This is a genomic window from Aquirufa salirivi (assembly GCF_045310485.1).
Lineage (GTDB): Bacteria > Bacteroidota > Bacteroidia > Cytophagales > Spirosomataceae > Aquirufa > Aquirufa salirivi.
Genome location: NZ_JBEWZH010000002.1, coordinates 191367 through 242162 on the forward strand (window position 1 = coordinate 191367; position 50796 = coordinate 242162).

Here is a 50796-nt window from a genome sequence, read left to right on the forward strand (position 1 = left end):
AAATCCCTATTATATGTCATTCGACATGACCCTTCGGAACATATCGAAAAGCGGCTAGATTCCATGCATCTACAAAAGGGGGAGGAATATCGATCTACTGATAATCTGTAAGATTTGCCCTTGTTTTTGCCCGAAAAATGTTAGGTTTGCGCCTAACGCTGTCAAGGTTTTAAACCTTGACAGCGTTGGCTGAGGCTCTCGAAGCCAAATTATATTTTAACATGGGATTGCAAATCCCTATTATATGTCATTCGACATGACCCTTCGGAACATATCGAAAAGCGGCTAGATTCCATGCATCTACAAAAGGGGGAGGAATATCGATCTACTGATAATCTGTAAGATTTGCCCTTGTTTTTGGTCGAAAAATGTTAGGTTTGCGCCTAACGCTGGCAAGGTTTTAAACCTTGACAGCGTTGGCTGAGGCTCTAGAAGTTAGTGGGAACACTCGAAGCTGGCTGAGGCTCTCGATTTGGCTGAGGTTCTCGATTTGGCTGAGGTTCTCGAAGCCAACAACAACGTTATACACGCTACTCCACCGTCACACTCTTAGCCAAATTCCTCGGCTTGTCGACATCCAATCCACGTAAAACGCCGATGTAGTACGACATTAATTGCGTAGGTATCACCGTTAATAAAGGAGCTAATAATTCATCGGTTTCAGGGACTTCCATCACATGGTCAGATACGCCTCGAATGGCAGTGTCGTCCGGATTGATGATTGCTATCACTTTGCCTTTTCGGGCTTTGATTTCCTGAATGTTGCTGACAATCTTATCGTAATATTTGTCTTTAGTAGCTATGAATAAAGTAGGTAAAGTCTCGTCCACCAAGGCAATAGGGCCATGTTTTACCTCTCCCGACGGATATCCAGAGCAGGGAATATAACTCACCTCTTTCAGTTTTAAGGCGGCCTCCAAGGCCACTGGGAAATTATAGCCTCTTCCTAAAAACAAGAAGTTGTTTGCTTCGGCATAAACCTGTGCGACTTCCTTAATTAATTCATGGGAAGATAAAATCACTTGCACTTTCTCCGGAATTTGAGATAATTCCACTAAATAATGCTTATAATCTGCATCCGTTAATGTTTGCTTGGCTTTACCAATTTTCAAGGCCATCATGGCCAATACGGCTAATTGGGCCGTAAATGCTTTGGTACTAGCTACGCCAATCTCGGGACCTGCATGCGTATAGGCTCCTGCATGCGACAGTCGGGCTATGGAAGACCCCACCGCATTGACTACCCCAAAAATAAAGGCTCCCTGCTCTTTGGCACGTTCTATCGCCACCAAAGTATCGGCCGTTTCACCACTTTGAGATATCGCTATAATCACATCCCCTGAATGAATGATGGGATTACGGTATCGGAACTCAGAAGCATATTCTACCTCCACAGGAATCCGACAAATCGTTTCAATCATGTATTCGGCAATGAGTCCAGCATGCCAACTGGTTCCGCAGGCCACAATGATGATGCGTTTGGCTTGGGTGAAAACCGACAAATGTTGGTCTACTCCAGCTAAGGTTAAACTTAAAGTAGCAACATCCAGTCGACCACGTAAACAATCCGTTAAACTTGCTGGCTGATCAAAGATTTCTTTCAACATGAAATGATCAAAACCACCTTTTTCTATTTGAGCCAACTCCATATCCAATTGTTGGATATAGGGTGTTACCGGCTCATTTCCTAGATTTTTTAAGATGATATCATCTTTGGATATGATGGCCAACTCATAATCATTGACATAAATTACGCGCTTGGTATATTCAATGATGGGGGAGGCGTCCGATGCTAAAAAGTGCTCTCCTTCCCCTACACCAATCACCAAGGGACTACCTTTTCTGGCAGCAATTAATCTATCTGGAAATCCATCTTCCAATACAATGATCACGTAAGCTCCAACGACCCTTTTTAAGGCGATGCGCATGGCCTCTTCTAAACTAGAATTGTTGTTGATTTGGATGTCCTCAATGAAATTGACCAATACTTCTGTGTCAGTTTCACTTTGGAACGTATATCCTTTTTGGATTAATTCAGCCTTTAATGAGGCATAGTTTTCAATGATTCCATTATGTACCAAGGTGATTCTACCACTATTGGATTGGTGTGGATGGGCATTGGCATCGGTTGGCTCACCGTGCGTAGCCCAGCGTGTATGACCGATTCCGGCATGTGCTTCGTGTAAAATAGGGGCATCCCAAGTCTCTAATTCACTGACTCTTCCCTTCTTTTTGTAGGATTCAATTTGTTTACCGTATAAGGCAATTCCCGAACTATCGTAGCCCCTGTATTCTAATCTTTTTAATCCTTTTAATATGATAGGATAGGCTTCTTGATGACCTATATAAGCTACGATTCCACACATGCGATATAAAATTTATAATTGAATTATTCTACAATAGACTATTGGAAGGTAAATTTTCAAACAGCCAAATTACCCAAATTTCGTTTATTTTACCAAATTTACCGGTATTAAATGACCGATTGGGAATTCCAATAATAGTATTTTTTTTATATGTTCGCTAAATGGCTTAGAGCAAATGCTAATGGTTTTTCAATATCTTCATTTTTCCTTAAAATGATACCATATGCTGGACTATTTTCTTATTTAAAGGTCAAAATGATGGACTTATTTTTTCTTTTTCGTCTTGAAAAGACAATCTTCTGGTTTTGATTTAACAAAATAGGTTTTGTAATTCAAGGCATCTGGATTCATACAACCTTCCAAATTTAAAATTTCAATGTTTTTGAATTCCACCGGATGGCTTTCGCTTTGTAAGGAAATACTACCTTCTTTAATAAGTTCGCCCGATTTGCCAAAAATAACATCTTGCCCACTGACATTTCCACCACCTACTTGAGGTCTTTGATAAGCTAAAACTTCTTTTCCATTGGAATAATGACGAATCAACGAATCCCCTAAAACGAGCACCTCGGCCTGTACCCATTGATCGCCATGAAAGGTATCTGATTGGGAGTTGATGCAATGTGGCGTAAATAGCTTCCCATTCATTTCTACATGGGTTCCCGGTGTACATAAATTACAGGTGGTTCTTTTATCCTTTCCATTTCCTCCCAATAATTGAACCTCAATAGACACGGGAAAATCTTGCTTCAAGCCCATGCTTTCGGCAGTTTGTCCATGCACCATGATACCACTGTTTCTTGTAGCCCAACCAGGTCCTTTAATGGCCTGTTCTCCTACAAAGCGATAGTTCAAACGGATTCGGTAATAGCCAAATTTTTTCTTGTAAAAAAGGTGACCAAATCGCTCATCAAAATTGGGATAGGCCGCAGAATCATAGCGAACTACTAATTTTCCATCCTCCACCCGAAAGGTGTTGCCATAATTGACACCCGCCGGAGAATTACGGATTTTTGGAGTCCAATTGTTTAGATCCTTGCCATTAAACATGGATTCCCAAGCTTCCTTGGAAGCATTTTGGGCTTGTAATTGGAATGCGAAGATGCTTAGGAACAGCAATAATTTAATTTTCATGTTGCATTAAGGTTAAAAAATGTTTGCCTAAAATTCGGCCTTGTGTTTGTCCAGCTTCTATGCCATCCATGTAATGAATACCGCCGTAAAAACGGGAAATACTCGCTTCTTCGGCGGCTGATTCAAAAGAAGTAAAAGAACGATCATCTATACCATAGCGCTTTTCGACCGTATCTGTGTAGGCAAAATTAGAACCAAAAAAATGTGTTAACACGATGGCGGCAGTGGTTGAAACGGTGGAATGTCCACTGGGATATTCAGGAAATGGGGGCGTTTGCAAAAAGGGTTTCCATGTGGGGTCTATTAATTTCCGAATGGCTGTTTCAGGACGAATACGGTGACTGTGGTATTTCTCTCGCCAACATAACCAAAATGCATCCATTAAACTAGTCGCTAATGCCGTTCTAATGGCTAAACTTTCCCCAAATTTTACTTGTTTTTTAGCACTCGCTATCCCTGCAATTCCCATCCAATGGGCGCCGGGAGATATTTTTTTCATGCCTATCAATAAATGGCCTTGGTCGTTCAGGGCAAAGGGATTACAATCCCAAAATGCGGCAATCTTTAAATTTTCTTCGGATTTGTTTGCCTTATAAACTGCTTTACTTAAGGCATAAAAAGTAGAGGAGTTTGATTCGGAATAGGGAGCTGGAGCTGGAATTTCCTCAATCTTATTGGTGTCTAAACTAAAACTACGAATGCGATAAAAATAAGGTTCTACCGCGGGAAAATATCCAGGAGGCGTGCTGTACCATGAACCTGCTGTTTTCTTGGGAGTATACTTCGGGAAATTACTAAGCTTATTGTAGCCATCTGCTTTAGCATAGGCTAAAATTCCTTTTGCCACGGCTTGCGCTTTTTGGGTAGAAGTTTCAATGACTTGATCCGATAAACCAATTTTTCGACAAGAGTCGATGTAACGCGCTTCAAATTCTTTCATCCTATTTCCGGAAGGTTGCATTTTTTGTGCCACTTCCATCATGGCCAACATAGCCGTAAATTCGGGAGCCTCCTTGGGCTTATCTTTTGTGAATGTAGGATAGCCATTGAATTTATATTGAAATGCATTCAAGCTAGAATCCGCTTCCGTCATGACCTGATAGCCTGCTAAACAGGCATAGGAGAAAAAGCGCATCGCCAAAGGTGGATTACTGACATCATGTATCATCATCTCTGTCATTTCTTGGATTACTTTGTCGATTTCGACCCCTGAAAATTGGATTTTCTTAGACTCGGATTGACAAGCCCAACAAGCCATAAAAGTTAGAAAAAGGATGATTTTTTTCATCGTTTTGTTGCTTTATATTGGAATATGCCTCGCTGGTTAATTCCTATGAACAATTGATTCCCGATGACTTGAATCGACCTAACATCGCCTTGTAACCAAAGTCCTGTTTTTTGAGGTGAAAGCGCCTCGTACCTTAAATTTCCTTTTGAGCGCAAAAGTAAACCAGCATTAGCATCCATTTTACCAATCCGTAATTTAGCATGGTGCATATTGCCCGCTAATACAATATCCGCATCTTTTTGTCCATCTATATTCAGTATAGCAATGGCTGAAATGGGGGAGGCTTGAACTTCCCTAGGTAATTCAATTGATTCATATTGACCCTTGGAATTCAATTGGAAAAGCGAAGTTTTTAATTCAGTCGCTTTCCAAACTTGTTCTCCTTTTTGCTCCTCTTCTGTGATAATATCCGACAATTTAGCTTCAGCAAAACTTTGATAATCCGTAAATCGAGTACGCATGATACTCATTTGGTCCAATAATTCATCGCGTGTCATGAAAGGAACAGATTCACCTTTGACATAAGTAAACAAAATCGGGTCAATGGAGCCATTTTGGTCATAATCCTTGAAATGCAATTCCATAGGCTGCTCAAGGGAAGCTTTCCATTGACTGTTTAGGCCTAAATTACCTACCAAAATTTCTTTCTTCCCATCCCGATTCAAATCCTCGATTCGAATGGTATTCCATAATCCTTGTGGGGAGTTTTCAAAGAATGTGGATGTGCTTTCTTCAAAGACCTTATTATTCAACGTAAAAACCTTGATGGGCATGAATTCTCCAACCAACACCAGCTCTTTTTTGCCATCTTGATTTAAATCATCCCAAGCCGCATCTGTGACCATGCCTGCGCGTTGTATGGCAGGGAATTGTGCGCTGACATCTTTGAATTTACCCGCACCTTGATTGAGTAGAATAGAGGAGGCAGGACATTCCGGATATTTACCGGGAATCACCCGTCCACCTACGAATACATCGGGCAACTGATCTTGATTGATATCAATGATTTGAATACAAGATTTACTAACTCCTTGACTCGGTAAAGGAATTGTAGATTTTTTGAAATTTCCCTTTCCATCATTGATGTATAATCGATCAGCAAGTTTAGCATCATTCGCTTCCATCAATCCATAGCCACCACTGACGACCCATAAGTCGACATCTCCATCGCCATCTGCATCAAAAAACTGGGCATCGCTATCTTCAAAACCTATGTCTTGACTCATCGCCAAAGGCATTCGTTTCAATTCTCCAGAGCTTTGCTGCAAATATAAAGAGGCACCTTTGCCAGCTTGATTTCCGACAAATAAATCTACCAATTTATCTCCATTGACATCACCTGTACTTAGGCAGGGTCCCACATCAGATAAAGGAAGCGTGATTTGAGTTTGGCGTTTAAAATCATTGAATTCTTCCTGTGATTTTTCAAAGGATTGCAAAGTTTTCACTGAAACAAATAGCGGATTTCCTGAATTTTTGGCTTTGAAGAAAATAAGCTTCGCCTCTGATTCTTTTAAGGTAATTTTGGAAGTAGTCACCTTTTTTACCACTTGAGATTTCCCCGAATTCCATGTAATGACCAAGGAATCAATGGACGCTTTATGTCCTAAACCTACATGTAATACTGGAGAAACACTGGACTGATATCCTCGGTACAGGTTTTGTTCGAAATATTGGTTTTTTACCCCTTGGTATACCCAGATTTTAGCCCCTAAACCGAGGGTATTCAGTCCTTCACCTTGGAGTTCAATTTGAAGGTTTTTATTTTCTTTTTTAAGTTCGTTGCTTTTATTCTCAAAAATGTAGGCTGGTTTATTGATGTTATTTACAATCAGTTCCAAATCGCCATCTCCATCCAAATCAGCATAAGCCGCTCCATTACTATTGGAGGTGCTTTCCATTCCCCAGGCTTTAGTCACCGAATTAAAGGTGCCATTTTGCTGGTTCTTGAACATGTAATTACTGATGTTGGAGGCAGGCATTTTTTGCACTAGTTCCAACACGTTTTGCCTTTGAATCGATGCTTGGTTGTTTTGAACATAATCCCCCATGTATTTAAGGAAATCCAAATTGGTATAGTCCCTTAAATACCCATTGGTGATGTATAAGTCTTTCCAGCCATCATTATCATAATCCGCAAAGAGCGCACTCCAGCTCCAATCGGTATTGGAAATTCCAGCTAATTGTCCCAATTCATGAAACCTAGGTTCTTGAGTTGTTGGGTCAATACCTTGGTTGACTTGCAACATATTTCTCATGTATTGATGACCAAAGCCCACCGCCAAATTGAAATTGAATTTCTCGTAGTTATCTGGAGCCATCAAATTTTTTTGTCGCAAATTATCTTCTGGCAACATATCCAAGGTGAATATGTCGGCTAAGCCATCATTGTTAATATCGGCAATGTCATTTCCCATAGAAAAATGAGAAGTATGTCCCATGCTTTTCTGAATGACGTTTTTGAACTTTTTGCCTTGTTGGTTGATGTATAAATAATCTGGAATGGTATAGTCGTTGGATACATAGAAATCCAACCAACCATCGGCATTCATATCGGAGATTCCAACGGCTAAACCGTAGGAAAGGGAAGAACTGCTAATCCCTAGGGAGTTGGTCACATCTTCGAAATGACCTTTTTGTTTTTGTTGAAAGAAGCGTAAGCCGCTGTTAGGGTCTTCTTGTTGAAGCAAATTTGCTGTACTCGCTTCATCTAATATGGGTAGTGATTTAGGATTGTGATTTACCAAAATCATATCTAGATCTTGGTCTTTATCATAATCGAAGAAAACGGCCTGCGTGCTATTGGCAGGGCTATCTAGTCCGTATGCGGCTGCATCATCTTTAAACAATGGGACACCGGAGGCGTCATTTCCTTGATTGATGAATAATTGATTGCGTTTTTTATCGGGAGGTAAATTTCCAGAGTAGCATAAGTAAATATCTAATTTATGATCGCCATTGATGTCCACCAAGGAAACACCTGTTTTCCATGGCCCCGGTCTGCCTGTTACTCCCGCTATTTCGGCGACTTCTTTAAAAACTAAATCACCTTGGTTCAAGTAAAAATGGTTGTTTTCCATATTACTGGAAAAATACATGTCTTGCTTTCCATCTCCATTCAAATCTCCCGTGGCAACTCCACCGCCATTGTAGAAATATTCATACATCAGGACATTGGTATTTAAGCCTTCCTCAATTTTATTTTCAAAATTGACATGACTTTGCTCGGGACTCAGCAATTGGAAAAGTTGAGGTTCAGGATTGCTCTCTAATTCAGTTTTTGCCTTTTGGCAAGAAAAGCTAATGATGATGAGTAGGAGAGCAAAATAATTTTTCACGTGACTATGGCTAAATAATGAAAAAAGGAAATGGTAAAGCATTTCTACTTTACCATTTCCTTACAAATATACTAGATTAATATCCAGGATTTTGAACCAACTTATTATTGCGGTTCATTTCATCACGGTGGATTGGCAAGAAGTACATCTTGTCTAACCATGTTCTGTTCTCTTTACCTGGATCCATATCCACTACTTTGTATGAATAATCGAAACTACTTGGATCATACTTATAAAGTGTCACGGATTTGCCTGGCTTCAAAGAACCAAATATGTTAATGATTTTCACTTTGGCACCTAAGGTGTTAGTAGCAATCATCCAACGGCGTGCATCATGGTAACGATGTTCTTCGAAAGCTAATTCCACACGACGCTCGTTACGATAACGCTCGCGCAAGGCATTGCCACTTTCTGTTACTGCTGGCATACCCGAACGGAAACGTATTTTGTTTAACCAAGTACGCGCTTCAGCATCTTGTCCTAATTCGATACAAGCCTCAACATAATTTAGGATGGCTTCTGTATAGCGGAAGAAAGGCCAAGGAATTTGTTGCCAAGTATTTTGATCTATAATGGATGGATTTGGATCGGTGAACTTACGGAAATAATATCCCGTGTAGCTACCATTCCAGTCTTCCACGGTACTCTTACGAGTATCTAAACCAAAATAAGAAACTTTTCCAGAACCAGAAGAAAGCTCATATTGACCCGTTTGAATTTGGTTCATTGGATCTTTTGAAGCTACGTCAGCCGTTCTAGGTTTCCAGTTAGCACCATCATACAATAAAGACGCATAGAAACGTGGATCACGATTGTCATATGGACTAGCTGCATGGCCTGGGTTAGACCATGAAAACTTAGAACCATCCATCATTTCGTAATCATCCACTAAGTTTTGGATTGGGGCATTTCCAGCCCAGTTGTGGTATCCATTTGGACCATTAAATAAACCGATACGACCACCGTTTTCTTGTTTGGCATTGATAAAATAGCGAGCAAAGATTAATTCTTTTTCACCACCATTTTTTGCTAAGGAGTTATTTTGATAGTTCGTTACAGCATCATTTTTTTCTGCTGGTGCAGATAGGTTTAATGCATTTCCAAATCCAGGTAAATCCAATACCGCTTTAGCAGCATCTTTGGCTTTCGTCCAACGAGCCGCACGGTCGCCAGAAGTATAAGCTAAGATCGCTGGCGTAGCAAAAGCAGCCATCGCTGTCGATTTAGATTTCGCTGTAGCTGCATCGTATAAATCACTAGCTCCATATAAAAGGATACGTGATTTTATGGCTAAACAAGCGGCTCTACTTCCTCTACCTGCTGCTAAAGATTTACCATTCAATAAAGCAGCTGCTTCATCGCAATCTTTCACAATAAAGTTGATACATTCTTCCATCGTATTTCTTTGAGTTAGGAAGTCAGTATCCGTTAGAGCATAAGCCTTATCTATAATCGGCACACCACCATAATAGCGAACTAATTGGTGATAGAAATAGGCACGCATGAATTTAGCTTCTCCCGTCAAACGCTCCACTAGGGCCGTTGGGAAGGTAGTTGCTTTTTTCAAGTTCGCTAAGGCCAAATTACATGCACGAATACGTGTGTACATATTTTGCCAGCTAAGTGTACCATTCACCCAACCAATATCAGCCGGGTTAGAGCGCGATTCCGTGATGGTTGTAATACCACGTCCCGGGTGAGTAAAGGATGCTTCATCCGTAAGAGAAGCAAGCATTTGCTCGTCAAATCCACCGTTTCCTAGACCTCCGTACAATTCTGTTACGAATGCTTCGGCCAAGTTAGGGTCAGTCCAAACAACCGATTCTGATAGTTGGTCCAGCGGCTTTGTATTAACAAAATCGTCATTGCAGCTGGTTAATACGGTACTAAAAAATGCTAGTGCAATGATTATGTTTCTTTTTTTCATAATGAATACGATAGTTTATGAGTTAAAAAGTAGCTGTTAAACCTACGTTTATGATTCTTGACTGTGGGTAATACTGTCCAGTAGCATTGGATGATTCTGGATCGTATACTTTCAATTTGTCAAACGTCAATAAGTTCAAACCATTCGTGTACACACGGCAGTTTTTCAAACCTATTTTAGCCAAGGCAGAAGCTGGAATGTTGTATCCAATTTCTAAGTTTTTCAAACGAATGTAGTCAGTACTACGCAACCAATATGTATTGTTATTTGAATAGTATTGGTCACTACGGTTAGCAATACGAGGGTGCTCGCTGCTTGGATTTTCTACAGTCCAACGATTTCGGTAAATATCCGATAGGAAGTTACCAATGTTTCCTGATTCACCAGCACTTACATATTGTTGTGCACCGGCTGCTCCTTGGAACAAGATCGTTAAATCAAATCCTTTGTATTGAGCGCCCAAGTTGAAACCCCCTTGGAATAAAGGCAATTGAGTGAAGTCATTACGTACTTGATCATCTGGGGTGATTTTTCCATCACCGTTGAAATCTTTGTACTTCATGTCACCCGGACGTAAGGTATTTACGATAGCCTTATAATTGATGGTGTTGGCATCAATTTCCGCTTGATCTTTAAATACGCCATCATACAAGTATGCCTGATAAGTATACATCGGCTTACCTGTTGTTCTTTGCCACTCAGGTGCTCCTGGAGCTTCGTCCCAGAATAAGATTTTGTTCTTAGCATAACCTCCATTTATACCTACATTGAAGTTTAAGTCACCAATTTGGTCACGGTATCCCAATGTAAAGTCAAATCCTTGGTTGGAAACCTCTCCAATGTTTTGCGCTGGAAGAGTTAAACCGGTCGATTGCGGCACAGAAGCATTTTTTACCCAAAGGATATCAGTTCTTTTGTTGTAGAAATAATCTAATTCAAAAGTCAATTTATTGTTGAATAAAGCTCCTTCTAAACCGATATCCGAGTTTGTAGCCACTTCCCACTTAATGTTATTATTCGGGATTTTCGTTTCGAACAAAGTCTTAGTTTCTACATTACCGATGATGTAAGATCTAAATCCATACGTAGACAAATATTGGTAAGTAGCGATTTGGTCATTACCCATTTGTCCCCATGAACCTCTTAACTTCAAGAAGTTGATCACAGGCAATTCGTTTTTGATGAAATTCTCTTCAGACATCACCCAACCCGCCATTACGCCAGGGAAGAAACCATAACGAGTCTCTGGAGGGAAAATATCCGAACCATCATAACGCCATAAGAATTCAGCTAAGTATTTCTCTTTGTAGTTATAAGCCACACGGCCGAAATAGTTTAAACGAGCTCTTTCATATGCACCACCACCATTGTTTTTCTCTAAGTCACCACCAGCGAACATTTGATCCAAAGCAGTAGAGATAAAGAAACGACGATACGCGTTGAAGTTGTCTCCATCGATCGTTTCACGGTTAGTACCTGCTAAAACAGTTAAACCATGGTCATCGAATTTTCTTTCATAAGTGAAAATACCTCCCAATAAAACGTTTAACTGAGTTTCATTTCCTAATGTCAAACGAGGTTCTGCTGGTCCACGCTTACTAGGTACCAAGATAGGAGTTTTACCATCTGCCTCGAAGCCTGTACCTTTTTCATATAATGTCCAAGGAGTCTCCCAGCGTTTGGTATCTCTGAAACGCTTGTCGATCGCCGCTGTACCTGTAAATTTCAAACCTTTGATGAATGGAATTTTGATGTCCAATTGACCATTGGTTTGGAAATAACTTTGCTTATCACGGTCATAACCTGTTTGGTTTGTTGTAATAACCACTGGGTTTTCACCATTTTCAATATCTGGACCTGGACGACCATCTGGCCAGAAAGCGGGCTGGTTTGGTTTTCCACGCATTTGCATACGGAAAATAGCACTTGCCGGTTTGGTTGGGAAACGGCGGTTTTCTTCACGTCCCACAATACCCACCGATAAGTTGACATTTTCATTGATTTTAGCATCTAAATTCAAGCGAATATCATATTGCTGATATCCGGTAGCTGAATTTTTGTAGAATGCATCTTGGTTTTGGTATCCCAAAGAAGCCAAATATTTGATGTTCTCACTACCACCACTCATTTGTACATTGTGACGTGATTGTGGAGACCAGTTTTTTAAAGTAGCACCATACCAATCTGTGTTAGGATGTAACCACGGATCTGAACCGTCGTTGTACAACTTCATGTCGGTAGGGGAATAAGGAGCTTTACGGCCATTGTAAACGCCAGTTTCTTTGTACGCTTTAGTAGCATCTGCCCACTGACTTACGGGCAATTGGTAAATATCCAAGTCATTTAACATACCTGCATATTGTGCGGCATTGGCTAAAGCAGGGACAACTGTTGGCTGAGCAAAGCCTTGATTGAATGAATAAGATAATTCTGGCTTACCCGATTTGCCTTTTTTCGTCGTAATCAAAATAACACCATTGGCAGCACGTGCACCATAAATGGCAGCTGAGGCATCTTTCAAGACAGAAACTGACTCAATATCAGCTGGGTTAATACGGTCTAAACCACCCGCTCTGTTTGGAATACCGTCAATTACGATTAAGGCATCACTGTTGTTCAAAGTATTTGCACCACGGATACGGATGGAAGAACCATCATAACCAGGCTCACCACTACGGTTTACAGCAACCACACCGGCCATTCTACCAGCCAATGAATTACTTAAGTTAACGCTAGGTGATTTCTGTAATTCATTTCCTTTAACAGAAACCACAGAACCAGAAACAGTCGCCTTTTTCTGAACACCATAACCTACCACCACTACTTCAGATAGACTTTTAGCATCAGGTTTTAAGCTAACATGAATGACACTCTGATTTCCTACAGTTACTTCTTTAGGTTCGTAACTCACAAAAGAAAAGAGCAATTTACTTTGAGCATTGGTAACATTAATGGAATACTTACCATCAACATTGGTCGTAGTTCCTTTACTTGTTTCTTTGAGGATGATGTTGACACCGATGAGCGGCTCGCCTTTTTCATCAGTAACCGTACCAGTTACTGTGGACACTTTGCCTTGACCCATGGAAATCCATGACATCGACAACAAAAATGCCAAAAGCAAAACCGCATTACTGCTAATAAATTTTGTTTTCATACAAGGAATGATTAAATGGTTAATCGACACAATATGATTACTGGTCGACAGAATTAATTTTAAATATAAGTCAACTTATTGAAAAGTTTACCTGTTTTTAGGCAAGAAAAATCGCCTCTTTATCCATTGGAAAGGTTTATTTGGCGGTTAAATATTAGAATAATGCAATAAATAATATTATTAATGATGTAATTTGTGTACAGCTAAGTTTGTCTAACTTGGCTTTTATCAGCCACTTACAAGGCTTTTGAACGCATGTGTATATATGCTATATTTTTTTCTCCATTGAATATTTCTAAAAAAAGGTCAATTCTATTTTTTAAATTTTTTTAAGAAAGTATTTGTAACGTTTTCTTACTTGATGTTATGTAAAGTCTAAATTCTATTTTACAATTCGAAATACACTCGAGTTTTGTCCATGATTCTGGATTTAGGTAACACCGATTTCCTTTGGCCCTAGTTAAGCTGCGAATTAGCCACCATTTGGGACATACCATTAGCCAAATTTTATGAATGATTTTCAATTACATTCCTCTGTTAAAAAGATTCCCATCGATCATTTGCTTGATTTTCAGTCAGATAGAATTTATTATTTAAAATAATTCTAAATAATCTCATTTCTTATTTGGAATTACTCTAAATAGAAGATAGCTTTGTTTATTATTTATAATTAGTCTACATAAAGTTAACACAAATAACATGCCTAAAATTAACATGAAACTGCATTTTGCCTGGCTTTTAGCCATTTTACTCGGCTTTTCTTCTTGTGAAAAGAGTCCAGAAGTAGTCCCAAATCTTCGTTCAAAATTAGATTATAGTCTTTTAACTACCGCCACTCCTTATAAACAATATTTCATCGATGCCAAAGGAGATACGACCGTTGATTTGAAATCTGGAAATACGCATTACAAAATGTTCCAAGCATTGAACTATTATTTGGGAGCTGCAGTACGAGATAATAAGGCTTTGGATGCCAATTTAATGAAAGCTATGTACGCCAATAGCGCTAATTCATTCACTGATATTGTTAGCTTAAAAATTGTTGGAACAGAGTTAAACACATCTGGATTGGCACTAAGAAATATCACAGCCTCCTCTAAATCCAGTACTGAAGCTGAATCAGCTCGTGCTCGATTGGATGCTTTAATGGGTGAAATGGCTACGGTAAGTAATTCATATGCGAATACTGCCTCCAAAGGTGTGGCAGGAAAACTTGGAACTTATTTAGTAGATGCCAAAGGTATAGAGACAGCTCAAATCATACAAAAATCCTTAATTGGTGCATTGCAGTTGGATTATATTGGAAATGTCTTGCTTAATACGGGTTTAGCAGCGAATAATTATACGGTGGTTTCTGGTAAAAAATACACTGCACTTGAGCATCATTGGGATGAAGCCTATGCCTTATTAACATTAAACCCGATCTATTTAGCGGGTTCTACCAATACCGTTCGTGGAACATCAGAATCGTTTTTAGGTTCTTATATCTGGGAATACAATAAGGCTAGTTATGCTAATTTTCACCTGGCATTTTTGAAAGGCCGTGCGGCAATTGTCAACAATGATATGACTGAATTGAAAAAGCAAGCGGCCTACATTCGCAATGAATCTGAAAAGGCCATTGCTGCTGCCGCTGTAGGCTATTTAGCCAAATGGAAGTCGGGTACCACTGATGCTGCGCGCGCACATGCTATTGGTGAAGGTTTGGGTTTTATTTATTCCTTACGCTATTGTGCTTCATACAATGTTGATGCCAAATTTTCAGATGATATTTTAAATGCCTTAATCAATTCGCCTAATGGTTTTTGGGACCTAACCAATGATAAAATAAATGCCGCCTCTGAGGCCATTTCTACCAAGTTTAAATTATAAATTAACATCACATAGCCATGGATACTTAGTTGTCCAGGGCCTTTATTAACATGGTTTGCTACATGAAAAAGTATTTACTAATCGTATTGACTGGATTAATTTGGGCTTGTGGAAGTAATGGCACAGGTACAGAAGAACCAACTCCACAAGAAGACGGAAAAGACCGAAAGGCCATGTTGAGTCATTTGGCAGATCAAGTCATTATTCCAGCTTATGCCAATTTTAAAATTAAATTTGATGCCATGCAGGCTAAATCGGAGGCTTTTATCAATCAGCCAAATACCTATAATTTAGTTGCATTTCGTTCCGCTTGGGCAGAAGCCTACATGGAATGGCAAAAAGTGGAATTATTTGATTTTGGTCCGGCAGAAAAGCAAACCATTCGTAATTTTTACAATATTTATCCCGCCAACGAAAGCGGGATTTTGGCGAATATAAACGATCCTTCCTCAAATTTAGAAGTACCAGTTTCCTACGCTCAGCAAGGTTTTCCTGCCTTGGATTTCATGATCAATGGCCTCGCTAAAACGGATGAGGAAATAGTAGCATATTATATCGCTCCAACAGAAGGAGCTAAACGATTAGCATATATCAGGCGCTTGACAGGAAGAATGGCAACTTTATTGGATAAAGTTATCAGTGAATGGAATAGCACGTATCGTGAAACTTACATCAGCAAGACTGGATTGGATATTTCCTCATCGACCTCCTTAATGATCAATGGCTTTGTCCTACATTATGAGCGATTTATCCGATCGGGTAAATTTGGAATTCCTTCGGGAGCGATGCTGAATGGAGTTATTGCTCCAGAAAAAGTGGAGGCATTTTATAAAAAAGATATTTCATTAGCCTTGGCTAAAACCGCCCACCAAGCTTATGTGGATTTTTTTAACGGAAAAGCCGTGAAAACAGGTGTAGAAGGTCCATCCATTAAAACCTATTTGGATGCATTGAAAGCTAAAGACAGCTCCACAGGTAAAAATTTAAGTGAAATTATTAATGCTCAATTTGAATCCACGAAAGTGAAATTAGACCCACTGCGCCCCAATTTGTATGAAGAGGTTAAAAGCAATAATCAAGCTATGGTGGCGGCTTATACCGAAATGCAGAAAACGGTTCGCATGTTGAAAGTGGATATGACCTCCGCCATGAGTATTACCATTACCTATACTGATAATGATGGGGATTAAGCAGTACCTACAAAAAACGAATTCGGCTGCTCCATTGGCGGTATTCAGGATTTGTTTTGGGCTCATGTTGTTTGCTAGTATGATTCGCTTTTGGAGCAAAGGCTGGATTGAAACCTTATACATGAAGCCCATGTGTTTTTTTACTTTTTATGGCTTTGAATGGGTTAAACCTTGGGGAGAATACACCTACGCTTTGTTTTTTATTTGTGCATTGAGTGCATTTTTGGTGGCTTTAGGGCTTTTTTATCGTGTGGCCAGTATTAGTTTATTTCTTAGTTTTTCTTACATTGAGTTGATTGATAAGAGTACTTATTTAAACCATTATTATTTCATTAGTTTACTTTGCTTCATGATGGTGTTTCTTCCTGCTCAGGTCTATTTTTCAATAGATTCTTATCGAGATAAACAAATCCGAGCTCAGTTCATTCCGCAATGGAACATCGATTCCATCAAACTGATGATGGCCATTCTCTATTTTTATGCAGGTTTGGCCAAGGTAAATAGCGATTGGCTTTTTCATGCACAGCCATTAAGTATTTGGTTACCTGCCAGAAACGACATGCCTGTCATTGGATTTTTATTCAATTATGCTTGGATTCCCTACCTTTTTTCTTGGTTTGGTTGTCTGTATGACCTGAGTATTCCATTTTTACTTTGGAATAGAAAGTCGAGAGCTTGGGCATATTTGGCAGTCATCGTATTTCATGTACTTACGGCTTTATTGTTTCCCATCGGGATGTTTCCTCACATCATGATGGTGGCAGCATTGATCTTTTTCTCAGCTGAATTTCATCAAAAAGTAATAGATCGTTTGGTATCAATCTTAGGTTTGCCTGTGGAAACGCTTCTCATTAAATCTACTTATCAGTCCCCTCCATTCCTTCATTGGGGATTTACAATGTTTTTTGTATTTCAACTCCTATTTCCTTTTCGCTACCTAGCGTATCCCGGGGAATTGTTTTGGACGGAAGAAGGCTATCGCTTCTCTTGGAGAGTGATGTTGATGGAAAAGGCGGGTTATGCGCAGTTTACCGTAAAGGGGACAAATGGCCTGCAAGCAGTGGTCAATAATAATCTTCATCTGAGCACTTTACAGGAAAAAATGATGAGCACTCAACCCGATATGATTTTACAATATGCCCATTATTTGCGTGATTATTATGCCAATCAGGGTTTCAGTTCCCCAAAAGTGTATGTGGATTCTTATGTGGCTTTAAATGGAAGATTAGGTAAACCACTGATAAACCCCCAAACCGATTTAGCCAATGAGCATGATTCTTTTACACATAAAACATGGATATTACCCTTCAATGATACAATCAAAGGTTTTTAACACAGTCGTATTTTGTTTAGTTGGATTTGGGCTTATGGCTCAATATAGTATTTCAGGTAAAATACATGCTCGCAAAGCGGGTATTCCTATTTCAGGATGTCAGGTTTTTCTCAATCAAGGAAATCCTATGACTCAAAGTAATGAAAAGGGAGAGTTTCAATTGAAAAATCTACCCAAAGGGTCCTTTGTCTTGCATACATTAGCACCCAATTTTCAATCGATTCAACAAGCGATCAGCCTACAGAATAAAGATATTTTCGTGGATATTTATTTGGATTCCTTGAATGTGACGTTGAATGAGGTGGTGGTCACACAAAAGCAAACGGATTTCGGATTTACGCGTATGCGAGCGGTAGAGAGTATGGGTATTTTTGAAGGCAAAAAGACAGAGGTTATTTTGCCAGAACAATTGGTGGCAAATTTGGCCACGAACAATGCCCGACAAGTTTTTTCTCGAGTAGCGGGATTGAATATTTGGGAAAATGATGGGGCAGGTTTACAATTGAGCATTGGAGGAAGGGGACTAGATCCTAACCGTACTTCCAATTTTAACGTGCGACAAAATGGTTATGATATTAGCGCCGATGCATTGGGTTATCCTGAAAGCTATTATACACCGCCGATTGAAGCAGTAGGTAGAATTCAAATTGTTCGAGGTGCTGCCTCTTTGCAATATGGAACACAGTTTGGGGGCTTGATCAACTTTGTGATGAAAAAACCTATTTTGGATAAAAAACTAGAGTTGATTGCCAGGCAAAGTGTTGGCTCATTTGGTTTTTATAATGCATTTACTAGTCTTAGTGGCACACAAAATAAACTATCATATTATACTTTTTTCCAGTACAAAAGAGCTGATGGTTGGAGGTCAAATTCTGATTTTGAAAGTTATAATTTTTATGCAGATGTAGATTATCGATTTTCCGACAAAACAAGTGTAGGTATTGATATTACACACATGAATTATTTAGCACACCAGCCTGGTGGATTGACCGATGCGATGTTTGCGGAGAATCCTCGTCAAACGAACCGTGAAAGAAATTGGTTTAAGGTAAATTGGAATTTATGGGCCGTGCATCTAGACCATAAATTCAACGCACAAAATGAAGTAAATCTTCGAGTGTTTGGTCTTTCTGCCTACCGCAAATCGGTTGGTTTTAGACCCAATCGAGTAGCCAGTGTAGACGATAATTCTGAGAGGGATTTAATCACAGGTGATTTTTCCAATTGGGGTGCAGAAGCTAGGTATTTGAAACGCTATTTTATTGGGGATAAATTAATTGTCTTTTTAGCTGGTTCTCGTTTTTATCATGGCTTTAATCACAGCATCCAGGGACTGGGCAGTAAGGGTAAATCAGCTGATTTTGATTTTATCAATACCCAGGAAGGGATTGCCAATGATTATAAATTCCCCAATAATAACACTTCTTTATTTTTTGAAAACATCTTTTACCTAAGTGATAAATTCTCCATCACACCCGGTTTACGCTGGGAGTATATCCATACTCGTGCTGATGGATTTTATGGGAATATCCAATTTGATTTAGCAGGAAATATTATATCGGCTACAAGAACGAATGAGTCTCGTACCAATGAGCGATCTTTTGTGTTGGGGGGAGTTGGATTTAGTTATAAACCCAATGCTCATTTGGAAGTGTATAGTAATGTTTCTCAAAACTATCGATCAATTACATTTAGTGACATGCGTATAGCCAATCCTTCATCCGTTATTGATCCGGACATGAAAGATGAAAAAGGATATTCGGTGGATCTGGGTCTGAGGACTTATGAAACTACGATCTATAATTTTGATATTAGTGCCTTTTATTTGAACTATAACAATAGGATTGGGGAAGTACAGTTTTATGATGCTAGTAATCGGGTATTGAGAAGAAGAAGTAATATTGGACAGGCTGTCATTATGGGGATTGAATCCTATGGTGAAGTGGATGTTTTACGATGGGCATTGCCTGAGGAGCAAGAATCCAGTGCAGTTATATTTGCCAATTTGGCCTTTATTCAATCCGAATATAAGGCGAGTCAGATTGCAGGAATTGTAGGAAAACAAGTGGAATTCGTTCCTAATGTCAATATGAAAACAGGATTGAGGATAGGTAATAAAAAATGGAAAGCCTCCTTTCAATATACGTATTTATCGGATCAGTTTACGGAAGCCACGAACGCAAGGGAAGGAGGAGTCTCAGCAGTAGTGGGTTTAATACCTGCCTATAACATCATGGATGCAGGTGTTTCTTATCAATTTAGTCGATTCAAATTAGAAGGGAATATCAATAATTTGGCTAATTCCATGTATTTCACTCGTCGGGCAACAGGATATCCAGGTCCAGGAATATTACCATCGGATGGTCGAAGTTTTTACCTGACTGTTCAAGCGAAATTCTAACGCTGTCAAGGTTCCAAACCTTGACAGCGTTGGGAAAACGATTTAGTTTTGACTTTATTTTATCGCTTATTTCAATTATCAATAACCTGATTCTCAAAGGGTGTGTATCCCATATTTTGTTAATAATTTTATCAATAAACTGATAAAATCGACCATCAAGCAAGATGGGAAGATAATAGCTAGGTTTAATTCAATTTGAACTTGATACTTTTACAAAAAATAAAACCAGCTATGAGATATTTCCTGATTGTAGTTACTGCATTTTCTTTAGGAGTTTCCTGTAAAAATGCATCTGAAAATATTAATCCTACATCTAGTGCAGCCGTCCCTGAAGTGTATTCAAAAATTTATGGAGCTACGTCCATCACGAATGATGGGACTTATATTACCATAAAAACAACGGGTATTCCTGATCATAAAAGTGCCTATTTTGCTAGCACAAGTGCACAATATGAGGCATTCACGGGCAAAACATTTGGGGGTAATAATTTTGCTAAAAACCCCAATTCTATTTCTGCCCAATCATTTACCTTTAAAATACCTGTAAATCCACAAGTTGACGCTGCGCATAAAGCCACACCACTAGGTCCTATTGGAGTGGCACTAAATGGGGTTCCCCTATTTAATCAATATGCAGGACCTAGTCAGCCTTTGACGAATGAAGTGAATGGTTTTGATCAATATTGGGGTCATCCACAGCAAACGGGCTCGTATCATTACCATGTCGAACCCTTATATTTAACTCAAGTAAAGCTAAGTAAATCATCATTGCTAGGATTTTTGCTGGATGGATTTCCGGTTTATGGGCCTGAAGAAGGCGGCCAAGTAGTACAAAATGCGTCTTTGGATGCCTATCATGGGCATTCTCATAGCACGACAGAATATCCCAATGGTATTTATCACTATCATATCACCAGTACAGATCCTTATATCAATGGAAGTGGATTTTACGGAAGTGCGGGTACTGTTTCTCAGTAGTATCGTAGCCATTTTCCTCTTAAACTGTCAACCTAAAGAAGAAACCCAAGTCAATGCTGCGCAAGTGAATGGCACTTGGGTAGCTGGAAGGATGACTGTGGCTGATGAGGTTTTTTCAGGGACATTATTTCGGAATTTTCCTAATTCCAATGATACAGCTAGCATAGAACATTATGAAAATGGCTTGGAAGAGGGAATTTGGAGAAAATATTATCCTTCGGGTCATCTATATGAAATTCGAGCATATGATCAAGGGAAGAAAACGGGGACTTATGAAGCGTGGTGGGATAATGGTAGGAGAATGCGGGTTTTTGAATTTGAGAATGATGAATATCAAGGACTTTGTAGGGAATGGAATCAGGGAGGACAATTAATCAAAGAAATGCATTATGAAAAAGGACATGAGCAAGGAGCTCAAAAAATGTTTTACGATAATGGAAAAATTAGATCCAATTACTTGGTTTTGGAAGGCCGACGTTATGGGCTTTTGGGAACTAAAAACTGTCGAAATATTTCTGAGAAGGTCTTTAGCAATTAGCTTTTTGGCTATTGCCACGGCTTGTCAAAGTGGAGATCAAGTTTCAAGCATCCCTTATTATAATAGCCCGGATTTTAGTCCCCACTTTTTAGATAAAATAGAGGCAAAAGGCAGAATCAAGCATCATATTGATCATTTTTATTTAAAAGATCAACATGGGAAAACTTTTTCACAAGACAATGTCAAAGGGAAAATCCATTTAGCACAATTTATTTTTACTCGTTGCGGAAATATTTGTCCTGAAATGATTTCTCAAATGAAGATTGTCGCGAAAAAATTTAGTAACAATCCTGAAGTGGAAATGTTATCCTATTCAGTTACTCCGTGGATAGATGATGTACCAACTTTAAAGAAATTTGCTGATGAAAAGAACATAGTAGCACCGAATTGGCATTTATTAACAGGTTCTAAGTCAGTTATTTATACTCTAGCTAGGAAGTCCTATTTTGCGGAAGAAGAACTGGGCTATACCAAAGACAGTACAGAGTTTCTGCATACCGAGCACATGATTTTAGTAGATCGAGATGGAAGAATTCGAGGAATTTATAATGGTACATTGCCTTTGGAAGCCGAGCAATGTGTCAAGGATATGGAAAAGTTATTAACCGAAAATTAAAATTCTGTTGATTTACAGGGAGAATGGTCCGTTTATTTGACAAATTTTATTTCCTTTGGACTAATAAACCTATTTAAATGATCGGCCAAGAATTTAGGAATGCCTTGCGCATGGGTAATCCTCTCTATGGAACACTCTTGACTTCCACTTCACCTAAAAGTTTCGATGTTGTATTGAGCTTGCACCTGGACTTTGTCTTTTTGTGTGCTGAGCATGTGGCTTATAATCCAGAAACATTGAGTTGGATGTGTCGCGCTTTTAAAGCGGCAGGCATTAATCCTGTGGTTCGTATTTTAGAACCTAGTCCCTACTTGGCTACCCAAGCTTTAGATGCTGGAGCAGGAGCTATTCTGGTTCCTTATGTAGAAGATGTAGAAGAAGTTCTAGCACTTGTTGGAGCGGTTAAATACCGTCCACTGAAAGGTAAAAAATTAGCCAAAATATTACATGGTGAAGAAAAGCCTTCTGCTGAGTTAATCCAATATCTGCAACAACACAATCGCAATAATTCCTTATTACTCAATATTGAGAGTGAATCTGCCGTTCAAAATTTAGCCACTTTCGCACAAATTCCGTCCTTGGATGGCCCAGGTGTAGATGGTTTTGTCATAGGCCCTCATGATTTGTCTACCTCATATGACATGCCAGAAAAATACCGTTCTCCTGAATTTATTAATTTGACAACTTCCCTAATCAAACAAGCGAAAGATTTGGGAGTGGCTGTGGGTGGACACACAGGTTACCGAGGTAGCTTGGATTTACAAAAAGATTGGGTCAAAGCAGGAGCTAATATTATTTTACACTGCTCGGATATGCTATTGTTTGCCGATAAATTACAAGCCGATTTGAATGAGCTTCGATTGATTCAAGGTGATGAGCAAATAACTCAATTTAAACCAGAAAGTATTTAATTGACCCAATTTCAGTATTATATCTAAACCTTTACCATAAAAACCATGAAAATTATTCATTTTCGAAATCTTCTCTTTGCCTTTATTTTACTCCTTCATCATGGAGTATTTTCTCAAATTATAGATCTGTCAAAAGCAAGTATCCTAGCCTCTTCTAGTATAGCTACACAATTTAAAGAGAAAATGATAGCTGTCTTGCAGGAAGAAATTGCCCTTAAAACCAATTTAAAATTAAGTACGAGTCCAAATGAAAAATCACCATTCTTGGTATTGGCTCTCCAAAATAGTCCGCTTGTCAATACCTATCCATTACCTACTTTGACCCAAGATGATGCCTCATCTCTTCAAAAGGAAGGTTTCCGCTTGGTTCACCAACAAATTGCAGGGAAAGATTTGCTGTGGTTTATTGGTGCAGATCAACGAGGACTACTATTTGCCATTGGGGAGTTTTTGCGAACGGCAGATTTGAGTAAACAGAAAATTCTATTTGATAAAAAGTTTGAAAAATCAAGTGCCCCTATGTATGCCATTCGGGGACATCAAATTGGCTATCGCAATACAGCCAATTCATGGGATGCCTGGGATTTTAAGCAGTTTGAAAGCTATTTTAGGGAATTGGCATTCTTTGGAACCAATGCCATTGAAAATATTCCCTTTCAAGATGGGGCAGCTAGCCCGCACATGAAAATCAGTCGGGAAGAAATGCATATCAAAATGAGCCAGATGTGTCAAGCTTACGATTTGGATTATTGGGTTTGGACTCCAGCGGATGTGGACTTAGCCGATCCGAAAAAATTTCAGGAGGAACTAAAAGCACATGTTGATTTTTATAAAAATTGCCCTCGATTGGATGGCGTCTTTTTTCCAGGGGGTGATCCAGGCGAGAACCATCCAAAATATGTATTACCATTTCTAAAAGCAGTAGCAGCAGAATTGAAAAAGTATCATCCTAAGGCTGGAGTATGGTTGTCTTTACAAGGTTTTAGTGATGAAGAAGTAAATTACTTTTATGAATATTTGAATCAAAATAAACCGGATTGGTTTACGGGTATTGTCACAGGACCGAGTAGCCCAGATTTGGCAGCTACACGTTTTAGATTAGATAAGAAATACCAACATCGCCATTATCCTGATTTAACGCATACGGTACGTTGTCAATACCCCACGGAGAATTGGGATCAAGCATTTGCCTTGACAGAAGGTAGGGAAGTGACCAATCCTCAACCAGCTTATTATGCTAAAATTCATAATCGGTATGCACCATTTACGGACGGATTTTTATCGTATTCAGATGGAGTACACGATGATGTCAACAAGGTGATTTGGAGTCAAATGGCTTGGAATACAGAAAAAGATGTTCGTCAAGTAATGGTGGAATATGCCCGGTATTTCTTTGGAAATTCGGTGGCAGAAGCTGCTGCAGATGGCATTTTGGCTTTGGAAAGAAATTGGGTAGGACCCATTGAAGAAAATGGTGGCATTGAAACCACTTTTGCTTTCTGGCAAAATCTAGAAAAGTCACATCCTGAATTGAAAGGGAATTGGCGGTGGCAGCAATTAGTGATGCGGGCCTATTATGATACCTTCATTAAAAGAAGGAAATCTTATGAACAAGGTCTGGAGAAAGAAGCCAATGCCATCTTAAGTCAAGCGCAGACTTTAGGGCCTGAAAAGGCGATGACCTTGGCTTTGGAAAAAGTAAATCAAGCTGATGTAAAGCCTGCTTCACCAGAATTAAGACAAAAGGTGGTGGACTATTGTGAGGCCTTATTTCAATCGATAGGTTTACAAACGAGTGTTGCTAAATACAAGGCTAGCGGAGCTGAAAGAGGGGCTATTTTAGATTTTATCGATTATCCTTTAAATAATCGTTGGTGGCTCCAGGATGAGTTTGAGAAGATTCGTAAAATGACAGATGAAAAGGCGAAATTGGAACGTTTACAGATCATTGCCACCTGGGAAAATCCGGGGAAAGGTAGTTATTACGACAACATATCGGATCAGTTAAAAGGTCCTCGAGTGAAAACGAAAACAGAAGATGCTACTGATGTGGCTTGGTGGGATAATGGACTAAGCAGAAGGCGTTTGTCAACCCAATTATTTCAAAATTTCCCGAAATTAGAATATGCAGATTTGGATCCTAAAGGTTCTTATACGGTACGTATTTCTGGTCAAGGTGAAGCTCTTTTACGCGTAGATGGAGAAAGAGTTCGTCCTGTAGTATATCATAAAGGAGTGGAGGAATTTAAAGAATTTCAATTGAATCCAAAATTCATTAGTGATGGTAAAATTTCCATTTCTTTTGATGAGCCAGAAGAGTCACATTTAAATTGGCGACTACATTCTAAAGTTTTTGATATTTGGTTATTGAAAAAATAGCAGCATAAAAAGACCCTCCCAAAGAGAGTCTTTTTCTTGTAATACGGCGTACACAACTAAATAAATACTTGAAACTGTAGGCTTAGGCTATTCAATCGATTGCCAGCGTTGACTTCACCTTGATTGATTTGATAGGTGGGTCTACTTTGGAAATCTAAACTTAATTTGGACTTATGTCCTTGAATGAAATAGTTCAAACCTGCATTGAATGTAGTTGTCGAATTATTTCCTAAACGGTCATATTGGGCAAATGTCGCAGAAATATAAGGCATCAATCGATTGGATAAATCCCCTTGGTTTGAAGGAAGTAGATATCCAATTTGGGTATATACAACGGAGCCTGTTCCAAACATAGGATAGCTGTTTCCATAAACAGGGCCTTGTCCTGAGATGGAATTTGATGCATTTAACGTAGTCCCAGTAGCAGGGTTCATCGAGCCATTGTATCGCAAATAATTGCTACCATAATTGGTGTTGAAGTATCCTACATACGCAGAAAGTGCAGCATGATTTTGTAAGGGGATATCAACAAAGCTTTCAATAGCTACATGTTTCATATCTTGGTATAAAGTATCCCCTTGGACTGATTTTTGCCACATAGCATGGGGTTGATAAGCTCCTCCAATGGCCACATTTACAATTTTCTTTGCCCCTAAATAGGTTCCTGTCATGTAAGGAGTGGTATGATTTTCTTGTTCAAAGAATTGATAGATCAAATAGCCTTGCTGCTGTAACGAATGACCTTTTTGAGAAAAATTAGTAAAGCTAGAACTGATGGCAGGCGGAGTTTGTCCATTGGAGGTGATGGGAAATGGGTCACTTAAAATATATCGATAATCCCAATGACCTATTTGTCCGCGTGCATAAATACTTAGCTTTCTAGAAAACTGATCAATTTGATCTACTGTCGTTTGGGCAAACACCGGCACGTCCATTGTCATAATGGTCCCAATACCGGGTTGAGAAAAGCGAGAAATTCCTGAGATGATACTCAAACCGCCACCAATTTTCAATTGATTTCCGAAGGATACACGGTATTCACCTAAAGCATCATGGAAAAACGGCGCAATTTTGCGATTGCCCGAGGCATTGTATTGGGCATTGAAATTATTCTGACCAAATTGAAAATACATGAAAGTACGGTCCGTAATTTGCCCGAACAATTGCATCCTTGTTCTTCTCAACCCAATGTCAAAAGATTGATTTTGTAGACTTCCATTGACGATTGTTCCTGGATTATTGTCATTGAACCTAAACCAAGCTTGATTTAAGAAAGTTACTTGAAAATAACGTGATCCTGATTCATTGAGCTTTAATTTAAGTGCTTCTAAATCAGGTGTTTTTTGTGCTAAGGTACTAAAGCAGGCAAGCAAGCTCACCCACAAAATGATGAATTTTTTCATGGCGGAAATTGAGTTTTGAATGGATTTTTCCATTCAAAATGTATGAAATTGATAACTAAGGTGTTTTTTGAAAGATAGAAGCGAGTCTATATTCGGTAATTACCATGTTGCTTGAATAAAGCAATGAAACTAGATTTGATAATCGCAAATTTGTGGGATAATGGAACCAGAATTGGAGCTTCCGAAGCAAAGTAAGCAAAAGAAACATGCTTATGCGGAAGAATAGAGGAAGCTGTTTCTTGCTCTTCGTGTAAGTCTTCTGATATTTCTTCCTCTTCTATTGCAATGAGGCATTGTGTTTTGCTAGTTGAGCTTTGGCTAAATTTGGATTTTACAAAGTTTGTGTGTGTATGTGTTAAAGCACTTTTACCTACGATGCTTAAGACTATCGTTGAAAAAATGAGCAGAAAAATTTTCATTTTCTTGTTTGACATGGCTCAAAATTGCATTTGGAATTTGAATAAATCAAATAACTGTCATTTTTTTTGAACTATAATTTTAGGATCGTCATATGATTTTTTTAGGATGATTCTTCATTTCGAATGAAAAAACTTCCTGAATTCATTTCCTGTGCCATTTCTTCAATGGTTTGATGTTCAAACAATGTAACAAAGTCCACTCGAATGGGTTTGTATTGATCATGCATTGGACATGGATTTTTTTCAGAACAGCGATTTAATCCTAGTACACATTTATCAAATAAATCCCCATCTCCCATCACTTCCACAATGGATTTGACAGATTTTTGCTTAGCCGCATCCGTGATATAAAATCCACCATTGGGACCCCTGACTGAACTGATGACTTGATTGTGAAAAGTTAACTTTTGCAAGATTTTTGCCGTGAAAAACTGTGGCGAATGTATCGCATCGGCAATTTCCGCTAAGCCCAACTTCTCTTGTTCCGAACTTTTTTGTGCAATGAAAATTACAGCCCGTAAAGCATATTCCGTCGCTTTTGAAAACATATTTTCCTCTTTGAACACCCAATTTAGTAAATAATATCCAGCAATAATGTTGTTTGGGAGAGCATTTGAAGAGACTAAAATAAATTAACAAATAATAAAGGATAAATTTGTCCTTTATTATATATTTGCATTCATCATTCACCAAATAACAAATCAACATATGCCTACCATACAAGAATATACCCTAGTAGTTCCGGAATTAGAACCTAGGCTAAAGCATTCCACCATTTTTGCACACTATGATCAAATAGGAGAGGGAGAATCTTTTTTGATTCAAAATGATCATGATCCTAAACCTTTATATTATCAATTGTTGGCAGAAAGGGGAAATCAATTTACATTCGATTATATCGAAAATGGCCCTGAAGTTTGGTTGATTCGAATCCAAAAAAATGCTAAGTCAGGTGATGTATTAACTTTGGGAGAATTAGTCAATCAAGACTTTAGATTAGCTTCTTTTTTCTCCAAACTTGGTTTAGATTTTTGTTGTGGAGGTAAAAAGACCTTGAAACAAGCCTGCACCGAGAAATCAATGGACTATTTGGATGTCCTACTTCAAATGGAGGAATTCAAAGGAAGTAGCCAAGATGCGAAAGTTCCTTACCAAGATTGGTCTTTGGATTTTTTAGTGGATTACATTGTCAATACACATCATCAATATGTAAGAAAATATTTGCCTGATATTCAACTATTTGCGGCAAAGGTAATGCAGGTACATGGGGATAAGCATCCAGAATTAGTTCAAGTGCATCAGCTGGTAGAGGAGATCGCGGAAGAATTAACGATGCATATGATGAAAGAAGAGCAAGTGCTTTTTCCATTTATTAAAGCATTGACCCTAGCTGAAAAAATCCAAGAGAAAGTAGCCCCTATTCATTTTGGGACAGTTAGAAACCCCATTCATATGATGGAAGTAGAGCATGAGCAAGTAGGCCAAAATTTCGAAGAAATACGTCAACTAACGCATAATTATCAAATACCTGAAGATGCTTGTGGTACATATACAGTTCTATTTCAAATGCTTCATGCTTTTGAAGAAGATTTACATGTGCATATTCATTTGGAAAACAATGTCCTTTTTCCTCAATCTTTGGAATTAGAAAAACGTTTAGTTCATTGATATGCAACAAGGCAAAAAGTTTCTTAGTGATTTGAAATTGTATTCAGATTACTACAAATGGTTGGAACCTCAAGGACGCTATGAGCGCTGGGAAGAGGCCTGTGGAAATATCATGGATGGTCATCGAAAGAAATATAGTGCGTTTTTAGATGAGCTGGAACCATATTTGGAATCGGCATTGGAAAGTATGCAAAACCAAACGGTCTTAGCTTCTCAGCGAAATTTGCAGTTTCGATCCGAACAAATTCAGCAGCATAATACCCGTATGTACAACTGTACCTCTGGGTATATAGCCCGAAACCGAATATTTCAAGAGATTTTCTATTTAGGATTGTCCGGTTGTGGGTTTGGTGGCGGATTGCTTATCCCCATGGTGGATCATCTGAGTCGGATTCAAAAGCGCATCAAAGGCACAAAGACCTTTGTGGTAGAAGACAACATTGAAGGTTGGGCAGATGCCTTAGGTGCACTCATGTCATCCTTTTTTGTGGATAAACAGCCATTTCCAGAATTGGCAGGTTTTGACTTGAAATTTGATTACTCTCAAATTCGGCCAAAAGGGGCATATATCAAGGGTGGTTATAAAGCACCAGGTTCGGAAGGGTTGAAACAATCTTTAGAAAAAATCGAAGACCTCTTAGAAAAATGGATCAGTACGGAAGGAGAGAAAATTCGCCCTATTTTAGCTTTTGATATCATTTGTCATGCTTCTGATGCTGTACTTTCTGGGGGTGTACGTCGGTCAGCCTTAAACATGATTGTGGATCCCAACGACCAGGAAATGATTCATGCCAAAACGGGAAATTGGCGACAAGAAAATCCTCAAAGGGGAAGGAGTAATAATTCAGTTATTTTGTTGAGAAATCAAGTTCAGCGAGAGCAATTTGATTATTTGGTATCGCTCAATGATGGAGCCAATGACATTGGATTTGTATTTGCCAATAGCTGGTTTGATATGTTTAATCCTTGTTTTGAAATAGTAAAAATCCCTATACTTTTTAGGACGGATTTTTCTCAAATTGCATATGAAGAAGTAGGCGATTTTATTGCTCTACATCAAGATAAATTGGGGATTCAGGGATGTAATTTATGTGAAATCAATGCGGAAAAGTGTGTTACAGAGGATGCTTTTTTTCGGGCATGTATGGATGCCGCTATATTGGGGACTTTACAAGCGGGCTATACGTCTTTTCCTTATTTGGGGCCAGTTTCAGAGCAAATTTTCCAAGGAGAAGCCTTGTTAGGAGTTAGTATCACTGGCTGGATGAACAATACCTTTTTGTTCAATGCGCCCATGCTTCAGCAGGGAGCTCAGGTTGTGAAAGATACAAATCGGGTATTGGCAGAAATCATTGGAATAAATCCTGCGGCTAGAACAACCTGTGTGAAACCTTCCGGAAATGCATCAGTGGTTTTGGGTACTGCCAGTGGAATTCATCCTGAGCATGCTGAAAAGTACTTTAGAATCATGCAGTTGAATAAGGAAAGTACCACCGCCAATTGGTTAGTGGAAAACATGCCTTTTCTTTTGGAAGAAAGTGTTTGGTCCAATACCAAAAGTGATTTTGTGGTTTTTGTGCCTATTTTGAATCCTCCAGGAGGCTTATTTAAGAAGGATATGAAGGGAGTTAAGCATTTGGAAATGATTCAGTTGGTACAAGAAAACTGGGTTAATGCAGGAACGAATCGGGAATTATGTGCCTATCCACAGGTGAATCATAATACAAGCTGTACCGTGATCATGGATAATAAAGAAGAAATTATTGCTTATATCTGGCAGCATCGAGATGCCTTTACGGCAGTTAGTTTTATTTCAGATTATGGAGATAAGGACTTTAACCAAGCACCATTTACATCGGTGATGGAGTTGGAGGAATTAGTTCAGCTATATGGTAAAGGTGCCATCTTTGCTTCTGGATTGATCGTAGACGGATTGCACTATTTTGAAAATAATTTATGGCATGCTTGTGACCTTTTGCTGGATACATCTATGGCTTTGACAGGTACTCGAGAACAAGTTTTATTGCGAAAATATTGGTTGAATCGGGCCAATAAATTTGCAAAAAACTATTTTCATGGAGATGTGAAGCAAATGATTTATTGCATTAAAGATGTTCACTTATTTCATAAGTGGGAGACGGTGATTCGGGAATTTAAGGAAGTGAACTTTGGCTCAATATTAGACCAACCACAGTATAAAGATATTGGAGAAATGGCCGCTATGGCTTGTAGTGGTGGTTCATGCGAGATTACACATATGTAGTGAAACTTATAAAGGGATTCTAACCAGAATCCCTTTAAGAATTAAAAATCATTAATAGGCACTCCAACCACCATCTACCGTTAAAATATGTGCATTCACAAAGCTGGAATCATCACTAGCTAAAAACAAAGCCGCTTGAGCAATCTCAGATGCTTCACCGGTTCTCGGATTTAGTGCCATGCCCGTCATGATTCGATCATTGACGAGTGGGGTAATTTTGGTCATATCTATGGTCTCACTAATGCTGGTATTGACGGCTCCGGGTGCAATTCCATTGCAACGTATCCCAGATTTACTGTACATATAGCCAGTACTTTTTGTAAGTCCTACTAAAGCATGTTTACTGGACGTATACACAGCTCCTGCGACACCTCCTTTTAGGCCTCCAATGGAACAAATATTAATGATGTTCCCTTTTCCCTTGGCTAAAAATATCTTAACCGCACTTCTCATGGCCTTAAATGGTCCTTCGAAATTGATTTTCATGACTTTCTCTAATAGGCTATTTTCCACTTCTCCCACTGCTTGAAAATGGTCCATGATTCCTGCATTATTGACTAATATGTCCAAGGTTCCATAGTTTGACACCGCTGAGTTAATGAGATTATCTATATCAGATTCAATACCCATATTAGCAAGCACCGTGGTAATTTCTCCTCCTGTAGATTTTACTTCTTTAGACAATTCGTCTAGTCGAATTGGATTGATATCACCTGCAACGACTTTTGCTCCTTGCTGGGCAAATAGCATGGCGATGGCTTTTCCCATTCCTGCCCCAGCTCCAGTAATAATGGCAACTTTATTTTCTAGCTTTTTCATGTGAATTGATTTTTAGAAAATTACTTAATAATAGGGTGAAAACATGCGTGAATTTGGCAGGTATTGGGAAAAAAATTATGATTTTGCTTAGGTTTTTTCCAACGCTGGCAAGGTTTGGAACCTTGACAGCGTTACAACGAATGGCAATTAACCTTTGTTGTCCAATAACTTGATAAAGAATTATTTGATACATTCGTACTATCAATTCTACCTCAAAATCTCCTCTTCATGACCACAGAAAAAAAACTATTTTCAGAGATTCAAAAGTTTAACCAATGGTGGCTTTGGGTGATTTTAATTGGTTTTTGTGCTTATTTTTTGTGGGGAGCATATAAACAACTATTTCAGGGAATTGCTTTCGGAAATAATCCAATGAGTAATGAGGGGTTGTTGATTACTAGTTTAGTTTTTGCTGCTATTCTTTTATTCTTCTTGAATGTTAAATTAGAAACCTATATTCAATCCAATGGGGTTTATGTACGCTTCTTTCCTTTTCATTTTTCATTCAAGTATTATTCATTTGAAGAAATGAATAAGGTCTACGTTAGAAAATATGCTCCTCTTTGGGAATATGGAGGTTGGGGACTTCGGTGTGGAATGTTTGGGAGAGGAAAAGCATATAATGTCTCAGGAAATCAAGGTTTGCAATTGGAGTTTAAGGATGGGAGTAAGTTGTTGATCGGCACCCAAAAACCAATTGAAATCGCTGAGGTATTGACTCTTTTAGGAAAGAGTTAAATTTTCATTTCTTTAAAATGGATTTTTTCTACTTTGTTTAATAGGTCTTATAGGGCAGTCTGAATACATTTTTTGGCTTCAGTGAATTTCTTTCGTATTATTAAGCTATGAAAACTTCTATCAACAATTTAACTTCTCGTTTAAGCCAACTCGTAATTGGTTTAAGCCTTATGGCCACACCTTTGTTGGCCCAACAAAATAATCAATCCTCTACCGTCAATGCCATCGTGAAGGAGGCAACAGAGAATTCTCAACTTAAGCGCATGGCGCATGAACTCATTGATGGAATTGGTCCCCGCTTAGTGGGCTCCACTAAAATGCTTCAAGCCAGCGATTGGGCCATGAATCAATACAAACAATGGGGGATTGATGCACGAAGAGAAAATTACGGAACTTGGCGCGGATGGGACAGAGGTATTTCGTCCATCGATATGGTTTCTCCATGGATCAAATCTTTAGAAGGAACCCAATTGGCCTTTAGCCCAGCTACCAAAAAACCGAAAACAGGTGAAACGATCATTTTAGCCGATGTGGCCGATTCTGTCGCTTTTAAAGCATGGTTACCTCAGGTAAAAGGAAAATTTGTTTTAATTTCTATGCCTCAATTGACGGGTAGGCCCGATTATAATTGGCAAGAATTTGCTCAAAAGGAATCTTTTGAAGCAATGAAAAAAGAGCGAGATGCTCAAACAGAGGCTTGGAGAAAACGTATATCCAAGACGGGTCTCACCAACGCCAAATTAGCTTTAGCTTTGGAAGAAGCAGGGGCTTTGGGAATTGTTTCAAGTACCTGGTCCAACGGTTTTGGAGTGAATAAAATATTTGCTGCATTTACTAGAAAAATACCTACTGTCAATGTCGCTTTAGAAGATTATGGTCTTTTATACCGGCTTACGGAGTCTGGGAATCAACCTAAAATTACAGTAAATACTCAATCCAAAGAATTAGGAACTGTTCCAACCTTTAATACACATGCTGAAATCAAAGGGATAGAAAAACCCAATGAATATGTCATGCTCTCTGCTCACTTAGATTCATGGGATGGAGCTACAGGTGCTACTGATAATGGTACTGGTACACTGGTTATGTTGGAAGCAATGCGGATCTTGAAAAAGGTTTACCCCAATCCTAAAAGAACCATTTTAGTGGGTCATTGGGGAAGTGAGGAACAAGGTTTAAATGGTTCAAGGGCCTTTGTGGAAGATCATCCAGAAGTAGTGGCCAATTTACAAGCTTTATTCAATCAAGATAGTGGAACAGGTCGTGTCGTGAATTTGGGTGGTTCTGGTTTTGCCAAAGCTAAAGATTACCTGACTAAATGGTTAGCAGCTATACCAGATACCATCAAAAATCGAATTAAAACAAATTTCCCAGGTACTCCAGGTGGGGGAGGTTCAGACTTTGCTTCTTTTGTGGCAGTAGGAACTACAGGATTTAATTTAAGCTCTTTGAGCTGGTCCTATGGGGTATATACTTGGCATACCAACCGAGACACGTATGATAAAATTGTCTTTGATGATATCCAAAGTAATGCCATCTTGACTGCCATTATGGTCTATATGGCTTGTGAAGAACCAGAGAAGATTTCTACCGAAAAAGCGGATTTGCCTGTGGGTCAAAAGTGGCCTAGCCAAGTAAAATCAAAGCGGAGCGGTGGAACGAATTAATGTATTTGACTTAAATTTGGAAAACATGAAACACGTGAAAATAAAGTTAGTAGTAATTTTTCTGCTTTTATTGAGTAGTATACCATTCGTATTTGCTAAAACAGATTGGAAAGAAAAGGACCAATTTCATGAAGTAATGAGTCAAACTTTTCATCCGGTTGAAGAAGGGAATTTTAAACCAATCCGTTCAAGAAGTGAGGAAATGCTGACAAAAGCTTTAGCTTGGCAGAAATCTTCAATTCCTAAAGAATTCAAAAAACATAAGGATATTCAACTTCAATTGGACAAATTAGCCATGGGCGTTAAATCTCTTCGGAATAAAATCCATCAAGGAGTAAATGATGATGTAATAAAGGCTGATTTGGTCGCTTTACATGATGTTTTCCATGAAATCGTAGGCCTTTGTAAAGAGTAATTAAGTTGAACATAAACCTGTTACCATGAAAAAATTACCGATTCTTTTATGTTTGTTATTATCTGTTTTCTTAGCATTTGCCCAGCCAACAGAAAAGCAAATCAAAGTTCAAGTATCAGCAGATCATCCTGATTGGTTATATAAACCAGGAGAAAAAGTCACGTTTTCGGTACTAGTTTCCAAAAATGGTAGCCCCATTCCTCAAGTCAAAGTTCGCTATGAGATAGGGCCAGAGAAACAAGAATCATGGAAAAAAGATACTCAGATTTTAGCCAATGGTTCTTTGCAATTAGACGGAGGTACTTTGTCAGGGGCAGGTTTTCTTCGTTGTATCGTCATTGCAGAAGTAGATGGAAAAGAATACAGAAATCTAGCTACCGTTGGTTTTTCACCTAATTTATTACAAGCCACCGTGGCTAATCCTTCTGATTTTGATGCCTTTTGGGATAAAGCCAAACAAGATTTAGCCAAAATACCATTGGATGCCAAAATGACTTTGATGCCCGAAAGATGTACAGAGAAAACCAATGTTTACCACGTAAATATTCAAAATTACAGAATAGGCGCTCGCTTATATGGCATTCTTTGTGTACCCAAAAAACCAGGAAAATATCCAGCTTTATTGCATGTGCCAGGAGCAGGAGTAAGACCTTATGCTGGCGATATAGCCAATGCTGAAAAGGGCATAATCACTCTTCAAATCGGCATTCATGGAATTCCTGTCAACCTGGATCCATCGGTCTATACGGATTTAGGAACGGGTGTTTTGAATGGTTATCCAACCTATAATATGGACGATAAAGACCGCTTTTTCTACAAACGTGTTTACGTAGGATGCGTCCGTGCCAATGATTTTTTAACTTCTTTGCAACAATTTGATGGACAGAATTTGGCTGTAACGGGTGGTAGTCAGGGAGGAGCACTCTCCATCGTGACAGCTGCTTTAGACAATCGCGTTAAATTTTTAGGCGCTTATTATCCTGCTCTTTCCGATGTGACAGGGTACTTGTATAATCGTGCTGGAGGATGGCCACATTATTTTGATAAGAACGGTCGGGCAGTCAATGAAACCAAAACCAAATTGGAAACTATTGCCTATTTTGATGTGGTCAACTTTGCTCGTAGACTAAAGGTTCCAGGCTTTTATTCTTGGGGCTTTAATGATGAAACTTGTCCACCTACCTCCATGTATGCAGCATATAATGTCATTTCGGCTCCTAAAGAATTGTATTTGGCTTTGGACACAGGACATTGGAATTATCCAGAGCAAGTAGAAAAGATGACGAATTGGATAACCAATAATTTGATTAAGTAATCTTTAGGATTTGATTTTGACTTTAAATGACCAAGTCAATAAAAATTCTGCCACAATAATGCCTTCTTCATTTCTGGCGGTCGACTTGCAAACCATTTTAGTTCCTTCGCCGCTTTCGATGGCTTCTTGGATGGTGTTCAATATCGCTTCACCATCTTCGCAAGTAAACAAAATAGTTCCAGAGGCTTTCTTTAAAAAGGAAGCCTCCATTTTTTCTACCAACATGCTGATGGCGGGTTTTCTTTCATAAACCTGAGAAAAAGCCAACATGCCGCAACTCATTTCAGCCGCCATGGCTTCCACTGCGAAATACATGGAATTAAAAGGGTTTTGGTTAAACCACGACTTCTTTACTCGTACCACACAGCTTTTATCATCAAAATGTTGAATATTCAATCCAGCCCAGAAAGCGGCAGATAAACGTTGAAGAATGAAAAATTTAAAGAGTATGGGATTTCGAATGATGCGTTGAAACTTGCCAAAAGATGGATTCATAAAGTTGACTTGCTTATTTAATTCTGAATGAATTGGTTTTTTTCAAAGGTATTCCCATTTTCGGTACAAATTTCAGCAGCCGAAGTTTGAACCCTGTTTAGTAAGGATGGATTGGTATTTTTGGATTTCCCAACAGGTATATCATATAATCCTTTCCCATTTTTGATAGCATCGTCCCAATGATAAAAAATGTCCCACCAATTTGTTATTTTTTGATTATTATAGGTCAATTGATGATTTAAACCGGGGATAGACTGCCACCAAAAAATCAACCATTTCACTTGTGCATCCTGACTGTAATCTGTTGTCTGATTACGGCCATAATTTTTGTTGACGAAGGAATAAGGGTAAACCATATTTTTCCATAGATCCCGATTTACCTTCGTACTAGTTCCTCCGGAGGCTTGCCAATCTACAATATCACTACTAACTAAATTCGTATTGTCATAATCGTAATCAACCGATGTATTGGGTGGGAAATGGGTCATACCTACCCGATTTAAAGGTAAGCCAGAGGATGGCTTGATTCCCACAAAGTGATTTTTAAATAAGGCATTTCCAATAGCAGGCTTATGAACTAAATTTTCAATATAATTCATTTGAGCCTCTATCTGATGTCCTCGATTGTGTAAATTGGTATCAGCTCCACGATGACCGGAGTTGCCATAGACGACATAAGTATGGTTGTAAATGGGTAAATCATTTGGGAAATAATAGGAATTGGACACATCTCCGGTAATTGGGCTTGACATGTTAGATTCTGGGAAATTATAATAGGTGTTGGGGTCATTGTAGGGAGAATTTACAACCGATGGAAATTTGTCTTTGACAAATGCATTGAACCAAATTTCCTTCACTTGATATTGATTGACCAAAGTATCCATCCCCAGTTTTTGAAATAATTTATGGTAATCAAAAGTTTTTAGGCCAGTGATATAATTCGTGAATTCGACTTCATAAACATTAAAAAATTTGATGACCTGGAAGCCGGCATAGGGTTTGACCTCTTGAGTGGTAGTAAATTGTCGAAAGCGAGAGCCTTCTTCTATCCCAAATTTGGTTATTTTCAATTCACCCGTAAACCTATTTTTTGCTTCTTGCAAAGTCGAGTTCTTTAATTCCCAGTAATCATCTGGTGCTAAATTCATATCAAGATTGATACCATCTTGGGTTGGTAAAAAACTAATGACTACCACAGGGACTACGATGCTACTCGAACTCATGGGGGTTTTTAGAAATACATCAAAATCAGCGACATCTTCTACTGAACTGATGGTAATGGGGTAAGTCTGACTTAGATTTTCATGGTCTATTTTCAGCTGAATTTGCCCACTTTTAATCGCCAAGAGGTTTTGATTTGTTAGTTTTGCCAAGAGGCTACCATTCTCTATGATGGAACTCGTAAACCCTTGTTCTATCACTTTCTTGGTGCCTGATTTATAAGTTACATCTAGCTTGATTGGGTAGTTTTGAGATACAAATAAACTCGTAGGTTTATGAATTAGATCAAATTTAACAGGGTAATCTGTTAAAAATGTGGCTTTGACTTGTACAGCCTTATCTACACGAATTGAACTAGGATTGGACTCACTACTTACATCTCCGGTCCAGCCTTTAAATACCCATCCTTCCACTGGAGTAGCTTTTAATTGTACCAAGGTGCCTGAGGAATAGGGCGTGGAAGATAGCGTGCTGATAATGGTTTCCTGTACAGTACCTTGCCCTTCTATTTCAATGCTCAAAGGGTAAGTTCTTTTTTCAAAATGGGCTGTAATATTTTTGTCAGCATTCATGTTCAGACTGTAGGGATTCGAAGAACCAGAAATACTTCCGCTCCAATCTTTGAATAGGTATTCTGGAGCTGGATTTGCCAATATAGAAATAATAGTACCTTGCTCAAAAGAACCTGTTGATGGACTTACGCTACCACCTACACTTGGAATAGTCACCACAGACAATCGATGCTCTATTGTTTCTTTTGTACAGGAACAAAGAAATGTACTGATTAAGAATAAAATGGCCTGATTCTTGAAATTGGATGGAAATGCCATACTAAGTTTGGTGATAGGAAGGTCTTATAAATATCCATTCATTTATTGAATGTTTACGGGATTCTGACAATTATCATTAAATTAATGGTCAAGTTAGGCTAATCGCTTGGTTGGTACCTTTCTGCTTGTAATTAATTTATTAACACATGATCACATGAAAAAAGTTTTAAAAATCATTGCTTGGACTGTTTTTGGCTTGGTCATTAGCCTTTTTGCCTTATTAGCCTTGTTTATGTACAAAGTGCAGAATGGTTTCCCCGTGTCTTATGAGACAGAAAAACCTAATTTGAGCTTGGGGGCAAATCAACCAGCTATACTATTATTTTCAAAGACAACAGGCTTTCGACATGGTGAATCCATTGATGCATCGAAGCCTATTATTCAAGCTATGGCCAAGAAAAATGCTTGGACTGTTTTTGAGACAGAAGAGGGTGGTGTTTTTAATGAAGAGCAATTAGCCAAATTCAAACTAGTCATATTCAATAATTCAACAGGTCGAGTATTGAATGATGAACAACAAGCGGCATTAGAAAAGTATGTGGAAAATGGAGGTTCGTTGATGGGTATTCATGGGGCAGGAGATAATTCGCATCATTGGGATTGGTATGTAGCTAATTTATTAGGTACTATTTTTTCTCATCATCCTTTAAATCCTCAATTTCAAAAAGCACAAGTTCAACTGGAGCTAAGTGCTGATTCAAGTTTAAAAGCTAGTCTTCCTGCTGCTTGGCAAGGAAATGACGAATGGTATGTCTTTTTTAATCAGCCTAAAGATGCCCAAGTAGTTTATTATATTGACGGAGAAAAGATTTTACCTAGTGGTAATATGCTTTGGATGAAAGATAAAAATTTTGGTATGGGAAAATATCATCCAGTGACTTGGCACAAAAGGGCGGGTAAAGGGAAAACGTTTTATACTTCCATGGGGCATTCCCAGGAAGTTTGGGCAAATCCAGCTTTTTCTCAACTCATAGAACAAGGTATACGGTGGTCAATCTCTAAATAGTTGGCCTAGGTTCCAAAAAGCAAAACGGGCCAATCAAAGATTGACCCGTTTATGTATAATATCATTAACCTACAAAAATCTTATTGACCCATTTGCATACCATCTTGGTTCTGATTGTTGTTTCTCTTCATGCTGTTCATGTTAAATTGTCCAAAACGAATAGACAAAGTAAGACGAATCATTTGAGGGTTAGACAATCGATAGTATTTCTGAGAGAATCCTTCTCCGTATGAGTAACGTGTATTTCCTCTTGTTCTGAACACATCATTAGCTGCTAAAGTCAAGGAAGCTAAATCGTTTTTTAAGAATGTTTTCTTGATGGCTAAATCTACCCCATAAAAAGGCTCAATATATCCTTGAGATGAACTTTGTGCCTGTCCCATCGGTCCACCACCGCCACCACCTTGGCCTTGATTTTGAGAAATTGGCATATTGGTTTTTCCTTGATAATCCATGGAAAGCTGAATCGACCATTTTTTAGGCAATTGGAACGTGTTGTTTAGTTTACCAAATACGGTCCAAAGTCCATCCGTAATCTGTGCTTTTTCAATGTTAGCCGTATTAATCTTCGAATTGTACATGTTAATATTCGCAGTCAAGTCCCACCAATTTTGAAGTTTGTTGGTATAAGTTCCTTCAATACCAAAATTGATACTTGAATTAGCGTTTACAAACGTGTTAATTAAGTCTAGTTTACCACTGATCGGGTTGATTTCTTGACTTAAAAAACGAGTAATTAAATTATCTGTATACTTGTAATATCCTGATAATAAAAAGGTTGCTGATCCCTTTGTTTTGCTGTATGAAAGCTCACCTGAAGTAGTAAACTCGGGTACTAAGTCGGCATTTCCTCTCGTGATATTTAAGCTGTCGCTAAAGTCAACAAATGGGATAATTTGGAAGAAATTTGGACGACTCACACGTCGGGTAATGCTTAACTGCAATTGATCTGTTGGCGTTAAATCCTTTTTTAAGAAGATGGAAGGAAACAAGCTCAGAGGGAAACTATTGCTAAACTTTTGGTTTGTATTCAATAATTTACCGTCATAACTAGAACTCTCTGCTCTTAAACCAATTTTATAAGATATTTTATTGGCCGATTTCCCAGAAATGGATACATAAGCAGCATATACTCTATTTTGGTTTTCGTAATTGGTGGATGCTGATGGAATAGGTTTGTATACATCAGTACCAACCGCTTTCAAGGTATTGTTATTTTCATTCACTAATTCAAACAACTGTGCTCTTACTCCCATTTCAATGGTACCTTCGTTTTTCAAAGGTCTTACATAGTCTGTTTGGAAAGTCATGAATTTATTACTTCCAGAACCGATGTTTTTCTGAATTTGTGTACCAGTAATGATCCCATTGTTCAAATAGTTGGTAGTATATGTGGCATCGTTTTTATTCGTACCTCCAAAATAATTGAAGTCCATGCTTAACTCTTCTCCTGCTTTCGGGTAAGTGTGTTTGAATCCTAACTGTAAACCAGTTGGGTTGAATTCCCTGGATGATTCAGATAAACGATTACTAAGCGTGGTAAAATTATTGACCATACTCGTGATTTTAATGTCTTCCGTTGGAGAGAATTTACCTCCACCACCAAAGAATCCAGCTAAGGTTAACGTAGTTCTGTTGGTAGCTGCATAATCAACGCTGAATCTTGGAAAAAACATCGATCCTTTGTTTTTACTATTGATATCTTGGTATACACTTGACTCTACGCCACCGATGTTGCTATTTCTTTGGCTATTTCCCTCGGTTACGTTTCTCATGTTCATCTTCATGCCCATCAAGGTCAAACTCCATTTATTTTGTTGATAACTGAAGTTACCCATGATGCTAGAACCACCAAAACGGTCAGCACTTAGGTTTAACATACCATTGTACCCATTCTTTTTGTTTTTCTTTAAGATGATATTGATGATACCTGCCATACTACCTGAAGCATCATATTTAGCTGAAGGGTTCGTGATAACTTCCACTTTTTCAATGATATCCGCTGGAATTTGATCCATACTTAAGCTAGTAGGTCTACCATCAATAAATAAAGTAGGGTTTGCATTTCTTACTTTCACATTTCCATCAATGTCCACTTGTACCGATGGAATGTTTCTCATAACGTCTACCGCTGTACCACCAGAGGTAACTAAATTTTGACCTACATTAAATGATTTTTTGTCAATGTCCATTTCCAATAAAGCTTTTGTAGAAGTGACTACTACGGCTTCTAATTCTTTGGAGTCAGACAATAACTTGATGTTTCCTAAGTCTTTTTCAAATGCGGCCATCATTTTAGCCATGACTGCAGGATCGGGTGCTTGTCCAGGCTTGGGTGCTGAACTTGGATCCATTTTAGGCATTTCAAATTGAACAGGTGCCTCATAGTTTTTGTATCCTACAAAACTGATTTTCAATTTTAAACGAACATTCACGGGTATCTCCTTGAAGTTGAAATCTCCATTAAGTTCAGCTTGTTGGGCTTTAACTAAAATGTCTTTGTTTTGCTTGGTAGCGGGATCAACGACGGTCTTAAGTAATACGACAGAAGCAAATTCAACGGGTTTGCCTTGCTCATCGACTACCTTACCAAATACGTGACCACGATTTAAGTTAGGAGCATTTCCTCCTGCACCAGCTGGTCCTTGTGCGAAACTGAAAAATGATATCAGTGCAATGATGGATGTTAAAATGAAATTTTTCATGGGTTGATTGTTAAATGTTTTGTCTACTTAGAGGGAATGTTTCTTGTTAATTTTTGGGTAGAACAGAATTCTTTGTTTTAATTTTTATTTAGGGTTTAATCAGTACTTGTCTTCTTTATAATTGTATCGCAAAGGTACATTGGGCTTTTGCGTTTGAAATTATATTCTTCGCAGCTGGGAAATGTATCGATGAAAGATGAAATTGTTGAGAAAAGAAATTGGATTTGTGCAAAATTTGAGAGCTAAAATTAAGGCGAGATTCATTTGTTTTTTGTTTTTTCAATCTTTTTTCAAGGAATATGATTTGAATACAATAACGTTTTCTGTGGCTTTTGGATTAGCAAAGGTAGGGATGAAAAATTGAACAATTTACTTAGTTCCTAAAATTGTGTCCAATGGTTGAAATAGATTGTAGGGATTTGTATTTTCTATATGAAATGTTGAAATAGCCCTAATTTGAACTATTTACCTTTAATTGGCTTATGTTGAATTCCGTTTCGAATGAATTGCTAGGAATACTTGATGAAGATGTTTCATTCGTAAGAAGACAAATAATAGGATATTATTTAGAGGCAATTATTTGATAACTCGTAGCTTAAAAGTCTACTTTTGTCGCATTTTAATAAAACTTTAACAAGTCTTAACATGAATTTCTTGTTTAATATATAAACATATAAACTTTGAAAAGTTATAAATGAGTATATGAGTCAAAAGGAGCAGAACTACCCGGTTCATTTTGGTTAACAATCCCAAAAAACATAAAAACCGACCCCAGAAGAGTCGGCTTTTCCATTCAATCAAATCTATATTTACCTATTTTTTATATACTAAATCAAAACGGTCAAGGTTCATGACTTTAGTCCATGCTTTAACAAAATCACTAACAAATTTACCTTCAGCGTCTTTTGTAGCATATACCTCAGCTAGAGCACGTAATTCCGAATTCGATCCAAAGATTAAATCAGCTCGAGTAGCACTTGCTTTGATGGCACCAGTTTGACTATCTGTTCCTATGAATTCTTCTTTGGTATCTGAGCTAGGCTTCCAAGTGGTTCCCATTTCCAATAAATTAACAAAGAAATCATTGGTCAAGGCGTCTTTTTTATTCGTGAAAATACCATGTTTCGAACCATTGTAATTGGTGTTCAACACTCGCATACCACCCACTAGTACCGTCATCTCTGGTGCTGTTAAAGTCAAAAGTTGTGCTTTGTCAATGAACAATTCCTCTGTTGAGAGGGTATAGCGGGTTTTCAAATAGTTTCGGAAACCATCGGCCATTGGTTCTAAAACCGCAAATGAGTTGACATCTGTTTGTTCTTGACTAACATCCATTCTGCCTGGCGTAAATGGAACTAGGATGGATTGCCCCGCATTTTTAGCGGCTTTTTCAATGGCGGCATTTCCTCCAAGAATAATTAAATCAGCTAAAGAAATTTTCTTTTTACCAGAATTTTTATTGAAATCTTGTTGGATTTTTTCAAGTACAGTCAATACCTTTTCTAATTGCTTGGGATTGTTTACTTCCCAGTTTCTTTGTGGTAATAAGCGAATGCGGGCTCCGTTGGCACCCCCACGGCGGTCTGAACCACGGAAAGTGGAGGCAGATGCCCAGGCAGTACTCACTAATTCACTGATGGATAAACCAGAATTCAATAATTTTGATTTTAGAAGAGCCACATCTTGGGAATTAATCAAAGGATGATTGACCGTTGGAATAGGGTCCTGCCAGATTAATGCTTCTTTAGGAGCTTCAGGCCCTAAATAGGTTGAACTTGGTCCCATATCCCGATGCGTTAATTTGAACCAAGCTTTGGCAAAGGCTTTGGCAAATTCCTCTGGGTTCTCTAAATATCGTTTGGAAATTTTTTCATATGCAGGATCCATACGCAGTGAAAGGTCTGTAGTCAGCATGGTCGGCAATTGCTTTTTATTGGGATCAAAAGCATCCGGAATGATGGCTTTTCCATTTTTAGCTACCCATTGGTTAGCACCTGCTGGACTTTTCGTTAATTCCCATTCATTATTGAATAGGATTTTCAAGAATCCAATTCCCCATTTGATAGGAGTGGATGTCCAAGTTACTTCTAGACCAGAAGTAATGGCATCTTTTCCTTTTCCTGATTGATACGTACTTTTCCAGCCCAAACCTTGTTCTTCAATGCCTGCGGCTTCTGGATCTGGACCTACATGGGTAGCAGGGCCTTTTCCATGGGTTTTACCAAAGGTGTGTCCACCGGCAATCAAGGCCACCGTTTCTTCATCATTCATCCCCATTCTTCCAAAAGTCTCCCTGATATCTTTAGCAGCAGCTACTGGATCTGGTACGCCTTTGGGACCCTCGGGATTAACATATATTAAACCCATCTGAACGGCTGCTAGTGGATTTTCTAATTTTCTATCACCTGAATAACGGTTTTTATCATCGAGCCATTTCTTTTCAGAACCCCAATATACATTGCTTTCAGGTTCCCATACGTCTGTTCTGCCACCTGCAAATCCAAAAGTCTTGAATCCCATTTGTTCTAAGGAAACATTTCCTGTTAATACCATTAAGTCGGCCCAAGAAATTTTATCTCCATATTTTTGTTTGATAGGCCATAATAATCGACGGGCCTTATCTAAGTTGGCATTGTCGGGCCAACTGTTCAAAGGAGCAAAGCGCTGTTGTCCCGCACGAGAACCACCACGACCATCACCTGTCCGGTATGTTCCTGCACTATGCCAAGCCATACGAATAAACAAAGGCCCGTAATTACCAAAATCGGCAGGCCACCAATCTTGTGATTTTGTCAAAACCTCAGCGATATCCTTTTTTAGTGCGAAGTAATCTAAGCTGTTAAAGGCCTTGATGTAATTGAAGTTCGGTCCCATGGGATTCGACTTTTCAGAATTTTGACGAAGCATACTTACATTCAATAAGCTTGGCCACCAATCTTTGTTGCTTGTACCCGCTTCTTTAGGACCAGTAGGATGTGCTCCAGCTGCGCCAAGATGAGGATTGTACTCTTGCGCTTGTAATGTCGCAGATACTAGTAATCCACTTAATATGAACAGTTTTTTCATGATATAGTAATTTTGTGATTTTATTTTTAAGAGCTGATGATGTGAAATTAGACTTAATAGGCCAATAGATAAAACTGAATTTTTCTATATTTGTCATAGATAAAATCTATATACATGAATATTCATCAATTAGAATATATTTTAGCTGTTGACCAGTTTAAAAGTTTTAGCAAGGCGGCCGATTATTGCCATGTGACTCAAGCTACTTTGAGTGCTATGGTAAAGAAATTGGAGGAGCAATTGGATATTGTCATTTTTGATAGGAAGGCAAATCCGATTGTGGTGACTGAAAATGGCAAGGAGATATTGGTTCATGCTCAGCAAGTGGTTGCACATGCGAATGCGCTTTTGGCTTCTTCCAAAGCCATTCATAGTAAGATAGAAGGAAGGGTGAAAATGGGAATAATACCGACGATCGCTTCTTCATTAATGCCCATTATTTTGAAACCTATTTTAGAGAAGTATCCACAATTGGTCTTAGAAATTTATGAAGTGACCACCAGTCAATTGATGAAAAACTTACGTGAAGGGAAATTGGATATAGGAATATTGAGTACCCCTATAGCATCGAATGATTTGGAAACGACCTTGTTATATCAAGAGCCACTGCATGTTTATGGATATTTGGATCAAGGAAGAAGGTCTATTCAGAAAGAGGAACTGGCCAAGCAACGCATATTTTTATTGCAAGAGGGACATTGTTTACGGGATCAAATTATTCAATGGTGCGACCTCAAAAAGAACAAGCATTTGCCCACTAACTTGTTATTTGAGTCAAATACCTTTGATACCTTATTGAATTTGGTGGATGAATTTCAAGGTATGACATTACTTCCTGAATTATATTTACGAAATTTAAATGATCAACGACAAATGCAAGTGTTGAAAATGGAAGGAAATTCTATTTCTAGAGAAGTTAGTTTATGTTTTTACCGGCCATATGCCAAATGGAACATTGTGAAGCAGTTTTCCCTTGATATTGCACAATTAGTAAATCATTTTTTAAAACAGGATGCTGTTTGATATACAGGATTCAATAGGGGATGAGTTCAATAGGTAAAAAGAAAATATTGTTGGTTTTAGGTAGAGAGGCGCTGGATCGTGATAGTTCTTTATATCAAGAGGTTTTAGGTAATTTGAAATTAAGTGGATTTGAAATCAGGTTTGATCCCATGGACCGTATCCGTTTTCTTTTTATGAGAAAAATAGGTCCAGGTAAGTTTTTAGGAAAGCATTTGCTTCTTCCTTTTTTGCGGGCTGTTTATGTCGTATTGGTACAAAGGCAGCTGTTCGACTTCCTTTTATTTGTGTTGAAACGTATTTCAAGTATTGAATTTCGCACACGTGTAGTATCCAGGTATATTCAGCGGAAGTCGAATCAAACCTTAAATTTGGTTGTGTTGGCTAGATCAGCTGGTTCTATTGTTATTAGTAGCATCGCGAATCACATGCCAGTAGACTATATTATTTGCTTGGGATATCCCTTTAGTCATCCAGAAGAAGGAGATACCGCATTTCGTACGGATCATTTGGCTTGGGTTGAAAAACCCATGATGATTTTTCAAGGAGAAAGAGACCCCTATGGAGGAAAGGAGATCGTTGAAAAGTATACGTTATCACCCCATATTCAATTGTCATTTGTAGATGTGGACCACGATTTTATTTTGAATGAGCAGGATTTGTTGCGAGTTAAAACCGAGATAGAACGTGTCTTAATGAAATGGGAATAGTTAAGCTAATGATTAAGCGGTTGTTTCATATATATGGTAGCGTTCAAATATTGCATAGGTCCAGTATTATGCCAAGTATGTAAAATGAATATGATACATATCACATGCTCGATGGTATATTTGATGAGCGTGTAAATATATTTTCAGGATATAAATTCTACTTTTTAATCCGAATGTACACGGCGATAAGATTATTCAGGTGTTAATTAGAGCCACTTTTTTCTTCGAAACCAGACAAAAATTAGTGCACTAATCAGGCACATGATGAGCAACAAGCTTGGATAGGCCCAAGATATTCGTAATTCTGGCATGTAGTCAAAATTCATTCCGTAGATTCCTACCAAAAAAGTTAAAGGCATAAAAAAGACGGAGAATATGGTCAAGACTTTAATGACTTCATTGGTTTTTTGGGCTGAAATGGATAGATAGAAACTAACAAGGTTGGAAACATCTTCGTGTATTTGGTCATAAATATGAAGTAGTTTCTGATGTAAATCACGGGCATCTTGGATTATATCGCCTTGGTTTTCAGGTAATTTTACGGAGCTAATTGCTTCTTGACTAAACAATAATAGTTTTTTGCTAATGAGCGCTTTACGTTTTATTTGGTATAGCTCGGATAGCATTTTAGGGCTAAGATTTTGAGAAAAGACCTTACTTTCAAAATCATCCATTTCATTGGAAAGATTAACCGCCAGAGCTTCATAAGAATGTAAAATATGCCATAACATTTTAGCTACGATGGATTCAACTTGTTCAAATATTCCCTGATCAAAATATTTCTCACGAATGATATCAATAAATGAATGTGGCAATCGGTGGACACTAATTAATAATCCAGGCCTATAGAAAAATGCAATTTTAGTGGACATGGACTGAATGGAAGCAGGTTGGTTTGATAAAAGGTCGGTTTGTACTCGAGTAATGATAAAATGGGTTCCATACATGTCTTCATGTTTGGGCAAATGGTCAGGTTGAAGGCAATCAGAAAGAGCATATTTGTTCAATGAAAAACGATTACTAAGCTCTTCAAGCTCTAATTTGCTTGGGTTAGTTACATCTATCCAAAGCATTTGATTGCTTTTATTTTCAAAGTATTGCGTTGGCATAAATATATTTAATTTTGTCTTTATATCTATTTTATAACTTGCGTATCAAAACTAATCAAATATGCGGATTCTCGTTTATTTCAGCCTCATTATACTTTTGGGAAGTTGTAGTATCATTAAAAATACCCCTAAATTTGATTTGGTTAATGGTGTTTATCAGCTGAATCATACTAAAGTTTTAGTTGAGGTTACCGAGGATACTTTGCATCTAATTTCGGAGGGTGCGAATACAGCAAATGTAGAAAAAACGCTACCACTGGTTTTGTCTAAAAGTATGGGTAATATGATTTTACGAAAGGGAACATTTGATTTAGATTTATTGGCTATACCAGTCAAAATACATGGATCGGTGAATGGTATACCCACCCAGATGATTACGGAGATAAACGCATCTGTTTATTTTGGCAAACGTAGTGATCGGTTCTACATTCGATACAATAAAACCCCTAGGAGTTTATTCAAAAGGGAAATTGATCATTTCGGGCTTTCTTATGGGGCTTTTGTGGGTTTTGGAAGTACAGCGATTCATAGTGGAGTAAGTCAATCACAGATTACATACGAATATCAAGGCATTGTCTTTTCCAAAGGCTTAGCAGGCATTATTGCCATCAATAATTTCACCTTAGGAATAGCCTATGGATTTGATCAGTTGATGGATGAAAATGCCTCGAAATGGATCTATCAACAAAAGCCTTATTGGGGAGTTGCTATTGGTTTGAATTTGAATTAGTGGCTAGCCTCAGGATTGCTGATTGAATGAATGCGGTTTAGGAAATTGGGGTTTTTGATTTGAATCATCTACTCTTGAAAGTAATGGTTTGGTAGGGGTTACTATTTGTTTACACTTTTACCTGTCGACAGGAGTAGGTAAATAATCTGTCAAACGCTTACTGCCATCCTATGATCCTTTTGTTTTATTAAATAATGGCAAACGATCAAGATAGGCCTTTGCCGATTTGAAAACAAGCTGATGAAAAAGACCCTCATTGGTTGGGAAGAAGGTCAGGTTACTCATTTGAGAATAATCAATTCACTATTCGTAAAAAAGATGGGGTAGAAGAAAATATTTCTTCGATGAGTAAAACAAGGATCAAAACAGCTAAGGACTTATTTCGGAAGCGGATGGCCAGTTTGTTTTTGGTATGTCAAGAATCTAGGTGTTTCTGAAGAGATGTGGAGAGAATGAGGAAGACAAAAAAAAGAAGGGGGAAAGTTAATCGAAGACGAATTCCACTTTGCTCATGTTACGTTTCCCTCTATTGTTGGAGTTAAGCTTATAATGAAACGTGTAGAATGGCCGATTCCTTTGGTTTGAATATTTGATATTAAAAAATCAATCTTTTTTTGGGAAACCGAACAGTTGCTTATATATTTGCAGCCGTTCGGTTTCATATATTAAGAAAAAAGAGTTTATGAGAAGAGATATTTTTCAAGCCATTGCAGACCCAACTAGAAGGGCTATTCTTACATTAATTGCTTTGCAGGCTATGACACCTAATGCAATTGCCGAAAACTTTAACTCAACACGACAAGCCGTATCGAAACATTTGCGAATCCTTAGTGAATGCGAATTGGTTAAGCAGGAGCATCAGGGGAGAGAAATTTATTATTCTTTGGAAGTAGATAAAATGAAAGAGGTGGATAAGTGGTTGGAACAGTTTAGGGCTATTTGGGAAACCAAATTCAATCAACTGGACGAGTTGTTAGAAAAAATGAAAACTCAAACGAAATAATTTACTATTATGGAAACGAACTTATTTTTTGAATTTACGGTCAATAAGCCTCAAAAAACGGTTTACATAGCAAGGGAATTTGCTGCTGAACTTCCATTGGTGTGGGATGCCTTCACTAAAAAGGAACTTTTGGATCAATGGGTGGCACCTAAACCTTGGTCAGCCAAAACTAAATACATAAACTTTGAAGTTGGAGGTCGTCGATTTTATGCCATGGTAAGTCCAGAGGGCATGGAGCGATGGTCAGTTCAGGAATACACGTCAATTACTCCAAAAACAAATTTTAAGATGTACAATACGTTTGCCGATGCAGAAGAAAATCGGGAATTACCTGGTTCGGCTTGGGAGTATAATTTCAGCGAGCAAAATGGTATAACCAAAGTACATATTACCATTGTGAACGAATCGCTTACTCGTTTAGAAAAGATGATTGAGATGGGATTTGAACCAGGCTTTAAAATGAGCATAGAAAACTTGGATCATTTATTGGCATCGTTATTGAATACATGAACTTAGATTTTTAAATATTCATAAATTTGACAATAACGAAGAAAAGTAAATTGTAGTTTATAATTTCCTTGACTTCCATTTATCATTTGACATTCACCATTCACCAAATCAAAAGGAACCTATCAGGTTCCTTTTGATTTGTGACCCCGGAAGGAATCGAGTCGAACGCGACCCCGGCCTCATATTAGATACCTGAAACCTACCTGATTTGGGTTTATTTGATTCATTGTATATTTGCCTGTATTTTGTGTAGAAA

36 protein-coding genes are annotated in these 50796 nt (G+C 38.3%); 21 read left to right on the forward strand and 15 right to left on the reverse strand.

The features are described from left to right. Positions 1-530 precede the first annotated feature (530 nt). The 6 genes from glmS to U0R11_RS03225 form a co-directional block, all read right to left on the reverse strand. The gene (gene glmS / locus U0R11_RS03200; RefSeq protein ID WP_406749771.1) at positions 531-2366 is read right to left on the reverse strand and encodes a glutamine--fructose-6-phosphate transaminase (isomerizing); all 1836 of its coding nucleotides are present in this window, start codon (positions 2364-2366) and stop codon (positions 531-533) included. A 264-nt stretch (positions 2367-2630) separates the two neighbouring features. After that, the gene (locus U0R11_RS03205) at positions 2631-3500 is read right to left on the reverse strand and encodes a 3-keto-disaccharide hydrolase (protein ID WP_406749772.1); all 870 of its coding nucleotides are present in this window, start codon (positions 3498-3500) and stop codon (positions 2631-2633) included. Continuing rightward, entirely contained in the window at positions 3490-4788 is a 1299-nt protein-coding gene (locus U0R11_RS03210; protein ID WP_406749773.1) for a vanadium-dependent haloperoxidase, read from the reverse strand. Before U0R11_RS03210 ends, U0R11_RS03205 begins: the two co-directional genes overlap by 11 nt. Further along, entirely contained in the window at positions 4785-8126 is a 3342-nt protein-coding gene (locus U0R11_RS03215; protein ID WP_406749774.1) for a VCBS repeat-containing protein, read from the reverse strand. The genes U0R11_RS03210 and U0R11_RS03215 overlap by 4 nt, the downstream gene beginning before the upstream one ends. Before the next feature lie 76 nt (positions 8127-8202). After that, positions 8203-10053, reverse strand: coding sequence for a RagB/SusD family nutrient uptake outer membrane protein (locus U0R11_RS03220; protein WP_406749775.1), 1851 nt, complete (start codon positions 10051-10053; stop codon positions 8203-8205). 22 nt (positions 10054-10075) lie between these two features. After that, on the reverse strand, positions 10076-13210 hold the full coding sequence (locus tag U0R11_RS03225) for a SusC/RagA family TonB-linked outer membrane protein (protein WP_406749776.1): 3135 nt from the start codon (positions 13208-13210) through the stop codon (positions 10076-10078). Between the two features lie 699 nt (positions 13211-13909). On the opposite strand from U0R11_RS03225, the gene U0R11_RS03230 reads away from it, so the two are divergent. The 9 genes from U0R11_RS03230 (at position 13910) to U0R11_RS03270 (ending at position 25428) form a co-directional block, all read left to right on the forward strand. Further along, the gene (locus U0R11_RS03230; RefSeq protein ID WP_406749777.1) at positions 13910-15082 is read left to right on the forward strand and encodes a DUF4856 domain-containing protein; all 1173 of its coding nucleotides are present in this window, start codon (positions 13910-13912) and stop codon (positions 15080-15082) included. A gap of 62 nt (positions 15083-15144) precedes the next feature. After that, on the forward strand, positions 15145-16272 hold the full coding sequence (locus tag U0R11_RS03235) for an imelysin family protein (protein ID WP_406749778.1): 1128 nt from the start codon (positions 15145-15147) through the stop codon (positions 16270-16272). Further along, positions 16259-17605 carry an HTTM domain-containing protein gene (locus U0R11_RS03240; protein ID WP_406749779.1) on the forward strand — a complete coding sequence of 449 codons (1347 nt, stop codon included), beginning with the start codon at positions 16259-16261 and terminating at the stop codon, positions 17603-17605. The genes U0R11_RS03235 and U0R11_RS03240 overlap by 14 nt, the downstream gene beginning before the upstream one ends. After that, positions 17583-20006 carry a TonB-dependent receptor domain-containing protein gene (locus tag U0R11_RS03245; RefSeq protein WP_406749780.1) on the forward strand — a complete coding sequence of 808 codons (2424 nt, stop codon included), beginning with the start codon at positions 17583-17585 and terminating at the stop codon, positions 20004-20006. Before U0R11_RS03240 ends, U0R11_RS03245 begins: the two co-directional genes overlap by 23 nt. Positions 20007-20237: 231 nt before the next feature. Then, positions 20238-20984, forward strand: a complete 747-nt coding sequence (locus tag U0R11_RS03250) for a YHYH protein (protein WP_406749781.1) — start codon at positions 20238-20240, stop codon at positions 20982-20984. Beyond that, positions 20941-21522 (forward strand): toxin-antitoxin system YwqK family antitoxin, encoded by a 582-nt coding sequence (locus U0R11_RS03255; protein WP_406749782.1) that lies wholly within the window; start codon positions 20941-20943, stop codon positions 21520-21522. The genes U0R11_RS03250 and U0R11_RS03255 overlap by 44 nt, the downstream gene beginning before the upstream one ends. A 4-nt stretch (positions 21523-21526) precedes the next feature. Next, on the forward strand, positions 21527-22138 hold the full coding sequence (locus U0R11_RS03260; RefSeq protein ID WP_406749783.1) for an SCO family protein: 612 nt from the start codon (positions 21527-21529) through the stop codon (positions 22136-22138). Between the two features lie 77 nt (positions 22139-22215). Continuing rightward, positions 22216-23049: an HpcH/HpaI aldolase family protein gene (locus U0R11_RS03265; RefSeq protein WP_406749784.1), complete on the forward strand. Its 834-nt coding sequence runs from the start codon at positions 22216-22218 to the stop codon at positions 23047-23049. Positions 23050-23094: 45 nt separating this feature from the next. After that, positions 23095-25428 (forward strand): hypothetical protein, encoded by a 2334-nt coding sequence (locus U0R11_RS03270; protein WP_406749785.1) that lies wholly within the window; start codon positions 23095-23097, stop codon positions 25426-25428. A 56-nt stretch (positions 25429-25484) separates the two neighbouring features. On the opposite strand, the gene U0R11_RS03275 is transcribed toward U0R11_RS03270, so the two are convergent. From U0R11_RS03275 to U0R11_RS03285, 3 genes are all read right to left on the reverse strand, one after another. Continuing rightward, the gene (locus U0R11_RS03275) at positions 25485-26831 is read right to left on the reverse strand and encodes a hypothetical protein (RefSeq protein WP_406749786.1); all 1347 of its coding nucleotides are present in this window, start codon (positions 26829-26831) and stop codon (positions 25485-25487) included. Positions 26832-26917: 86 nt separating this feature from the next. Then, positions 26918-27265, reverse strand: a complete 348-nt coding sequence (locus U0R11_RS03280) for a hypothetical protein (RefSeq protein WP_406749787.1) — start codon at positions 27263-27265, stop codon at positions 26918-26920. Positions 27266-27351: 86 nt separating this feature from the next. Further along, positions 27352-27798, reverse strand: coding sequence for an RrF2 family transcriptional regulator (locus U0R11_RS03285; RefSeq protein ID WP_406749788.1), 447 nt, complete (start codon positions 27796-27798; stop codon positions 27352-27354). Positions 27799-27958: 160 nt separating this feature from the next. On the opposite strand from U0R11_RS03285, the gene ric reads away from it, so the two are divergent. Together ric and U0R11_RS03295 are read left to right on the forward strand one after the other, a co-directional pair. Next, the gene (ric, locus tag U0R11_RS03290; protein ID WP_406749789.1) at positions 27959-28918 is read left to right on the forward strand and encodes an iron-sulfur cluster repair di-iron protein; all 960 of its coding nucleotides are present in this window, start codon (positions 27959-27961) and stop codon (positions 28916-28918) included. A 1-nt stretch (position 28919) separates the two neighbouring features. Then, the gene (locus U0R11_RS03295; protein WP_406749790.1) at positions 28920-31181 is read left to right on the forward strand and encodes a glycyl radical enzyme family protein; all 2262 of its coding nucleotides are present in this window, start codon (positions 28920-28922) and stop codon (positions 31179-31181) included. Positions 31182-31232: 51 nt separating this feature from the next. On the opposite strand, the gene U0R11_RS03300 is transcribed toward U0R11_RS03295, so the two are convergent. Then, positions 31233-32000, reverse strand: coding sequence for an SDR family oxidoreductase (locus U0R11_RS03300; RefSeq protein ID WP_406749791.1), 768 nt, complete (start codon positions 31998-32000; stop codon positions 31233-31235). A 228-nt stretch (positions 32001-32228) separates the two neighbouring features. On the opposite strand from U0R11_RS03300, the gene U0R11_RS03305 reads away from it, so the two are divergent. From U0R11_RS03305 to U0R11_RS03320, 4 genes are all read left to right on the forward strand, one after another. Then, on the forward strand, positions 32229-32738 hold the full coding sequence (locus tag U0R11_RS03305; RefSeq protein WP_406749792.1) for a hypothetical protein: 510 nt from the start codon (positions 32229-32231) through the stop codon (positions 32736-32738). Positions 32739-32845: 107 nt separating this feature from the next. After that, complete coding sequence (locus tag U0R11_RS03310; RefSeq protein WP_406749793.1) at positions 32846-34405, forward strand: M20/M25/M40 family metallo-hydrolase; 1560 nt, start codon at positions 32846-32848, stop codon at positions 34403-34405. A gap of 25 nt (positions 34406-34430) precedes the next feature. After that, the gene (locus U0R11_RS03315; protein WP_406749794.1) at positions 34431-34820 is read left to right on the forward strand and encodes a hypothetical protein; all 390 of its coding nucleotides are present in this window, start codon (positions 34431-34433) and stop codon (positions 34818-34820) included. Positions 34821-34845: 25 nt separating this feature from the next. Beyond that, a complete protein-coding gene (locus tag U0R11_RS03320; protein WP_406749795.1) occupies positions 34846-36135 on the forward strand; it encodes an acetylxylan esterase in 1290 nt (429 codons plus the stop codon). Between the two features lie 3 nt (positions 36136-36138). Here U0R11_RS03320 and U0R11_RS03325 read toward each other — a convergent pair whose 3' ends face one another. Both U0R11_RS03325 and U0R11_RS03330 read right to left on the reverse strand, forming a co-directional pair. Then, positions 36139-36630, reverse strand: coding sequence for a PaaI family thioesterase (locus U0R11_RS03325; RefSeq protein WP_406749796.1), 492 nt, complete (start codon positions 36628-36630; stop codon positions 36139-36141). A gap of 17 nt (positions 36631-36647) precedes the next feature. Beyond that, positions 36648-38681, reverse strand: a complete 2034-nt coding sequence (locus U0R11_RS03330) for an InlB B-repeat-containing protein (RefSeq protein ID WP_406749797.1) — start codon at positions 38679-38681, stop codon at positions 36648-36650. A 154-nt stretch (positions 38682-38835) separates the two neighbouring features. On the opposite strand from U0R11_RS03330, the gene U0R11_RS03335 reads away from it, so the two are divergent. Beyond that, on the forward strand, positions 38836-39687 hold the full coding sequence (locus U0R11_RS03335) for a ThuA domain-containing protein (protein WP_406749798.1): 852 nt from the start codon (positions 38836-38838) through the stop codon (positions 39685-39687). An 80-nt stretch (positions 39688-39767) separates the two neighbouring features. Here the strand turns inward: U0R11_RS03335 and U0R11_RS03340 are convergent, their stop codons facing one another. Further along, positions 39768-42392, reverse strand: a complete 2625-nt coding sequence (locus U0R11_RS03340) for a TonB-dependent receptor domain-containing protein (protein WP_406749799.1) — start codon at positions 42390-42392, stop codon at positions 39768-39770. Between the two features lie 813 nt (positions 42393-43205). Next, entirely contained in the window at positions 43206-45458 is a 2253-nt protein-coding gene (katG, locus tag U0R11_RS03345; protein WP_406749800.1) for a catalase/peroxidase HPI, read from the reverse strand. Between the two features lie 114 nt (positions 45459-45572). Between katG and U0R11_RS03350 the strand changes: the two genes are divergently transcribed. Both U0R11_RS03350 and U0R11_RS03355 read left to right on the forward strand, forming a co-directional pair. After that, on the forward strand, positions 45573-46481 hold the full coding sequence (locus U0R11_RS03350) for a LysR family transcriptional regulator (protein WP_406749801.1): 909 nt from the start codon (positions 45573-45575) through the stop codon (positions 46479-46481). A 20-nt stretch (positions 46482-46501) separates the two neighbouring features. Beyond that, on the forward strand, positions 46502-47188 hold the full coding sequence (locus U0R11_RS03355; protein ID WP_406749802.1) for an alpha/beta family hydrolase: 687 nt from the start codon (positions 46502-46504) through the stop codon (positions 47186-47188). A 206-nt stretch (positions 47189-47394) separates the two neighbouring features. Here the strand turns inward: U0R11_RS03355 and U0R11_RS03360 are convergent, their stop codons facing one another. After that, entirely contained in the window at positions 47395-48297 is a 903-nt protein-coding gene (locus U0R11_RS03360; protein WP_166374405.1) for a CorA family divalent cation transporter, read from the reverse strand. 61 nt (positions 48298-48358) lie between these two features. On the opposite strand from U0R11_RS03360, the gene U0R11_RS03365 reads away from it, so the two are divergent. From U0R11_RS03365 to U0R11_RS03375, 3 genes are all read left to right on the forward strand, one after another. Continuing rightward, a complete protein-coding gene (locus tag U0R11_RS03365; protein WP_406749803.1) occupies positions 48359-49027 on the forward strand; it encodes a hypothetical protein in 669 nt (222 codons plus the stop codon). A gap of 682 nt (positions 49028-49709) precedes the next feature. Beyond that, positions 49710-50030 carry an ArsR/SmtB family transcription factor gene (locus tag U0R11_RS03370; RefSeq protein WP_269003713.1) on the forward strand — a complete coding sequence of 107 codons (321 nt, stop codon included), beginning with the start codon at positions 49710-49712 and terminating at the stop codon, positions 50028-50030. A gap of 9 nt (positions 50031-50039) precedes the next feature. Then, a complete protein-coding gene (locus tag U0R11_RS03375) occupies positions 50040-50540 on the forward strand; it encodes an SRPBCC family protein (RefSeq protein ID WP_406749804.1) in 501 nt (166 codons plus the stop codon). Positions 50541-50796 lie beyond the last annotated feature (256 nt).

Bases quoted from the DNA above. Each gene is read 5' to 3' on its own strand.
- glmS (WP_406749771.1), bottom strand. From the start codon at position 2,366: ATGTGTGGAATCGTAGCTTATATAGGTCATCAAGAAGCCTATCCTATC.
- U0R11_RS03205 (WP_406749772.1), bottom strand. From the start codon at position 3,500: ATGAAAATTAAATTATTGCTGTTCCTAAGCATCTTCGCATTCCAATTA.
- U0R11_RS03210 (WP_406749773.1), bottom strand. From the start codon at position 4,788: ATGAAAAAAATCATCCTTTTTCTAACTTTTATGGCTTGTTGGGCTTGT.
- U0R11_RS03220 (WP_406749775.1), bottom strand. From the start codon at position 10,053: ATGAAAAAAAGAAACATAATCATTGCACTAGCATTTTTTAGTACCGTA.
- U0R11_RS03225 (WP_406749776.1), bottom strand. From the start codon at position 13,210: ATGAAAACAAAATTTATTAGCAGTAATGCGGTTTTGCTTTTGGCATTT.
- U0R11_RS03230 (WP_406749777.1), top strand. From the start codon at position 13,910: ATGCCTAAAATTAACATGAAACTGCATTTTGCCTGGCTTTTAGCCATT.
- U0R11_RS03235 (WP_406749778.1), top strand. From the start codon at position 15,145: ATGAAAAAGTATTTACTAATCGTATTGACTGGATTAATTTGGGCTTGT.
- U0R11_RS03240 (WP_406749779.1), top strand. From the start codon at position 16,259: ATGATGGGGATTAAGCAGTACCTACAAAAAACGAATTCGGCTGCTCCA.
- U0R11_RS03245 (WP_406749780.1), top strand. From the start codon at position 17,583: ATGATACAATCAAAGGTTTTTAACACAGTCGTATTTTGTTTAGTTGGA.
- U0R11_RS03250 (WP_406749781.1), top strand. From the start codon at position 20,238: ATGAGATATTTCCTGATTGTAGTTACTGCATTTTCTTTAGGAGTTTCC.
- U0R11_RS03255 (WP_406749782.1), top strand. From the start codon at position 20,941: ATGGAAGTGGATTTTACGGAAGTGCGGGTACTGTTTCTCAGTAGTATC.
- U0R11_RS03265 (WP_406749784.1), top strand. From the start codon at position 22,216: ATGATCGGCCAAGAATTTAGGAATGCCTTGCGCATGGGTAATCCTCTC.
- U0R11_RS03270 (WP_406749785.1), top strand. From the start codon at position 23,095: ATGAAAATTATTCATTTTCGAAATCTTCTCTTTGCCTTTATTTTACTC.
- U0R11_RS03275 (WP_406749786.1), bottom strand. From the start codon at position 26,831: ATGAAAAAATTCATCATTTTGTGGGTGAGCTTGCTTGCCTGCTTTAGT.
- U0R11_RS03280 (WP_406749787.1), bottom strand. From the start codon at position 27,265: ATGTCAAACAAGAAAATGAAAATTTTTCTGCTCATTTTTTCAACGATA.
- U0R11_RS03285 (WP_406749788.1), bottom strand. From the start codon at position 27,798: ATGTTTTCAAAAGCGACGGAATATGCTTTACGGGCTGTAATTTTCATT.
- ric (WP_406749789.1), top strand. From the start codon at position 27,959: ATGCCTACCATACAAGAATATACCCTAGTAGTTCCGGAATTAGAACCT.
- U0R11_RS03295 (WP_406749790.1), top strand. From the start codon at position 28,920: ATGCAACAAGGCAAAAAGTTTCTTAGTGATTTGAAATTGTATTCAGAT.
- U0R11_RS03300 (WP_406749791.1), bottom strand. From the start codon at position 32,000: ATGAAAAAGCTAGAAAATAAAGTTGCCATTATTACTGGAGCTGGGGCA.
- U0R11_RS03305 (WP_406749792.1), top strand. From the start codon at position 32,229: ATGACCACAGAAAAAAAACTATTTTCAGAGATTCAAAAGTTTAACCAA.
- U0R11_RS03310 (WP_406749793.1), top strand. From the start codon at position 32,846: ATGAAAACTTCTATCAACAATTTAACTTCTCGTTTAAGCCAACTCGTA.
- U0R11_RS03315 (WP_406749794.1), top strand. From the start codon at position 34,431: ATGAAACACGTGAAAATAAAGTTAGTAGTAATTTTTCTGCTTTTATTG.
- U0R11_RS03320 (WP_406749795.1), top strand. From the start codon at position 34,846: ATGAAAAAATTACCGATTCTTTTATGTTTGTTATTATCTGTTTTCTTA.
- U0R11_RS03325 (WP_406749796.1), bottom strand. From the start codon at position 36,630: ATGAATCCATCTTTTGGCAAGTTTCAACGCATCATTCGAAATCCCATA.
- U0R11_RS03330 (WP_406749797.1), bottom strand. From the start codon at position 38,681: ATGGCATTTCCATCCAATTTCAAGAATCAGGCCATTTTATTCTTAATC.
- U0R11_RS03335 (WP_406749798.1), top strand. From the start codon at position 38,836: ATGAAAAAAGTTTTAAAAATCATTGCTTGGACTGTTTTTGGCTTGGTC.
- U0R11_RS03340 (WP_406749799.1), bottom strand. From the start codon at position 42,392: ATGAAAAATTTCATTTTAACATCCATCATTGCACTGATATCATTTTTC.
- katG (WP_406749800.1), bottom strand. From the start codon at position 45,458: ATGAAAAAACTGTTCATATTAAGTGGATTACTAGTATCTGCGACATTA.
- U0R11_RS03350 (WP_406749801.1), top strand. From the start codon at position 45,573: ATGAATATTCATCAATTAGAATATATTTTAGCTGTTGACCAGTTTAAA.
- U0R11_RS03355 (WP_406749802.1), top strand. From the start codon at position 46,502: ATGAGTTCAATAGGTAAAAAGAAAATATTGTTGGTTTTAGGTAGAGAG.
- U0R11_RS03360 (WP_166374405.1), bottom strand. From the start codon at position 48,297: ATGCCAACGCAATACTTTGAAAATAAAAGCAATCAAATGCTTTGGATA.
- U0R11_RS03365 (WP_406749803.1), top strand. From the start codon at position 48,359: ATGCGGATTCTCGTTTATTTCAGCCTCATTATACTTTTGGGAAGTTGT.
- U0R11_RS03370 (WP_269003713.1), top strand. From the start codon at position 49,710: ATGAGAAGAGATATTTTTCAAGCCATTGCAGACCCAACTAGAAGGGCT.
- U0R11_RS03375 (WP_406749804.1), top strand. From the start codon at position 50,040: ATGGAAACGAACTTATTTTTTGAATTTACGGTCAATAAGCCTCAAAAA.